Consider the following 52198-nt stretch of genomic DNA (forward strand, 5'->3'; position numbering starts at 1 on the left):
CCTGATGGTCGAAGGCGTCGAGGCCGACGACGTGATCGGCACCCTGGCCCGCCAGGCCGACGCCGCCGGGATGCAGGTCGTGGTCTCCACCGGTGACAAGGATATGGCCCAGCTGGTCGGCGGCGGCGTGCGCCTGGTCAACACCATGAGCGAGGAGACACTGGATCGGGAGGGCGTGATTAGCAAATTCGGCGTACCGCCCGAGCGCATCGTCGACTACCTGACCCTGATCGGCGACACCGTCGACAACGTACCCGGCGTGCCCAAGTGCGGTCCCAAGACCGCTGTCAAATGGCTGGCCGAGTACGGCGACCTCGATACCATCATGGCGCGCGCCGGCGAAATCGGCGGCGTGGTCGGCCAGAACCTGCGTGACACCCTGGACTGGCTGCCCATGGGCCGCACCCTGGTCACCATCAAGTGCGACGTCGACCTCAGCAAGGAGATGCCGCAAGGCATGAGCAGCCTCACCCCGCGCGAAGCCGACAAGTCCGCCCTGGCCAGCCTCTACGAGACCTACGGCTTCAAGGGCTGGCTGGCCGAGCTCAAGGGCGACGCCTCGGTCGGCGACAAGCTGGCCGCCGAAGGGAACAAGGCCGCCCTGCGCAGCTACGCCGTCAGCGAGCCCGGAGAACCGACCGAACTGGCCGAGCTGCCGCGCCAGTACGACTGCATCCTGACCGAGGCCGAACTGGCAGCCTGGCTCAAGCGCCTGGAAGCCGCCAACCTGGTCGCGCTCGACACCGAGACCGACAGCCTCGAGCCCCTCTCGGCCCGCATTGTCGGCATCAGCTTTGCCGTCGCGCCCGATCAGGCCGCCTACCTGCCGCTGGCCCACCGCTACGCCGACGCACCCGACCAGATCCCGCTGGAGACTGCACTCGCCATCCTCAAGCCCTGGCTGGAGGACGCCAGCCGCAAGAAACTGGGCCAGAACCTCAAGTACGACCAGCACGTCTTCGCCAACCACGGCATCGCCCTGGCCGGCGTCGCTGAAGATACCCTCCTGCAGTCCTATGTACTCGACAGCACCGAGCGGCACGGCATGGATGAGCTTGCCGCCAAGCACCTGGGACTCAAGGCCATTGCCTACGAAGAGGTCGCCGGCAAGGGCGCCAAGCAGATCGGCTTTGGCGAGGTCGCGGTCGATATCGCCACCCGTTACTCGGCCGAGGATGCCGACATCACCCTGCGCCTCCATGAAGCCTTCGCCCCGCGCCTGGCCGCGGAACCGCGGCTGGACTATGTCTACAGGCAGATCGAGATGCCCAGCCGTGAGGTACTGTTCAAGATGGAGCGGCACGGCGTACTGCTCGACGCCGCCCTGCTCAACAAGCAAAGCCATGAGCTTGGCCAGGCCATACTGCAGCTGGAGCAGGAGGCCTTCGAGCTGGCCGGCCAGCCCTTCAACCTCGGTTCGCCCAAGCAGATCGGCGAGATCCTGTTCGACAAGCTCAAGCTGCCGGTGCTCAAGAAGACCCCCAAGGGTGCGCCCTCCACCGATGAAGACGTACTGACCGACCTGGCCCGCGACTACCCGCTGCCGGCCAAGCTGCTGCAGCACCGCAGCCTGTCCAAGCTCAAGTCCACCTATACCGACAAGCTGCCGCTGATGGTCAATCCGCGTACCGGCCGGGTCCATACCAACTATGCCCAGGCCACCGCCGTCACTGGCCGCCTGGCCAGCAACGACCCCAATCTGCAGAACATCCCGGTCCGCACCGCCGAGGGCCGCCGCATCCGCGAAGCCTTTATCGCCCCCAAGGGCAGCCATATCGTCAGCGCCGACTATTCGCAGATCGAGCTGCGCATCATGGCCCACCTCTCGGGTGACGAAGGCATGCTCAAGGCCTTCGAGGCCGGCATCGACATCCACCGTGCCACCGCTGCCGAAGTGTTCGGCGCCCAGCCGGAAGAGGTCACCAGCGACCAGCGCCGCTACGCCAAGGCCATCAACTTCGGCCTGATCTATGGTATGAGCGCCTTCGGCCTCGCAGCGCAGCTCGACATCGAACGCGCCGCGGCGCAGAACTACATCGACCGCTACTTCGCCCGCTACCCAGGCGTCGCCGCCTATATGCAGAACACCCGCGAGGCCGCCCGCGAGCAAGGCTATGTCGAGACCTGGTTCGGTCGCCGCCTGTGGCTGCCCGAGATCCGCTCCTCCAACCAGGGCCGCCGCCAGGGTGCCGAGCGGGCAGCCATCAACGCCCCCATGCAGGGTACCGCCGCCGACTTGGTCAAACTGGCCATGATCGCGGTGCAGAACTGGCTGGAACAGGACAAGCTCGCCAGCAAGCTCATCATGCAGGTGCACGATGAACTGATCCTGGAAGTGCCCGAGGCCGAACTGGCCCTGGTACGCGAGCGCCTGCCAGCACTGATGGCCGGCGTGGCCGACCTCAAGGTGCCGCTACTGGCCGAGGTGGGGGTGGGGGCGAGCTGGGAGGCCGCGCATTGAGCCCGGCAGGGCTCAGTGTCTTGCTTGGCCGTTGAGGTCTGCGCAGGCGCCCGGGAGCACCCGCGAGGAGTAGGCCGAAATGGTAAGCCACCTAAAGGTGGCAACGACTTCGCTCCCCCGGGCGCTTGTCATTTGTGCGGGCGGAAAGAGGGGCTCAATCCCGATTTAACCCCTACCCCCCCGCCCGCCGAGAACCTCACTGACGCTCGTCACGATGAGGCTCCACAATTTGTTCGCCCTGCAACCGTGTGGCTAAGCCCAGCAAAGCTGGGCCTGAACTGACAACCGATGGTCCGACACGCTTTCGCGTCTATCTATCCCACTCCCCGCCCTCGCCTCTGGCGAGGGAGCCTCGCTGACGTTCGTCAGTGGCCTCGATGACCTTAGTCCGTGCTCCCGTAGGGCGGGTCTTTCTTCAGATGCCCGTTAGCGCCCGGTTTTACTGGGCGGTGAGCCGCACTCCGCCATGCTGCGCTGGCTGAGCAACTTCCCCCTCAGTGCTTAAGCGCGTAGCCGAACAGGGCGGCGCCTTCTGGGGTGAGCTTGCCGTCGAGGGCGAGGTTGGGGAAGTCGCGACGGGCGCGCAGGATAAGGGCGCTGGCGATGCCCTGGCGGCGGCGTTCCGGCATGACGTAGATGCGTTCAACCAGAGGGCTGCGCTGGCCCTTGCAGGGCAGGCGCACGTCCAGGCCAGCAAGGCCAAAGGCAGCGTGTTCCGGGTCGAGGACCTGCAATCCGCAGCCCGGGGTCTGTAATACGCAAGCCAGGCCAAAGACATAGCGGCGGAAGCCCTCATTCTCCAGCACCAGGATATCGTCCTCCCAAGCTATAAGACGTTCCTCGCCATACCAGGGCTTGGCGGCAGACGAACCGGGGGCGGCCAGCAAGGGATAGAGCCTGGCCGGGTCGGCAGTGACAAAGCTGTGGATACGTTTGCCCACGATGGGTAAATGCATGAGCGACTGACTACGCATTGCTGCTTCCTCATCCTGATGTACGGGGACATGGACGTGTCGCCGACACCTGTTCGTAATATGTCATAAGCATATAGACAAAACCGGAAAGGCAGGCAAGCGCGTATGTCTGAAGCAGCCCGCTATAAAAAAGTTTTACATTTGGACACATCCCGCCGCGCAAACTCACGCCGCAGCGCCACGACGCCCGAGCTTTCCTATAGTGAAAGGAGCTAGGGCTGACCAAGCTGCCCTAGGTCCGGCATATCAAGGGGTGGATCATGCTAAAAGCCTTCCGCAACGCGCGCATCTCGCTGCAGGTCCTGATCGTCTGCGCACTGGTCTGCACCATCATCTTCAGCGCCATCACGGTCTACGTAGCCACCCAGACCCGCGCCGTTGCAGTCGCCGACGCCAAGCAGAACCTGGGCAACACCATCAACGTGCTCAACGGCCTGCTGGATGTGGCCTACGGTGCAGCCAAGCGCCGGGGCGAGCGCGAGATCAGCATCTTCAGCGAGGCCATAGGCGGCCGCCTCTACGCCAGCGGCGAGACGGCCCAGGTCGGTGGCGTCACGGTACCGGTACTGCGGACCGACAAGCAGGTCATGACCGGCCAGCTTGGCCCCCTGGAAGCCTTCAAAAAGGCCAGCGGCGGCCTGGAAGGCGCCGTAGTGCAGCGAGTGGACGGCAAGTTCGTGCGTACCGCCACCCTGCTCAAGAAAGACGACAAGCCCATGCTGGGGACCGTGGTCAAGGACGACGACCCGGTCGCTGCCGCCATCCTGGCAGGCAAGCCCTACCTCGACATCGTGGTACGCAACGGCAAATACAGCGTCAGCCGGGCCGAGCCCATCAAGGACGACAGCGGCCAGCTTCTGGGCTACTACTCGGTACGGGTACCGCTGAGCGGCGACATCGAGGCGGTCAACCAGATCCTGGCCGACGTGCGCATCGGCCATACCGGCTCGGTATTCGCCATGGCCGAAGAGGAGGGCGATGCACTCGGTCGCCTCATGGTGGCCAAGCAGGACCTCGGCAAGACCATCAAGGAGCTGGCCGACCCCGCCATGCAGGAGGTCGCCCGCGAGCTGATGCGCAACAAGAGCGGCAACTACCACTACCAGGCCAGCCGCGACGGCGGTATGGCCGAGCGCTTCGTGGTCTATGCCTACAACCCGAACTGGAAGTGGCATATCGGCGCCGGCAGCTACCTCGATGAGTTCATCCAGGGTGCGCTGGACCTGCGCAACAAGCTTATCGTCCTCAGTATGGTCTCCGGTCTCGCCACCGTCGCCCTGCTCTACATCACCATCTCCTCCCAGCTCAAGCCGCTGCGCTCGGTACAGGCGGGCCTCGCCGCCATTGGCCAAGGCCGCTTCAGCACCCGGGTGCCCGAGGGTGACCGCCATTCACGCAACGAGATGGACGGCCTCGCCCTGGAGATCAACGGCATGGCTGGCAAGCTCTCCGAGCTGGTGCAGGGCGTCACCGACGCCTCGCACCGGGTCAGCGAATCGGCCAGCCTGCTCAAGACCCAGACCAGCGATATTGCCAACGCCAGCCTGGACCAAAGCCAGTCGGCGGCCGAGATGGCGGCAGCGGTGGAACAGCTATCGCAAAGTATCGCCGAGGTTGCCGCCCACACCCAATCGGCCCAGGAGTTGGCCGAGTCGGTACGCCGCGCCGCCAGCGACGGACGGGGCCGCATTGCCGCCAGCGTGCAGGAAATGAGCGAGGTGTCGGCCGCAGTGGACGCCAGCGCCCAGGCCGTGGTCGCACTAGGTGAGCATTCCAAGGAGATCACCGGCATTGTCAGCACCATCAAGGACATCGCCGAACAGACCAATCTGCTTGCGCTCAATGCCGCCATTGAGGCCGCCCGGGCCGGCGAGCAGGGCCGGGGTTTCGCCGTTGTTGCCGACGAGGTCCGCAAGCTCGCTGAGCGTACCAGCCTCTCCACCGGCGAAATCACCCAGATGGTCGCCTCCATCCAGGCCGAAACACTCAACGCCGCAGAGCGCATGCAGGTGGTCAACCAGATGACCCAGCACGGCGTGAAGACAGTCGAAGCCGCCGGCGACACTTTGGCCGCCATCGCCAGCCAGACCGGCAAGGTGGTCGACATCGTCGCCGACATCGCCGACGCTACCCGCGAACAGACCACTGCCAGCCATGCGGTAGCACAAACGGTGGAACGCATCGCCAATATGGCCGAGCGCAATGCCCACGCCTGCGCCGACGAGGACGAGACCGCCAACCGCCTGGCCGGCGTTGCCGTGGAACTCGACGGACAGCTCAGTTCCCTATCTGCATAGGATGGCGAAGCATGCACAGGGTGTAGCGGTGAAGGCGGGTACAATGCCGCCTTCCGCCGCTTACACGGGTTAATCGTGCAGTCGAACCGACAACTCTACCTCCGCCTGCTCAGCCACTTCCGCCCCTACACCGGTGCCCTGGTCCTGACCCTGCTTGCCGTCGCCATCGGCGCGGTCAACGACGTGGTCCTGGTGGCGCAGCTGCAGACGGTGATCGACGCCATGCAGCCGCCCGGCGCCGCCACGGCCGGCAAGGGCCTCTCCAGCGGCCTACTGAGTTCGGTCAAAGACATGCTGCAGTGGATACGGCCACTCAATCCACATGAATCGGCACTGTGGGCCATCCCGGTCATCATCTTCTGCCTCGCCAGCGTGCGCATGATGGCCACCTTCGCCGGTGAATACGGCGCCGCCTGGCTCAGCAGCCGGGTGCAGACCGACCTGCGCGAAAAGATGTTCGAGCGCATCCTGCAACTGCCCAACCGTTACTTCGATCACAGCGCCACTGGCGTCATACTGTCTCGCGTCGCCTACGACGCCAGCCAGGTCTCTCAGGCCGGTCTCAACGTCTTCAACGTACTGGTGCGCGACAGCGTGCAGACCCTGGGCTACCTCGTCACCCTGTTCCTGATCGATTGGCAGCTGGCCATCTTCTGCCTGGGCCTCCTGCCGCTGGTTGCCATCATCGTCACCTTCGCCGGCCGGCGCATGCGCAAGCTCAGCCACAGCGGCCAACTGGCCATGGGCGAGCTGAGCCGTGTACTGGACGAAAGCATAGGCGGCCAGAAAGTGGTCAAGATCTTCGGTGGCCAAAGCTATGAGAAACAGCGCTTCAATACCGTGGCCAAGCTCAACCGCCACCTGGCGGTCAAGCAGTCCGCTACCTCGGCGCTCAATTCCGGCATCACCCTGCTGCTGGTCGGCCTGACCCTGGCGGCGGTGATCTACTTCGCGCTGACCCGCGCCCAGTCTGGCGCGCTGTCGGCCGGTGCGTTCGTCACCTTTATGGGCGCGCTCATGACCATGCAGGCGCCGATCAAGAACCTCACCAAGATCAACGAACCATTGCAACGCGGCCTGGCTGCCGCCGAGTCGGTGTTCGGCCTGATGGACGAAGCCGCCGAACCGGACCAGGGGCAGCGCAGCCTGACGCGCGCCCAGGGCCAACTCAGCTTCGAGTCCGTTGGTTTCCGCTACGACCAAGCTGATCGCGACAGCAAGCCGGCGCTGGACAAGGTCAGCCTGACCATCGCTCCGGGCGAGACCGTGGCCCTGGTGGGCAGCTCAGGCAGTGGCAAGAGCACGCTGGCCGGCCTCTTGCCGCGCTTCTACGAGCTGACCGAGGGGCGCATCCTGCTGGACGGCGTGGACCTGCGTGAATACCGGCTCGAGGAATTGCGCCGCCAGATCGCCCTGGTCAGCCAGGACGTGGTGCTGTTCAACGACACGGTACAAGCCAATATCGCCTACGGTGACCCGCAGCCCGATCCTGCCAAGGTGCGCGCGGCCGCCGAGGCGGCTTACGCACATGGCTTTATCGAAGCCTTGCCCGAGGGCTACCTGACCCAGGTCGGCGAGAACGGTGCCCGGCTCTCCGGCGGCCAGCGCCAACGCCTGGCCATCGCCCGTGCACTGTACAAGGACGCCCCGCTCCTGATCCTGGATGAAGCCACCAGCGCGCTCGACACCGAGTCGGAACGGCAGGTGCAAGCGGCACTGGAGGTCTTGATGCAGGGCCGCACCACCTTGGTCATCGCCCACCGCCTCAGCACCATCGAGCACGCCGACCGTATCGTGGCCATGCAGGCCGGCCGCATCGCCGAAATGGGCAGCCACGCTGAACTCCTGGCGCGCGACGGCATCTATGCCAACCTCTACCGGCAACAACGGAGCGAAGCGGGTTGATCCCGCCAGCGCCCTTGGCACCATGACACTATCGATCAACTGGCGCAGCGGGCTCTACAGCCTGCTGCTGTTCGCCTACCCAGCCCTGCTACCCCTCTCCTTTACAGCCGCGGACCAGCCCCTGCTTCTGCTCTCGGTGCTGGGTCTCTATGGCCTGCTCACCCAGCGGCCAAAGCCCTCCCTCAGCACCATCGAGCGCAACGCCCTGGCTGGACTGGGCCTGTTGGCACTGGCCGGTCTCGCCTCGCTGCTCCACGCAGGCGCCAGCAGCCGGCAAATGGTGCCCTACCTCTGCCCCTTGCTGGCACTCTTGTTCTTCCCCCTGGCCCGCAGCAACCGGCTACGCAGCGCCGTCGCCTGGTGGGCACTGGTCGTCGGCCTCCTGATGTCGGCCGGCTACGCGACCTGGCAGGTCGCCATACTGCATATGCCGCGCGCTGTCGGCCATCACTTCCCCAACACCTACGGTGCGCTGGCCCTGCTGATGCTGGCCCCCTTGCTCGGTGCCTGGCCCATCTTGGGGCGCCAGGGCGCCAGCCGGCTGGGGCTGGCTATCGGCATTGCCAGCGGCCTCACGACCATCGTGTTGTCCGGTTCACGCGGTGTCTGGCTGGTCGCGATCGCGCTCGGGGTGTGGCGCTTTTCCGGGCACTCCTACCGCCGCCGCTTGCTGGTCCTTACCCTGGCTGCACTAGTCCTGCTGGCCACCTTGACCATACCTGAGCTGGCCGCCCGCTGGCAGGCCGCCCAGCAAGACCTGCAGCTCTACGGCCAAGGCAACGCCGACAGCTCGATCGGCCTGCGCTTCGTCATGTGGCGCGCAGCCTGGGAAGCTTGGCTGGCGCACCCGCTCCTGGGCCTGGGCCTGGACGGCTTTGCGCCCTGGCTGGCAGCCATGGCCCAGCGTGGCGATGGCCCGCAGACCTTGCTGCAGCATGGCCATGCGCATAACGACCTGCTGAACGCCCTGGCCACCGGTGGCTTGCTAGGCTTGCTCGGCCTGCTGGCCGCTCTCTACCTGCCCTGGCGGGCCTTTCGCCAACGCGCCAGCCTCGGTGGCGTACAGCAGCAGGCGGCGGCACGCGCCGGCCAGCTACTGGTCCTGGGCATCGCCCTGCTGGGCTTGAGCGACACCATGTTCGTGCACCGCTTCCTGCTCACCTGGTATGCCGTGTCCGTAGTCCTACTGCTGGCCTGGTCCGGCCAGCCCGAACAGGACTGAAGCGGTCGCATGCCAAGTTCTGGTCGACATAGCGCCACTTCGCTACACTGCCCTGCTAACCAACCTCCGTATCCGCAATGAGCCACGATCCGCACTCTGTCGGCCTGGTACATGCCCAATGCGCCGAATTCGACGAACCGCTGCAACTGCAGGGCGGCGCCGTCATTCCGCACTACCAGCTGATGTACGAGACCTATGGCACGCTCAATGCCGAGCGCTCCAATGCCATCTTGATCTGCCACGCACTGAGCGGTAACCACCACGTGGCCGGCCGCTATACCGAGGAAGACAAATACCCCGGCTGGTGGGACACCATGGTCGGCCCCGGGAAGCCCATCGATACCAACCGCTTCTTTGTGGTCGGGGTCAACAACCTGGGCGGCTGCCATGGCTCCACCGGCCCCTCCAGCATCGACCCCGCCACCGGCCAGCCCTGGGGCTCGCGCTTCCCGGTGGTGGTGGTCAACGACTGGGTGCACGCCCAGGCCCGCCTGGCCGACCGGCTGGGTATCGAGCGCTGGGCCGCCGTCATCGGCGGCAGCCTCGGCGGCATGCAGGCCCTGCGCTGGACAGTCACCTTCCCGCAGCGGGTGCGGCACTGCCTGACCATCGCCTCGGCGCCTAAGCTCACGGCCCAGAACATCGCCTTCAACGACGTGGCCCGCACCGCCATCCTGGCCGACCCGGACTTCCACGGCGGCGACTACTACCAGCACGGCGTCTCGCCCAAGCGCGGCCTCAAGCTGGCGCGCATGCTGGGCCACATTACCTACCTCTCGGATGAAGGCCTGGGCGGCAAATTCGGTCGCAATCTCAAGGCCGAGGGCTACCAGTTCGGCTACGGCACCGAATTCGAGATCGAAAGCTATCTGCGCTATCAGGGTGACCGCTTCGCCGATGTATTCGATGCCAACACCTATCTTCTGATGACCAAGGCACTGGACTACTTCGATCCGGCCCGCCACTTCGGCGGCAGCCTGCCGGCAGCACTGGCCGCCTCGCCGGCCCAATATCTGGTCGTCAGCTTCACCAGCGATTGGCGCTTCTCGCCGGAACGCTCCAAGGAGACGGTCAAAGGTCTCCTGGATGCCAAGAAGCCGGTCACCTACGCCGAGATCGAATCGGTCCACGGCCACGATGCCTTCCTGATGACGGATGAACCCTATATGCGGCTGATGGACGCCTACCTGAAGCGCGTCGCCGACGAGGTGGGCGCATGAATGCCGTGAGCTTGCGTCCCGACCTGGCCCGCATCGCGGGCTGGATCGCCCCCGAGACCCGGGTGCTAGACCTGGGCTGCGGCGATGGCGAACTGCTGGCCCATCTACGCGACCAGAAGCAGGTCAGCGGCTATGGCGTAGAGATCGATATGGATGGCGTAATCGGCTGCGTCGCGCGCGGCGTCAACGTCATCCAGCGCGACCTGGAGTCCGGCCTCGCCGGCTTCGACGCCCATAGCTTCGACTACGTGGTGCTATCGCTGACCATCCAGTCCATGAAGCGGGTCGAGGCCATCATCGACGAGATGTTGCGGGTCGGCCGCACCGGCATCGTCACCTTCCCCAACTTCGGTTACTGGGAAAACCGCTGGCAGCTGGCGCTGGGCGGCATGCCGGTGTCCGAGACCATACCCTACCAGTGGTACAACACCCCCAATATCCATCTCTGCACGCTACGTGACTTCGAGGCCCTGCTGGCGCAGCATGGTGCACGTATCACCAGCCAGATCGTCATGCACCAGGGCCGCCGTATCACCTTTATGCCCAATCTGCTGGGCAGCCTGGCCCTGGTCCGCTTCGAGAAGCACGAAACCGCAGGCGTCTGAGCAGCAAGGAGGTCCCTGCCATGTATCGACTATTTGCCAGCAAGGGCTGCGGCTCCGCCGCCATCGAAGCCGCACTGACGCTGTGCGGCGTTAACTACGAACTGGTCGAGGCCACCCCCTGGGAGCGCAGCCCTGGCCTGGACGAACTGCGGCGGCTCAACCCGCTGGCCCAGGTCCCTACCCTGCAGCTGCCCGACGGGACGGTGCTGACCGAGAGCGTGGCCATCCTGCTCTGGCTGGCCGAGCAGTATCCCGCCGCCGCGCTCCTGCCCGATAACCCCTCGCTGCGCGCCAGCACACTGCGCTGGCTGGTCTACGTGGCCGTGAACAACTATGCCGCCATCGGCATTGGCGACTTTCCCGAGCGCTGGACCACCGGCGAGGCCGAACAAGCCACCCTCAAGGCCTATGCCCGCTCCCGGCTGGAGGACTATTGGCGCACGCTGGAACAGCAGTTTGCCAATGAGCGCCTGCCACTTGCCCCTACCGGCGCACTCGCCCTGCTGCTCTACACCATGCGCCACTGGCGGCCGGGCAAGGACTGGCTGGACCAGCACTGCCCGCGCCTGATGGCCGGACTGCAACCCACTGCCGATGTGCCGCAACTCGCAGCCATCTGGACTCGCAACTTCAAGACATGACATCACTGGCAACACGTATTCCCGCCCTGATCGACGCCATCGCCGAACAGGGCTGGGTGGTATTGGACGACTTCCTCTCACCGGCCGCCATCGATGCGTTACGCGATGAGGCCGCCAGCCGGCTCGGTGCCGGCCAGTTCCATCGCGCCGGCGTCGGCCGCTCTGAAGGCCACGCGGTACGCGATACGGTACGTGGTGACAGCGTACGCTGGCTAGACGCCGGTGCCCCCAGCCCGGCCGAGCTGCCATATTGGGAAGCCATCACCCAATTGCAGGAAGCGCTAAACCGCGAACTGTTCCTGGGTATACGGGAAGGCGAATTCCACTACGCCCATTACCCGGTCGGCAGCTTCTACAAGCGCCATATCGACCGCTTCCGCGATGACGACGCCCGAACCGTCTCGGTGGTGCTCTATCTCAATCAGGACTGGGTGGTCGGCAACGGCGGCGAACTGCGCATCTGGACCAATCCGGACCAGCCAGCGCACTATGTCGACATTTCACCGCAAGGCGGGCGACTGGTACTGTTTCTGTCCGAGCGCTTCTGGCACGAAGTGCTGCCAGCCCAACAGCCACGCTGGTCACTCACGGGCTGGATGCGTCGCTGACCCTCCGGCCCTGACCAACACTATCCGAACTGGACCATGACAAGAGGAATCGATGTATCCCGTTCTATCGCCACGTCTGCGTACAGCGCCTGTCGGCGTATGGGCTATCGGGCTGATCCTGCTGATCCAGATGGCAGCCGTGTTGTGGATAGGCCTGCCGGGACAACTTAGCTTCGATTCCATCATCCAGTTGTATGAAGGCCGGATGTTGAAGGTCATCTCCTTCAACCCGCCCTTGATGTCCCTGCTGCTCGGCCTGTTCGATCGGCTCGGCAGCGGCCCGGTCGGCTTTGTGCTGCTGTCTTCCACCATGCTGCTGGCAGCAAGCGGGCTGGCCCTGGCCCATGCACAGCGCCTATCCTGGTGGCGCTGGCTGCTCTCCGCCATCATCCTGCTCAATCCGGTGATCCTGCTCTACACAGGTATCGTCTGGAAAGACGTACTGCTTGCCCACGCCATCGTCCTGGCCTACTTCCTGGTAGATCATCTCCATCGCCGAGAGCAGCCTGTTGGGCCGCTGGGCATCAGCCTTACCTTGCTCCTGCTGGCCGTCATCATTGGCGCCCGGCAGCAAGGCATACTCTTTGCCATCCCGCTGGCGATCTGGCTGGCCCTGTCGGCCCGTCGATCTACCGCACTGAGCCTGCTGCTGGCGGCAATGTTTGTGGCCCTGCCCTATGAGGCCAACCAGCTCATGCAAAGACTCACCCATACGGCAGCGCAAACCGAGGAGCCCTCAGCCAATCAGACCGGCCTGCAGGTCTTGATGCGCTACGATCTAGTCGGCATCGCCGCCCACGGCGGCAAGCTGGATCCAGGCCTGCCAGGGCCGGTGATCGCCGAGCTGTCTACGGTGGTACCGCGCTACAGCCCCTACCGGGTCGATACCATAGGGAACGACAGTCCCGGCTACTTTCATCTGCCTCTGAACAGCATCCGGACCTATTGGTGGCAAACCGTCAGCACCTACCCCAAGGCCTACCTGCTGCATCGCCTCGATACCTTCCGCATCTTGCTGGGCTGGGGCGATGTCGGCCAATGCGTACCCCTGCACTACGGGACCTACGGCCCGGTGTACGCCTACGGGGTCAATGGGGACCTGCTCCCCAAGCTGGGGTTAGTTGCAGGGCCGGGCCCGCTGATCATCCAGATCAGCCATTTCCTGGACTACGCGGTGGCGTCGCCCTTGTTCATGCATGGTTTCTATGCGCTGGTCCTGCTCATCACGGCGGTCGTGCTCTACCGGCGCCACAGCTGGGTTCTGCTGACCCTTTCACTCTGTTCCCTGGCCTACCTTGGCAGCTATGCCCTGATCGGTATCGCCTGCGACTTCCGCTATGGCTATACGCTGATCGTCGTCACCTCCCTGGTCACGGCGAGAGTCCTGCTCACTCATCGGCAGCAGCCATGATGCCTATGCCGACCAAAACCGGTTTCCTTGCCCAGTTGCGTCGCTTTCTGCTGGCCGGCGGCTTGGTGGCGGCGATCGACACCGGCTGCTTTATGCTGCTGGTCCAGCTGGGCATGCCGGTGATCGCCGGCAACGCGCTCGGCATGCTGCTGGGCTTTATGCTGGGTCTGTACCTGCACCATCGCTACACCTTCCAGGTCGAGGGCCTGCCTACCTGGCCCATTGCGCTACGCTATCTGACTGCATTCGGGTTCAACCTTGGGCTCGGTACACTGACCATGCAACTGCTCACCCAGTTGGCCCTGCCGCCCTTGCCCGCCAAACTGCTGACCATGGGTGTGGTAACGCTCAGCAATTTCCTGCTGGGTAGATATATCGTGTTCAAATCTATTCATCGCCCACATCTATCCAAATATGACTAAAGTACCGCGCCGCGTTTGCGCCATCGTCCCCGCTTATAAAGTCACGAACCACATCGTCGAGGTGGTCAAGGAACTGATCGACAAAGTCGACCACGTCTTCGTCGTAGACGATGCCTGCCCACAACAGTCCGGCGCCTTGCTGCAGCCGCACTTCCCAGCGGGTCACCCGAGCGTGACAGTGCTCCGCCTTCCCGAGAATCAAGGCGTAGGTGGCGCGGTCATGGCGGGTTATCGACTTGCTGCAGAGCGGGGCTACGAAGTACTGGTCAAGGTGGATGGCGACGGCCAGATGGACCCGGCCTATATCCCTGCCCTGGTCGAACCCATCCTTTCCGGCGATGCGGACTACACCAAGGGCAATCGCTTCTTCGACCCGGTAACGCTGGCCAGCATGCCGCTGGCGCGCCTGATCGGCAACGCTGGTCTATCCTTCCTGAGCAAGCTGTCCACCGGTCACTGGCATGTCATGGACCCCACCAACGGCTACACTGCCATCCACGCCAGCGTGCTGCCCTGGGTGCATCTGGAAAGAGTGGAAAAGCGCTACTTCTTCGAGACCGACCTGTTATTCCGCCTCGGCATCGTGAATGCCATCGTACTGGACATCCCCATGCCGGCTCGTTACGGCGATGAGGTCAGCAATCTGCATATCGGCCAGGCTTTGTTTGATTTTGCCGGCAAGCACCTGGTCCGTACCGTCAAGCGCATCTTCTATAGCTACTTCCTGCGAGGCTTCAGCCTGGCATCGGTCTTCCTGCTGACCGCACTGCCCTTGCTGGCCTTTGCCCTGCTATTTGGTGCCTATGAATGGCACCGCAGTATCGCCACCGGCATCCCAGCAACAGCTGGCTCCATCATGCTGGCTGCGCTGCCAGGCCTGGTTGGTATCCAGTTGGTCCTGTCCTTCTTCAGCCTGGACATGGCCAACGCGCCCAGCAAGCCACTGTGGGTACTGCTCGCCGGCCGCAAACGGCGCGCCTGGCCTGACCGTCTCGATAGCCCGGCCAGCGTCGCATCCACCCAAGCGGGTTAGTCGACAATCCCCAAGAGACGCGCCATCGGTCGGAACAGCCGCTTCACCGCCGGGCGGCGGCTCACCCATTGGCGCAGGGCCAATGCGGTACGCTGCTTCCAGGTGGGCCGCCCCCAGACCGCGGTTGGCGCCAGGGTCAGCTCGGTCCAGGCGATATCGGCTGGCACGTCCGGGAAGGCCTCGACATTGGCAGCCAGGATCCCCTCAAGCTGTACCGCTGTCGGTACCCCGCCGGTTCGTGCCGCTGCGGTGGCCTCCAGCCAGGCATGGCCATACTGTTGGTCGGGTTCCAGATGGCAGCCCTCGCCCCATTCGTTCCAGGCGTTGATGAATACCAGCGGCTGAGGCAGGCGCGGGTTGGCCTTGGCCTCCTCGATCAGCTTGGCCAGCCAGGCCCGGTATGACAAAGGGTGGCTGCCGTAATAGCAGGTGCCGGTCCATTGCTTGCGGGCGGTATTGTCCCAGCTTGGCATAGCACAACGAAAGCGCGGGTACTGGGCTTCAGCGCGCTCCAGGGCAAAGCGAGCCGCATCGCCGTAACGGATGATCCGGCCTCGATGCGCGGGCTGCAGGGCGCTTACACTCCCCGCCACGTCGTGGGTCATGATGCCGTGTGGCGGAAACTCCACGGCGGCATCAAATCCGTAACCGGTCGGGTCCTCCAGGCCAAAACTCTGTACCGCGCACAGATAGGGGTTGCCCAAACCCAGGCGCTCACAGGTCTCACGCCAGCGTCGTACCATCCCGGCCGGATCCGGCAGGATGTCCACCCGGTAGACCAGCAGCATGGGTCGACCATCGATGCGGATATAGCGGCTGTCGGCAAAATAGCGTGCCACATCCTCCATCATCGCGACGTCGTCCTCGGGCGAGTGCTGCTGGGCAATCAGCACATCATGCTCGGCACCATTCCAGCGACGGGTCCAGTTCTCATTGGCCCAGCACAGACAGAACGGGATATCCGGCGCGCCACCGGCCAGCATCGCCTCCAGCGGCTGCTCCAAGAGGCGCTTTCCGCCAAACCAGTAATAGTGGTAGCAAAAGCCGTCTATGCCGTACTGCTTGGCCAGCTCGGCCTGGGCCTGCCGCGCCGCATCCAGACGCAGGTCGTAAAAGCCCAGGTCGGCGGGCAGGTGAGGCTGGTAGTGACCGTCGAAGTTGGGCTTGGCCCGCGCCACATTGGTCCACTCGGTAAAGCCCTTGCCCCACCATTCATCGTTCTCGGGGATGGGATGGTATTGCGGCAGATAGAACGCCAGCAGCCCTACAGATTTCATCGGTGTATCAACTCCGGCCGGCGGTCAGGCGGTGCAGGCGGTATACCACGCGCATGATGATCTCGAGCAACCAGACGGCCACGCGGCGTTGCCATGGCCGCCACTGTGGGCGCGTTGCCAGGTTGGTGTTGAGGGTCGCGTGCGTCTCATAGAGGCATTCCCGCACCGAACGACGTGGCGCGGCAAGGGGGGCCGACTCGACCTTCTGCTCGGTCTCCGCCTCCAGCGGTGGCTCCGCCAAGCTGGCCTGCCTGGTCGCCTCTACCACCTGCCAGGACGCTTCCACAGCAACACTGCCATGCTTGGGCCGCCACCCCTCCAACAACGCCGTCATCAGAGACTGAGGGGCCGTGCCTTGGCGTGCAGCCCGGGTAGCCTCCAGCCAGGCATGGCCATACTGCTGGTCAGGCTCCAGATGGCAACCTTCGGCCCATTCATTCCAGGCATTGATGAATACAAACGGCTGCGGCAAGCGGGGATTGTTGCGGGCCTGCTCGATCGCGCCGGCCAGCCAGGCACGATAGATCAAGGGGTGGCTGTCCAGATAGCAGCGGCCATTGGTACGACGGCGCGCGGTATTGTCCCAGCTTGGCATGACCGCGCCGAAACGTGGGTAAGCCGGCACCTCGGCCGACCAACTCGACGCCTTGACCGTATCGGCATACCGGAAATTATGCCCGCCGAATCCCGGCACTACGCCAGACAAGGTCGTCGTCATGTCCCGCGGGAAGGGGCCGTGCGGCGGAAATTCGACCGCCGCATCAAAACCGTAGACTGTCGGGTCGGTGATGCCAAAGCTCTGTACCGCGCATAGGTAGGGGTTGCCCAAACCCAGGCGCTCACAGGTCTCACGCCAGCGTCGTACCATCCCGGCCGGGTCCGGCAGGATGTCCACCCGGTAGACCAGCAGCATGGGCCGACCATCGATGCGGATATAGCGGCTGTCGGCAAAATACCGCGCCACATCCTCCATCATCGCCACGTCGTCCTCGGGCGAGTGCTGCTGCGCCATGAGTATCTCGCTCTCGCCGCCGTCCCAGCGACGGGTCCAGTTCTCATTGGCCCAGCACAGACAGAACGGGATATCCGGCGCGCCACCGGCCAGCATCGCCTCCAGCGGCTGCTCCAAGAGGCGCTTGCCGCCAAACCAGTAGTAGTGGTAGCAAAAGCCGTCTATGCCGTACTGCTTGGCCAGCTCGGCCTGGGCTTGCCGTGCCGCATCCATCCGCAGGTCGTAAAAGCCCAGGTCGGCCGGCAGGTGAGGCTGGTAGTGGCCATCGAAGTTGGGCTTGGCCCGCGTCACATTGGTCCACTCGGTAAAACCCTTGCCCCACCACTCGTCGTTCTCGGGGATGGGATGGTATTGCGGCAGATAGAACGCCAGCAGCCCTACAGATTTCATTGGTGTATCAACTCCGGCCAGCAGCCATACGCTGCAGGCGATAAACAATTCGTATCAGGATGGCCGACAGCTTGGCTATCAAGCGGCCTCGCAAATGGTTTGGCCGCGGTAAGGCCGCCTGTTTGCATTGCGCGGCATCCAGCTCGCCCATCTGTGCTTCAAGCGGCGCGGTCTCGGCCAAGGTTGGCAACCACCGGCTTCCCGGCTGGAAGCCCGCATGCATCGCCCGCGAGGGCAGCAAGGGCAGATAAGCCGCGACCATCTCAGCGCGAGTACTACCGCGGTAAGCCCGCAAATGCCCGGCCACACGGGTAAGCGCGCTACGCTCTGCCAGCAACTGCTCCAGGCGCGCAGACATCGCCTCCACCGTCGGTTCGGCCAGAAAGCCATTCTCCCCATCGACGATGCGGTCGACAAAGCTGCCCAACCGCGGCGCCAGCGCCGGTATGCCTGCGTGCATCAATTCGGACAAGGTATAGCTGAACGTCTCCGGTACGACGCTCAGCAGCAGGCCGAGGTCAGGACGATACTCGGCCAGCAGGGCTGGCAAGGCCGTACGCTCATAGCTCGGCACCAGGATGACATTGGGCAGGCCGTCGTACTCCCTCCCGCCGTAACCGCACCCCAGCAGAACAACTTCGGCAGCGGTGCATATCCTGGGAAGCAGCTCATCCAGCAAGGCCTTTCCCTTGGCCTCGTACAGGCGGCCGAGGATGACGATACGCGGTAAAGATCCCGCCGGACGCGTCACCGCCACCGCGCCTGCAGGCAGCCAGTCCATACCATGCGGAATGACCGTGATGCCATGCTCAGCGATGGCCGGCTGCAATTGCCGATAATAGCGGGCGACGGATTCGGACGGCGCCAGCAGCCGTATCGGCTTGGCCGCGATAAGCCGCAGATACGCCTGCCGTATCGCGGACCAGGTTGCACCCGATACATGTGAGAACAGGCTGCTCGCCGGGTTGTTGCTTAGGCAATCCTTCAGGCGGGCATCATCGCAACGCTGGCATATGCCCTGGTAGCGGATATAGAACGCCGGGCAGAACGGATAGTACTCATGGCAGACATGCAGCGTCGGCAACGGCGTATCCAGTACGTCCAGCGCATGCCCGATCAATGACGATACCAGGATCCCGTCCACCATGAACACGCGGCAAAGCATCGCCAGGGCGGCCCGGTATTCAGGGTGATGAATGGCCGTGGCGCGGATCGGCGCATTGAAGTGCCAGCGATAGAGGGGTTCCTCTCGCCCAGGCATGCGCACCGCGATTTCGCTGAAGATCCCGGTCGCATGCCCACCGACAGGTGCCAGCAGCAAATGAACATGCTGCGTATCGGCTTCGCAGAAATCCTCTACCCATACCTGCTGGCCGCCACCCCAGCCATGCATGACGTGCAACAGTACAGGCCGGCCGTCATACCAGGCCGGCCAGATGGCGGCAGGGTCTTGCAGGCCAGGTTCGGTCGAGGCGGGCAACTTGGGCATCAGGGCAGGCGCTATATCGCCAGACCAACCCAGCCGCAGGTCCTCCGCCAGGCCCATGCTGTAGCCGGCCGTAGACAGCCGTCTTGCAAACTCGCTGCGCACCGTATCGGCAAGCCAGCGCACCGGCAAGGCCAAGTCGGGCAACAATGCGGGACGTAGCAAGGCGCAAGGGGCCACCTGCTCACAAGCCAACACACGGCCTCGCCCGCAGGCCAGGGCCGTGCGATCCATATCTTGCCAATCGCTCAATGGCGCAACACCGGCCGACACCGCGACGCAATGCGGGGCTGCATCCGCAGCAGCCTGCAAGCGGGCATCCCAGCCGGCTGGCAAATCGACACCGGCGCATAGCGCAACCCAATACTCACTCGCGACCGCGGCGTCTACCTGTGCCGGATCAAAGCGAGTGCAATGCCAGGCAGGGCCTTCGGCCAGGTAAGGCTGCAACCAGGGGCTATCCTGCTCCGCCGCTTCCATATGCACGACGACCGGCCACGCCAAGGCGCTGCGGTCGCGCAGAGCAGCCAGAGTCAGCAGTGCCGCGCCAGGGTCCGCAGCAGAGCAGAATAGATGGACCGTATTCATTTCAGGTCAAGCGCAGCCGTCTCGCCACCGAGGCAATGACGTTGGCCAGACGCCAGCTGCGCGAACCGTGGATATTGGCCAAGGCCGCACGGTAGTATGCGAGCTCCTGCTCCATCTGGGAGGCCCCGTTACCCGCGGCGGGTGCCAGCCCCAAACGGGTTTGCTCGGCCTGATACCAATGCCAGTAGCTCTTGTTGCTGTCTTCACAGCTATAGGGGTCTGGAAACGCCTTCATCAGGTCCGGTCGCGAGCGATACAGGACGCGATGCGCCTGACGTATCGGCTCACCGTTGCCAAAATTGGCGTAGGCACTTGCCCGTTTGCCCAAGCGCGATTGGCCCTGGCGCTCACAGGCACCGATATACCATTCGCGCATCTGCCAGAGCGTCCTGTTCTCCGGCGCATAGCTGGTCAAGGCCGTGGCCTGGGCACCACTATCGAAACCGGAGAAATGGTATAGACGCAAGGTCTGGCCATTGACGGTCAGTCCATCCTCAAGGCTACCTCCCACCTCACGGTGGGTCAGATTCCAGGTCGCGATGTTGTAGGCCGGATCACGTACCACTTCCAAATCATCAAAGAAGCAGGGCGCGAGATCCACCCAGCGTTGATCCGTAAACAGGCCACCAGGGATATCGTCGTAGCAGTAGTCCAGCAAACGCGCTGCCCACCAATCGGCAAACTTGCGACCGCCTTCGGTGTTGGCCAAGGCCAAAAAGCCCAGGTTGAACACGCCATGCTTCAGGGCACAGATCTCATTGTCCACGATGGCCCGGTTGTCTTCCTCGGGCTCGACCAGGTGGGGGGTCAGGAGGACGCTGTGCTGGTCCAGGCGGTCAATCAGCGGCGTCAGCGGGGCAAAAACCACCATGTCCGGATCGAGGTAGAACACCTTGCTGGTGTTCCGACGAGCCAGAAAGTACTTGAAGGCCGGGCCCTTGACGGCGGTGCAGAGCTCGACCACCGAGTGCATGAATGCCCAGCGGGGGAATTCGGCAATGCCCAATGCTTCAGCAGACACCAGTTCATCGAAAGGTTCTGCGTCGAGCGCAAAGTCCTCCGGCGGCGTGTCGGACAGCAAGAGCGCGAAATGGCTATCGGGATGGTGCCGCTTGACCGACTCCGCCAGCACGCGAGCCTTGGGGAGATAGTTGGCGGTGATACTCGTAAAGAAAATCGTTTGGCCGGTTTGCATGGTCTATTTGCTACAGGGAAATCTGAATGGGGGGCCGGCCGCATCGCGGGCCCACGAATAAGGAAAGTACGTGAAGCACCTTTGGCAATTCAATACTGAGCGTATACCCGGCGGGTACACAGGATAATCGGCACTAACTAACCGACAGCTGAACATGGCGCCGGGGCCGGCCAGAAAATCGCGCGTGGCTACAGCTTGATACGGCTCAGACGCAGCTGGGTGCCAAGGCGCCATAGTTTACTCCCCTTCACTGCCGCCAGCATCCCGTTGGCATGCGCCAAAGCCCCGGTCTGCACTGCCAGGTCGGCCTTCAATTGCTGGGTTTCTGCCTCCAGAGCCTGGCGGCGCTGCTCCAGCTGCAGGAGCGCCTGCTCAGCCTCAAGCCGGTAGGCTTGCAACTGAGCGACCTCATAACGCACCGCGCCCAGCTCCAGACCTTGCCGCGCATGCTCGTCCCGCAGCTTACCCAGCGCATCACCCAGCCAGGTGGCATCCGGCGAGTAGGGCCAGTCCATGGAGGCTTCCAATACCCCGCCCTTGCTCAGCGCATCGGTTGGCAGGCCCGCCATGTCGATGGCAAACCAGGGGTCGTCTCCCAGCAAGGCGAGCTGGATCGAGGGGTCCTGCCAGCCCGCCGGCGCTGCCATGATCTGGGTCGCCCCTTTGAAGTCCTGCACGCGAGGGGTGTATTGCCAAATGACGCGCTGTTTGGCATCACGCAATTGCAAAGAAAACAAACGCAGAAAGCCCGGCCTGTCAGCTGGGTCAAAGCGGAGCTCAGCCAGGGGCTGATCCATGGGGGGCAAGGGGAAACGTAGCAGCAGCGACGCATCGCCAATCGTACCGAAGGCGGTAGCGCTGTTCATTTCGGTAAACTGGGCCGTCGCCGTCGTGCGCCAGAACAACTGGGCGGCAAACTGCGGTGCCGGGGCGACGAAGCGTGCCGCCATTTCTGCCTCGGCCGCCACACCACCTGGTTTGGCGCGCAGCACAAACTGGTAGGCATGGGCATCGGCCAGGCTGTGCAGATACCGGCTGACCGCCAGCGGCAGGCGCTCGAGCTGGTGCTGTGCAAATTCCGATGCCGGCAGCGGCCGGGCAACCGAGCGCCAGGCCGTCACCGTCAGACCGGCTGCGCCTAGCATGGCCAACAGGGATTGCCGGGTAAAAAACCGCAAATGGGTCCGGTCCAGCAAGCCTTCGTTGGCATAGTCGAAGCGCCCGGCCATCAGCCCGCCGAGTATGCCCACATAGCTGACATTGGGAATGGAGACGATCAATTCGCCATCGTCGCTCAGCAAGCTCAGCAATGTTGGCAGCAGACTCTCAGGCTCAGGCAGGTGCTCTAGTACATCGGCACAGACGATATAGCGGTAACGCCGTTCGCCCAGCGCGCCCTGCCACTGTGTCTTGGTCAGGTCCAGTACAAACATCTGCCGGTAGGCGTCACCGGCACGCTCTGCCTCTTCGGGGTTGTAGGTAATCCCGTCGATCTCCGGCCTGCCTCGGTCCTGGAAGTACCTTCCCAGTGCTCCGCTGCCCGTTCCTACGTCCAGTATGGGGCCGTCGGCTTCTACCAGGCTCACGACATGACTTAGCGAGTCCTCGGCGTCCATCCTGACGTCGCGCTCATAAACATGGGTGGTAGGAGGTGTCATCATGTCTTGCACCGTTTTTTAAGCGTTGTCCGAATGCCGAATGTAGGGCATCGGCCTATCATTCTGCCGTTTGATCACGGTAGAGCCGGACGGATGTCGGCAGTGCGAGCAAGCCATGCAGTACATGGCTCTGGGAGCGGAAGGCCAACGCATCGTGTATCCAATGATGGATGCGGTGCGCGCCCTGGCTGCCCTCGCCTATCGCTGCCGTAATCACATAATCCCCCGCCACCAGATGGGGCATGCGGAACCGGAATTCGGCGGTCAGTCTGTCGCCGGGTTCGGCGCTATGGCGCTCCAGCGCCGCATGCGCGGTCGTGTTCTCGCCAAACAGCACCTGGCCCAGGCGGTCTTTCACATAGAACCCGAAAATGGGCTGCTCGAGCGCATGGGCAATTTCTGCCTCCAGCCGCAACACTACCGCCTCACCCCCCTCGCTCACGAGCAGTGGCTTACCCTCATCATCACTCAACCTGACCGAGGTCAGCTGCGCGCCGCCCGCCCCGAACGCGGAGCCGGACGATTCGGGCAGGGCGATCGCCCCGCTGCCGACCGAGTAACTCTCATCCTCCGGCGTGGTGGTATCGAGTGTGGCGGGCATCGCCGCGACACCGGCATCTTCGTTGCCATAGCGGCTCTGCAGATACTGCTCGGTGACCGATTTGGCGCTACCCGCCGCCTGCACCTGTCCGCGGTCCAGCCAGATCGCCCGATCACACAGGCCGATGACGGCGCTGCTGTCATGGCTCACAAACAGCAAGGTGCCGCCATTGTCGCGAAACGCGCGCAAAAAGCGCATGCACTTCTGGGTGAAGAACGCATCCCCCACCGCCAGCGCCTCGTCGATCACCAAAATATCGGCCTCGACATGGGCCACCACCGCAAAGGCCAGCCGCACAAACATCCCGCTGGAGTAGGTCTTGACCGGTTGGTGTACAAACTCACCGATATCGGCAAAGGCCAGGATCTCGTCCAGTTTGGCCTCGATCTGCTGTGGAGACAGGCCCAGGATGGTGGCATTGAGACGGATATTCTCCAGCCCGGTGAACTCCGGGTTGAATCCAGCTCCCAGTTCCAGCAAGGCCGCCACGCGACCGCGCACCGACACCTGCCCCTCCGTAGCCGCCAAGGTGCCGCAGATGATCTGAAGCAGCGTTGATTTGCCCGAACCATTGCGGCCTATGATCCCGACCGTCTCGCCCTTGCCAACCGTAAAGCTGACACCCTGCAGGGCGGAAAAATCACGCCCCCAGCGGCCACACCAGCCAGTCAGTACCTCCAGCATCCGGTGGTAGGGTTTGTCGTAGACCGGGTAGCGCTTGCATAGTGCCTGGATCTCTATCATGGGTTCAAAGGACATCGGCAAACCCTCTCCGCAGCCGGCTGAACACCAGCCGCCCCAGCAGCGCAACCAGCACCGCAACCACGCTATAGATGCCCAGGCCTATCCAGTCCGGCCATAGGCCTTCCAATACAACCTGCCGTATCGACTCGATCGGCAAGGTGACCGGGTTGAATCGCATGAGTGGTTGGAAGTTCAAGGGCAAAGCCGATACCGGATAAAAGACCGGTGAGAGAAACTGGAGCGCTGTTACCGCCATGCCTATGACCTGGCCCAGGTCGCGCAGATACACCCCAACCGCCGACAACAGCCAGGCAACGCCGAGCGACAGCATCAAGAACGGCGCGAGGATCAGCGGCAGCGCGAGCATGGTCAGACTGCCCCCTTGCTGCCAGATCGCTGCTGCAATCAATAATACGAAGGTAATCAGGGCGTGAAAGGCGGCGCTGCCGACAGCGACGACGGGCAGCACACCGATAGGGAACACGACCTTCTTTACATAGTTTACCTGCTGCACGATCAGTAGCGGAGCACGGGCGATAATCTCGGAAAAAACCGAGAAGACCGCAATGCCGGCAAACAGCATCAAGGCAAAATGGCTGTGCCCGGCAATGCTGCCTTGCCAACGGGCAGCAAATACCACGCTGAACACGAAGGTATATATGGCGAGCATCAGCAGCGGCGTAACAAGCGACCAGAGCACGCCCAGCAACGAGCCCCGGTAACGTCCCTGAATCTCGCGGGTGACCAGCTGGAATATCAGCGCCCTACGGCGAAACAACGAAGAAGGTGCGTAGAGCATGGCGGTTTGCGTTGATGCCGAAATGGCAAACGATTCAGCGGTTTACAGAGAGAGCGACAGGGCGAAATGCTGCAAGCGCTGCCGACAGGCGCGACGCAGCGAGCCGAGTGCGCCGAGTTTGGGCTTGCGGCAAACCAGCATCGTGTCTTGCCACACCATGCTGTCATCGTAGGGATTGTCACCGCCCCAGTTGGTTTCGGCCTTGATGACTTCCATGCCGGCGTACTTCGCCATGGCGCGCATGCCATCGGGGTAGAAGCGCCAGCAGTCGACCGGATAACGGTGCTCTGGCCCCGCAGAGGGAACCAGGATGCAGACCATGCCACCGGGCTTGAGGACGCGGGACATCTCCAGCAACGTCACCCAGAAATACTCGACATGCTCAAACACCTGGCCGGAGATAAACAGATCAACGGACGCCGAGGGGATTTCCCGCCAGTCGTAGGGCCGCTTCAATACGACATCAACGTTAGGCCCGGTGTGCAGGTCCACGCCGGTGTAGCGCCAAGCCGGGTCGTCAAACAAGGGGCGGTAGCACGCACCAATTTCGAGGCTGCCAAGGTCAAGGATATGTAGCGGTTTACCGGCCTGGTCCGCGAGGAATTCCTGCCGAAACTGCTGCATCTTGGTAAGGGAGCTGCCGTGCATGGGTGCCTATCCAAATAATCTGTTAAAACAATAGCTTGAGCAACTTTGCTTGCGAAGCAAACGACAACAGCATAGCCGGCAAGCGGACAACGCCCGCCACCCTGAAAGGGTGGGGTGTAATGGTGTATAATGACAGGTTTGCAACCCAAAGGCACCCTTCGCCGTTGTGAACCAGCCTGTCTCAGCCGTGTCACATCCGCCAGGCTATTGAATAGAGCACGCAGTGGAAATCACTCAAAAACCTTCTTTCATTACCGCGATTTCAACCAACGCCACGCAAGCCGGGCGCCGCGTTGCCGCCTGGTTAGGCATGGCTGCCAGCGATCAGGTTTTCCCGCGCAAGCGCTGCCATTTCACGACGGTGCCGATCAAAGGGGTGCCCCGCAAACATCTGGAAGCCGCCATCAGACTGCGTTTGCAGCAATTGGGCGTGTTTGAAGAGGTGGGTTTTGCCTATCGAGTGACCGGCGACCAGGCCCATGCTTGGTACTGGGACGACGCGCAGGCCCGCCTGCTGTTTGCCGGCAAGCGTGTACTGCCGTGGCCCGAGCCGCTTTGGCGCAAGCCGATCAGCGAAAGCGGTGTGCGGCTGATTGCGTGTAGTGAAGGCTATGAACTGGAAGGGCTGAACGATCAAGGTATCTTCCGGTCCCGCTGGTTTATGCAGCGGCCATCCGAGAGTGAGCAGCAGGCCGTCTATCGCGACCTGGGCCTGGACTATCCGGGTAGCACCAATACAATCGCCACCATTCAGCCTGGCAAGCCCGGTGGTCAATGGCGCATCAGCACCGGCCTTGCGCAGCCAATCTCAACTTGGGCCCTGGTTATTGCGCTGGTCGTGATCTGTGCCGGTGCCATCGCAGCCATTCAGATTACCCAGCTTGCCCGTCTTAACCAGAGCATTCATAGCCTCGAGACCGAGGCCAAGTCCTTGCGTCAGCAGAGCGCGACCGCTATCGCGCTTGAGGGGGCACTAACAGAATTGCGCCCCACCTTGAACGCGATGGATGAGTACACGTCAGCGCCGAGGCAGACCCACTGGCTGGCCGAGCTCGCCAAGCGCGAAATTATCGGCAGCAGTGCGGATGTCTATCTGACCGAATGGAACTACACCGGTGGACGTGTAACCGCCACGTTCCGTTTTGGCCCCAAAGCGCGCAGCACCGAACTGTTGGCGCAGCTCGAAAAAAGCGGCCTCTTTTCCAACATTGCCTTAATTCCCGAGCCCCCCGCTGGCACGGTCCGCCTGCTGCTCCAGCTGCCGGAAAAGGACCAGCTCCAGCCTAATAGATAAGTCATCGCTCAGCTCCACGAATATCAAATTACTCCAGGAACTCCATGTCATCCAGCGCCAACCAAGGCCGCGGCTCCATGCGGCAAGCCATGCAAAGCATGGCGGCAGAACTTCGCGCCAATCCCCGCTTGCAACTTGGGTTGGCCGCCATCATCGCTATCGCGGTCGTCGTGGGCCTCCTGAGCCTGGACGATGCGCGCCTTGCCGCACAGCGTAAATACAACGCACTTCAAACCGAAAATGCCCGCATGCGCAAGCAGCTTGGCGGGTCGGTGCGTCAGCAATGGTTGCAATCTAGCCTGGATAAAGCTCAGGCACGCGCAGATGCGATGTGGCAGGTCAGCTCTCCCGTCATGGCGCAAGCCGAATTGGGTGATTGGCTTATCAGTGAGCTGGACGATGTGGGCGTCAAGGGCGCCAAGATTGACCAGCCCTCGCTGCGACGCCTCTCCGACCAAAAAGCCGACCCGGGCCACACCAAGAAAGACGAGAAGAATTCGCAAGATTGCGATACCGCCGAGTGCCAGCTGATCGAACTTCGGACCACTGTCCGACTCCCTTATGATCTGGGTGTCCTCAACAAGGCACTTGCAAAAATTGAGGCAGCGGATCGCCCTATCCGGGTGGATCAGATGACGTTTAACACCAACGAGCGCCGTGCCGAGCTCATCGTGCAAGTGCTCGCCAAACTTTCCGATCAAGTCAGGCCGGCCGATCCTGCCGGGTCGGATAAAGTAGCCGCCCCCGTTGTAGATACGAGCAAGCCCGCCGCAGCTGAACCTGCCCAGGATGTGCCCAAGAAAGTCGTGGAGGTCAAATGGTAGGTCTGGCTCGAATCAGCATTCTCACCCTGGTCATCTGGGGCTTAGTCGCATTGACTGCATGGAGTGTCTATACGCCACCGCAGGCAGGCAAGGTCGTTGGCGCGGCGCGTCACGGCAGCGACGCCGACTTCGTCCCGCCGCCGGATTTGAAAGCAGACCTGAGTGTTTTGACCAAGGCCGACATCTGGGGCGCGCGAGCCGCTCCGGCAAATCAAGCCGCCAATAGTGGCTCGGCAAAACCGCAGGCCGAGGTATGGTCGCGTGTCGCGATCGTCAAGGAAGCGGCGGGGGCATTTATTCTGCTGAGCTCACCCAGTGGCGAAGTCAAGCCCTTCAAGGCAGGCGACACGCTGCCTGACGGTAGCAAGCTGCTTCGAATCAGTACCTCGGAAGTTGTGGTTAAGCCCTCGTCTGGCGGTAGCCAAGCCGTACATGTGCTCAATTGAACAACCCTGAACAATGGAAATCCAATAGTAATGCGACTACTTAAATCCCAGCCTCAAGTTGAAAGCGATACAGCTCTTCGCTTTGGGAGTGAAATGTCGAGCCAAACATTGGTCTCGCTGGTTGTATCAAGTAGCGTTCTTTGTGCATGTGCCGGTACACCGTGGATGGAAGGCGTGCAGCGCGAGCCCATTGAGCGGGGACGCTCGTCCTCTGTCACAAAGGTTGAAGCTGATGGACGGCCTACCGACCAGAATCGATTCTACGAAACCCCCGTCGCTGCGGTTACTACTCAGCCCAAGGCGCCGAGAATTTCTCAACCCCAAGGCATACCTGATGAGCCGGGAAAGGTTGCTACCGTGGTGTTTAACGGTATGCCGTTGCCACAGTTTATTGATTCTGTATTCGGTGTTGTACTAAAGCGTACGATTGCAATCGACCCTGCGGTGCAGCAGCGTCGAGACTTGGTAAGTATGCGCGCAGATAAGCCGCAAACACCTTCTCAGCTTTTCGAGTCTGCTAAGACGGTTTTACGCGCATATGGTGTCACGGTGCAAGAATTGCCTGGTTTAGTGCGCTTTGTTGCCGATAGTGCGGACTCCGGTTCGCTGCCGGAGGTTAGACGCGGCCGCGCGCTACCAGAGGTTCCCGAGGCACTACGCCCACAGTTCCACATTGTTGAGCTGGAAAACACCAATGTAACCAGCGCAACGAGCTTTATACGGAATACATTTACCGGAAAAGTTACTGTTCTTGATGATCAAACAAGAAATGCCTTGATTCTTAGTGGCTCCCCCGCGAATGTGTCTGCCGCGATGCAAGCGGTGATTGCTCTCGACCAGCCATTAATGCGCGGGCGAAACAGCGTCCGGATTGTTCCGATTTATTGGTCTGCGGAAGAGCTTACAAAGCGACTTACAGATGTACTGGGTTCGGAAGGCTACTTCGCGGGTAATCAGCCGGGCTCTCAGGCGCCTATCATTCTGTTGCCGATAGGCCCTATCAATTCAATCGTTGTTTTTTCAAATAATCAGAACACGTTGGATCACGTACTTCGCTGGGCTGAAGAGCTAGATCAGCCTACGGAGGTTCGTAATAGCAACTATTTTATCTACCCCGTTAGGAATGCGGATGCGTCCGATATCGCAAATACGCTTTCACAGATAATGGGTGGCGGCTCAGTCCAGGCAGCTTCGCCAGTAGGCAACTCAACCTCTGCGCAAGGAGGAGGGGCTGCGGCAGGGCGCCTGAACTCTCGGGTTGTTGTAGACAAGGCATCCAACAGTATCATTTTGCAGGCCTCATCTTCCGAGTATCAGCAATGGTATGGCTTGCTGAAGGAGCTCGATCGCCCCTCAAAAAGCGCGCTAATCAGCGTTTCGGTTGCCGAAATTCAATTGGAGGACACGGTAAACTTTGGTTTTGAATGGATGTTGAATCAGCTAAAAATTGGTGAGTATAAAGGCACCATTGGAACTATTGGCAACCTGGGAACCTCAGGTATAGGCGGGCTTTCTATGACGCTAAATGGCGGGAATGCCAACATGCTGCTAAATGCGTTGGCAAAGACTACTAAGACTAGGTTGCTATCCAATCCGTCACTTATGACCCGCAGTGGCGAAGAGGCGACAATATCTATTGGTGATGAAGTGCCTACAATTACGTCCACTCAAAGTACAGGCACCAGCACCACGACCGGCTCAACCACTGCTGCCAATCTGGTGCAAACAATCCAGTATCGAAACACCGGCGTGATTTTGAAAGTGAAGCCGGTGGTTCGAAACGGTGGCAGAATTGATTTGAACATTTCGCAGGAAGTTAGCAACGTCAAAACGAACTCGGCCGGCCAGACGTTGACACCATCGATTTCTACGCGGAAGGTAGATACCAAGCTAACCGCGCTGGACGGGAACACCATTGTCCTGGGGGGGCTACTCACGGACAATCGTAACAACACCGACACCGGGGTCCCTTACGCCAAAGACATTCCGCTGCTAGGGAACCTGTTCAAGTCCCGTAGCGATGGCTCAACTCGTAATGAACTGGTGATTCTGATCACTGCTTACGCGATCGATGATGACTTTGATGCGCAGTCGATCGTAGATGCAGTTCGTAAGCGCTTGCCGTGGAGCGCCCCACTGGTATCCAAAAACGCTTTGGCGCGAGAATCGCAAGCACAAGCTGAAGCAGCAGAAGGATCGGCGCGAAAAATCGCCAAACCCTATGTGCTTAGGGCGTCACCATCGCCGGCGCCCGTTCTGCCCGACTCCTCGCCACAGTCGCTGGCACCGTTACCCAGTGATGCCGCAACAGCGGCAGCTCCGAAGGCGGGAGATTCAGCATTTTCAAGTAGTTTGTCTCCCACCCCTGTGGATCCGCCACTCAAGCCGCTTGGGCCCGGAGGGCAGGTTACCGACGAGGCGCTGAAGAAGGAGCTTTTAGAAGCGCTCAAAATCAAGCGCTGATCAGCTGCTTGATCTCTGCAAAGCCCCGCCTTGGCGGGGCTTTGCATTAGGAGGGGGGAGGGCCGGGGCGAAACTCACGTTGCTACCGTGCAACATCGCTTACCGGAAAATTCACACTCCAATCATCTTGAGGCTTTGTTGACCAAGGAAGGGACTGAGGCCGACCCTCAACAAGTCATTGTTTAATAAGGGCATTATAATATAGCAGCCCAAGCAGCTTGACCTGCTGCTTGGCGGCTGCCGTCTCCAAAACAGTAGCAGCCATCCGAGAGGCTGCATGTGCCATTGCACGAGTCACTTGGCATATATCCAGCGTATGCATTAAGCTCGGACGCAGCGACTTAGTAATGCAGGGCACAGGGTCAATGCTTGCGGTGTCTGTTCTGCAAGGACAGCAACCCTTTCTGTCGCAGTCGCAGTCGCTGCACAAGTGTGGTAGGTCGTTACGGCCGAAACATGTGAAGTGGCATTGCCCGGCAAACAAAGTTGCATGGGTCGGCCCGTGCGGTTAATATGGCGCAGCCAAAAAATCAGGCGGCATGCGCAACGTTACTGCTAGGGTTGGCATGCATTCGAAGGCATTAATGTTTTCTGAGGACCTCAAAGAAATGAAACAACAACTGATCTCTCGCCTGGTTGTGGGTGCGTTGGCCGCTATTGCTGCCAATTCGGCCTTCGCCGGTCAAATCCAAGCATCCTCGGTGTCGATCGCTCGTGAAGTAATCACGACGGACACCCAGGCCGTAACCTCGCCGTCGATTGCCTACCGTTTCAACGGTGACGTTGACGCTCGCCTCCAAGTGCAAACTTTCCAAGTCCAGTTCACCCTGGGTGGCGACGCCACTTGGAATACTGCTGGCAACATCGCGCACGTGTCGGTTACCAACGGCATTACCGCTGCAGCTCTGGTTAACGGTACTGACTTCACCGTCACTACCCTGGCTCTGAGCGCCGATAAAAAGACACTGTTTGCTACCATTTCGGTGCCCGTTGCAACTGGTCTGGTACAGCAGCCTATCGTTGCAATTTCGCAAAGTGCTGTCGTTGCAAACAACCCCACCATCGTGAACCTGAAGAAGGTTGTTGGCGATGTGGCCGAGTGTGATACCGCTGTTAAGGTTCTGCCGGTTGACGTTAAGCACTATGTTGCGCTGTCCGATCCTTCCGCCCTGGCAACTGACGTGACCGCTACCGCCGATGAGCACAAGCGTCCTGCCGCCGCCAACACCACCACGCTGATCACCTTCCCGACCAACCTGCTGGTTAATGTTACCAAGTCTGGTCCGGATGCCAAGCTGCGCGTTGCTGGTGGCAATGTGGACTTCACCGGTACCGCTGATGCGACTCCGAACGCTGCTGACGCAAACGGCGTGTTCCAGTCGTTCCAAGGCGCAACCCTGGCCAACCTGGGCTCGCTGACTCTGAAGCAAAATGCTCAAGGCTACGACAGCAATCTGGCTAACCAGTACATGCTGAACAATGCCACTGCTCCCGCCGGTGTGAAGGGCATTGCTACTGCTGCTGTCAACAACGGTCAAGTTGAAGTTTCCCGCTTCGACGTCAAGGTCTCCGCTTCGCAAGGTTTCGTGGTCGGCGGCGCGATGTTCTTGTCGACCAACGAATCGTGTACCGCTCCGATCGCTGGATCTAACGTTGCAATCACTTCCACAAACGCGGCTGGCCCTGTTACTTTGACCATCCCGACCGCTGGCATTAACGCCGCGTTCGGTGCTGCTGGTACCAACCCGGTTCACGTTTGCTACAACGTAGCCGCCGCTACCGCAGTTGTCCCGGGCAGCTCGTTCTATGTTGATTCGGCTACCCTGGTTAAGGCTGCTGCAGGTACTGACCTGAACGAACAAAACAACTTCTGTAAGGGTCCGCTGTACGCTCTGTCGGGTTCGGTGAAGATTGATGTTCGTAACTATGCTTCGACTGCTCGCGCAGATGGTTGGCTGAGCGTTCTGCGTCTGATCAACCCGAGTGAAACTCGTACCGTTGATGTTTACGGTCAGTACATCCACTCGAATGGCCTGTACGGCAAGTGGGGCAAGCTTGCTACCCTGGCCCCGCGTGCTGTGCTGAACTTGACCCCGGATGTTGTGGATGCCAAGCTGATCAATGCACCTGCTCACTCGGTTACTGCAAACAACGCCACCACCGCTGTTGGCACTACCGGCGATGCACCGCGACTGCGTATCACCAGCGAAAACAGCGACACCTTGCGTGTGCAGAACTACCTGTACAACCCCGCTTCGAAGAATTTCATCGAAGCCTCGGGCAGCCAAGGTGTTGACTTCACCGGCTCGGCCGATCGTGCTCCGTCCAACGAAGGTCAGTACCAAGAGCAAGATGCTCAAAAGGGCCTGAACGGCGGTAACTAAGCTTTTAACCGCAAGGCTATTGGCTGAAAACCGGGGAGCTCGCTCCCCGGTTTTTTTACGTCTAATAGTAAGCGGCGGTTACATGCCAAGGTAAAATCCAACCCTTCAATCAACGAGTGCTCTCTAACGTGTCTGCAATGCTTGCCCCCCGCCTAGGCGAGATCCTGATCGCCCGAGAGGCGCTAGATCAATCCTCCTTGCAGCGCGCCTTGGCGCTGCAGAGAGAGAGTCAGGGCGATCGTTTGGGCGCCATACTGATTCGGTTGGGGTTGATTTCGGAGTTCACGCTGCTGGAAGCGTTGAGCCAGCAGTTGGGATATCCAGTATTTAATTTGGCGGAGCAGCAGGATGCGGCGCCTTTGTTGCGGGCGAGCCATCAGCAATATCGGATTAGTCGGGCGTTGGCGGAACGTTATAGCTTTGTGTTGCTGCCGCGTGGCGATGATGTACCGCAGATCATTTGCCGTGATCCGCTGAACTCTGGCCTGCTGGAGTTGCTGGATACGCAACTGACCTTGCAGGGCAAGTATGAATGGGCCCTGATAGCGCAGCGTGACTTTGAGCGCCTGTTGGTTGAGGTGTACCGGCAAGGGGCTGACCCGGTAGCGGGGGATCAGGACTTACGTCGACTGGCTGAAGACGCGCCGGTTGTGGAGTTGGTCAATGCCGTGCTAGCGCGGGCTAATGACAAGGGGGCCTCCGACGTACACGTTGAGCCCCTGGAGTATGGGTTTACGGTTAGATATCGGGTTGATGGACAGCTGCAGTCCACCGAGCATTACCCGCGTGAGCGTTTTGATGCCGTGGTCAGCCGGATCAAGCTGGTTTCCGGGCTGGATATTGCAGAACGACGCTTGCCCCAGGATGGCCGTTTCTCTGGCCGTGCCGGCGGGGTCGAGGTAGATATCCGAGTCTCCGTCATCCCTTCCGTATTTGGTGAGTCGCTGGTGCTGCGTTTGTTGCCGGTGTCGCAAAACAAGCGCTTTGCCTTGGATAGCGTCGGTTTTGAGCCTGACCATCTGAGCAAGTTCCAAGAATGGATGAGCTTGCCGGATGGCATCATCCTGGTGACCGGGCCGACCGGTTCGGGTAAAAGCACGACCTTGTATGCGGCCTTGTCTGCTTGTGATCGGGAGCGTGAACGTATCCTCACGGTGGAAGATCCTGTCGAATATAAAATCGATGGCGTCACGCAATTCCAGGTCAATACCGATATTGGTTTTTCTTTCCCGGCGGCACTGCGCTCTATTCTTCGCCACGACCCCGATACCATCATGATTGGTGAAATTCGAGACGTGGAAACTGCGCGCATTGCGGTACAGGCCTCGCTGACGGGTCACCGCGTGCTCTCGACACTGCATACCAACGATAGCGCCACGGCCTTCCTTCGCCTTGTCGACCTTGGTGTAGAACAGTTTCTGGTTGGGGCCACGGTTCGGGGCATTATTGCCCAGCGCTTGGTGCGTAAACTCTGCAACAGCTGCGCACAACCCTATGATCCCAGTAATCTGTTGCCGGCTTATGCAAAGAAGGCCCTCAATAAGCTGTGCGTGCCGGCGAGCCAGTGGCAATTTCGCAAGCCAGTGGGGTGCAGCGCATGCAGTGGCACCGGCTACCGGGGGCGGCATGCGATCTACGAATTGCTTTCCGCGACGGATGGTATTCGGGCCACCCTCAGCAAACCGTCTCCATCGCACCAGGAATTGCTTGGCGCCCTGCAGGATGATTTCCGCTCTCTCTACGAAGATGGCATGTTGAAGGCCGTTCGGGGCCTGACCAGCCTGGAGGAGATCTTTGCGGTGGCGGGGACCGCCTTCTCCAATAGCGTGGCGGAGTGAGCGTGAACCTTTACCCGCAATCGGCGTCTCAATTCGCGGACGGCATATCTATGTATGGGCAGCGTGGGCATGGCTGAATACCGATTTGGCGCAGCCAGCCCGGATGGCAGGGTTGAGTCTGGGCATATCCAGGCGGAGTCGCGTGAAGACGCTTTGCGCCAGTTGGAGGAGCGACGGTTGGTCGTCTTTCAGCTGGAAGAACGGAGTGCGTCCGCACCGAACGCCGGCTTTCGTCGCACCAAGGTTTCGCATGATGACTTGGTCGTACTGATCCGCGAGCTCGCCACCATGGCCAATGCGGGCATCAGCCTCGCCGACGCCCTGGCCACGCTGAAGGATGCAAACGCCGCCACGCCTTTGTACGAGCCACTTGAACGCATGGTAAGCGCCATACGCGGCGGTGATGGCTTCTCGACCGCACTCGATAAGGCCAAGCTGGCCTTACCTGTCTATGTCTTGGCAATGGTGAGGGCGGGTGAGGCGACCAGTAATCTCGGCATGGCGCTTGGTCGCGCCGCAGATCAGATGGACTTCGACGCCAAGATGCGCTCGCAAACGAGAGAGGCGCTGGTCTACCCCACCATCCTTGTCGGCACAGGCACGGTGGCTATCCTGTTTATCTTCTCGTTTGTTGTGCCGCGCTTTGCCGGTCTGCTCAAAGGGCGCATGGATAGCCTGCCTTGGATTTCATCCCTGGTCCTGAAGCTGGGTATGTTTTTCAATGCCTATTTTGTGCAGACATTGATCGGCCTGGTGCTTGTCGTTGTCTTGTTCGTTACCGCGATACGCAACCCGAAGCTGAAGCTTCGATTGCTTGAGATGGCCGCACACATGCCCATTCTTGGCGACTGGATCAAGAGTGGGGAAACCGCTCGCTGGACGAATTCGCTCGCCATGCTGCTGGAAAGCAAGGTGGCCATTCTGTCTGCGCTCGAGCTGACGTCGGGCGCGGTTCGCCTGGGCAATACCGCGGCCCAATTGGACAAGGTGCGTAGCGAAGTAAACCGCGGCCGTCGGCTGTCCCAGGCTATTGAACACCAGCAGCTGCTGGAGCCGACCTCGCTATCGATGGTGAGGGTTGGCGAACAGTCGGGTGAGCTTGGCCCTATGCTGCATCATGTTGCTCAATACTGGAGCAACAAAAACCAATCCACGCAACGGCGCATGGTGTCGTTGATTGAGCCGGCCAGCATTTTATTGCTGGGCCTGGTAATTGGTTTCGTCATGGTTGGGGTGGTATTGGCCATGTCCACATTGTCTGAGGTGAAACTGTAATGTTGATGAAGATGCCGGGTAATAGGAACGAAATTGCGAGAGGCCGGAGCAAAGGTTTTACCTTGCTTGAAATGCTGGTTGTGTTGGTGATTATCGGGATGTTGGTGAGCCTGGTCGGTCCGCGCCTGTGGAAAAACATTGACCGGTCCAAAGTGCAGACAGCGGCAACACAGATCAGGCTATTGAAGGGGGCCGTGGAAACCATGCACCTCGATATCAGCGCCTACCCCACGCCCGACCAGGGTGGCTTGACGCTGTTGGTGAACCGTCCAGCCGACGAGAAGCTGGCCAAGCGTTGGCGCGGCCCTTATCTGGAAGAAGCAGTGCCCGATGATCCTTGGGGCAACCCCTACCAGTACGTCATACCCGGCCCGAACGGCAAGCCTTATGCGATCTATTCCTACGGTGCGGACGGCAAAGAAGGGGGCGATGGCGATGATGCCGACATCGGCCTGCAAAGTGCTGGAAGCAGCACAGAAACCCCGTCGAAATAACGTTCAGGATGTCTAGGCTGCCTGCCACGGGCTTCACCCTGCTGGAGATGCTGGTCGTTCTGACGATACTGACCTTGTTGATGAGTTTTGTTGGCCCAAATTTCCTGGGCCAGCTGGAAACATCAGGGGACAGATTCGCGACCGATCAGTTCCGATCCCAATTGGTACAGCTGCCACGGTGGGCTCGCCTGCTTGGCCAGCCTATCAAGGTGGACGAGATCAGCGACAATTGGCAGCTGGGCAATGAGGAATTGTTGACGCTTCCTCCGGGCTGGGGCGCCAAGTTTGAGCCCGCCCTGGCGATCTCCACTTCCCAGGTTTGCACCTCGAGTACGGTCACCGTATTCAAAGCCAAGGGTGAGCTTGCCACGACCTTTCTGATCGAGGGGCCGGGCTGTACGGTTACAGAGGCAACGCAGTGAGCGTACTACATCGGGCGCGTGGCTTTGGCATGCTGGAAGTGCTGGTTGCCTTGGTGCTAGTCACTTCGGTAGGCGTTGCCGTCATTCTATGGGTGGAGGGTGGCCTGCGCTCGGTAAGCCGTTTGCGCGAAGAATATGATCGTATGCAGGCCGTCAAATTGAGCCAGGATTGGATGCGGTCCGCGCCGGAAGATCTCCCCGCCGAGGGGGAGGCCAAGGTCGGGGGTATCTTGATTCGCTGGAAAGGCCAGCAATTGGCGAGCAACCCGCAATCCGGCTATCCGAGAGGATATGGGGAGCACGACATTGTGCTCTTTCAATATCAGTACCAAGTATTCAGGACCGAGCCAGAAGAGCAATTCTGGTTTGATAGCAGTGCGCTGGTATTGCGCGCGCCCCTGGTACGGAACTTCAAGTCCCCGATTTGAGTATGCGTAGGCACGGTATAGCGCGCATCAGCAAGGGCTTCACCCTGATCGAGATCATGGTGGCGTTGGCGATCACCGCCTTGGTCATGACGCTGCTGATGGGGGCGTCCTATTACATCCTGCAAGTCAGGGTGAAGCTGGTCAACGAGGTCAGTGAAGGAGAGCTGCACGCCCGCAGGCAGCTCTGGCTGCATGAAATTGCCTCCAGCATGCAACCGTTGGAGCGGGAGGCGCCGGACGGTTTTGAAGGTAAACCAGAGGGTTTTCATGGGCTGGCGGTTCGTTCTCTACGAGGAGAATCGAATGGCGCGCCGGAGTTGGTGAACCTGCTCCTCAAACGTAACGAGAGCGGGGAGATGGCCCTGCATTATCAAGCGGGCGACGCCGATATCGTGTTGGCAAGCTGGCCTGACGCCAATGCCGCCTTCAGCTATCAAAATCGGGCAGGGAAGCTGCTCGATAGCTGGACCAGTGCGGAGCAAGCCACGGAACGACTGCCGCGCGCGGTTGCCTTGAAAGTCGGCCGGCGCAGTGACGATAGCGCGCTGGACTATTACTGGATACGCCTGGATGCCGAGCCTTGGATAAAGCAACAGTCACCCGCGCCATTTACAGCGCCAGGTAGCTGATGGCATTGCGTGAGCAGGATTCCATGAAGCGTTTTGTGAACCGCCGTTCAAATTTGCGCCCTTCCAGACAGCGCGGCTATGTGCTGGTCATGACCATCGCCGCCTTGGCCTTGCTGACCATGGCGGGTGCCTATATCAGCCAGCAGATTACGACTGCGATTCGTCTGGCTGCCGCTGAGCAAGCCTATACGGAGCAGGAGCGGCAGGCGAGGGATGAGCTTGCGCGGATCATCTACACCTTGTCCACCACCAAGCGTTCGCCTATCGGCATCGGCAGTGACGCGGTAGCCATACGGTTGGATGGCCGCTGGTATGACACCGGCGGCAAGATTGCCGTATCGCTGCAGGACGCCCGTGGGCTGGTGAATTTGCGGACCGCTGAGCGTACAACCACCGAGCAACTGTTGGTGGGCTACGGCGTACCGATCAACCGCACCGCCGCACTGATCGATGCACTCGAAGACTATGTCGATGCGGACTCGCTACGTCGCCTGCAAGGCGCGGAGGCGGACGACTACAAGGAAAAGAAGTTGCTCCCACCGCGCAACTTGCCCTTGGTGTCGACCCAGGAGTTGCAGCGGGTTTACGGCTGGAAGGATGAGGCTTCTCTTTGGGGTGGGGGCGGCATATTGGATAACACGGTACTCGCCGATGAGACGGGGCTCAACCCTGCCACCGCGACATGGCGTACCCTGGTGGCCACATTGAAGATGTCCGAGCAGGATGCGAAGTCACTGATCGCCGCAAGAGAAGGCTTGGACGCCATTGCGATGGCGCAACTGGTTAAGCCCATCGTGGGGCAGTTCTCCGGTGCCGATCTCTTGAAGATACATACGCCGGTACTCTTTCCGGCCATGACAACCGTGATTACCCTGGCCCCCAAAGGGGGGCAATTTGGTTGGCGAGCCACCTTTACGATTACGCCAGACCAACATACCAATACCTGGTTGCTGAAAGACTTTCACGAAATAGCACTGGATAAAACGGTGCCGGAAGGTGGCTTGCCGCCCCTGCCAGACGTCAGCCCGTTTGCAACCAATATTCTGGAAGAACAAAAGGCCATCACCTTCTAGGTGCATGATGCGCGTGGCTTGGGAGATATTGTCCCGGGGATATAAATGCCCGGGTCTGTGTCCATAGGCGACGCGGTCAACTTCTACGGACATTTTTTATGCATGCCATGAAAATCAAATATCTCGGCTTCTTTCTTGTCATCGGGCTCTCCCTCGCGGCCTGCACGGTCAGTAACTCGGCGGGTGACGATAACTCCGGCGGTGATTCGGGGGGCAGTGGAAACGGATCGCTACGCGCTGACCGCAGCAATTATTATGTGGGCGAGGTTGCCACGCTGATACCGACCTTTACCGGTAGCGTTGCACGCATAGAGCCCGGCATAGGAGTGGTAAAAAGCGGGGTGGCCGTCAAGACCTCGCCGCTGACCGATGCCACGCAGTACCGGCTTATCTTGGGGCAGGGAAACAGCGCGCCTGTAGCGACGGTGAACCTTGCGGTCGATTTCCGTAACAGCTATCGCACCGCTGCGACGGGCTTCCCCATCGTGCAGCAGGCCACCACCTTGCTCTCTGACGGTAGCGTGCTGGTCAGTGGCGGAAACCGTGGCGATGGGGGCCTATCTACCCAGGTCAACCGCTATGACATGGCGAGCCAGAGCTGGAGTCAGGTTGCCACGCTCCAGAATGGGCGCTCCGAGCACCAGATGACGCTGTTGTCGAGCGGCAAGCTGTTGATAACCGGCGGGAACCGTAGCCTCGCCAATGGTGCGACGGCGGAGCTGCTGGATCTGAACACCGGCATCAGCCAAGCCCTGGGTGCCATGCGTAGCAGCCGGATAGGGCACGTGGCAACGGCGCTCCGGGATGGACGGGTGCTGATCACCGGCGGCCGTACGGCGGACGCCAGCTCGAAGATAACCAACACCGCCGAACTTTGGGACCCGGTTACGCAGGTATTTACGCCTACCGCCACACCCATGGGCACGGCGCGCTCCTATCATTCGGCCAGCCTGCTCCCCAACGACAAGGTGCTGATCGCGGGGGGCTATACCGACGGTAATAACGCCCAGTACACCGAGGTATTCGACCCCGCCAACAACAGCTTCAGCCCCTTGCCTGGCGGCCCGGCGGAGCTACCCGCCGCACAGCTCGCTCTGACCAAGCCTGATACCAGCATCTGGCTGCTGGGTGGCGTGAACCAGACCACCAGTGCGAGCTTCAAGAGCGCCTACCAATACGTGCCCGGCTCCGCCACGGTTGCCGCACTGCCTGATCTTCCGACCAGTGTGGGTTATAGCGCGGGGATTGCGCTAGGTAGCGGCGATGTGCTGATGTTTGGGGGCCTGATAGACGCAACGACCACGACTGGCCAAGCATTCCGTATTAGCGCTACCGGTGGTAAAACGATCGCGACCATGCCTTTGGCACGCTACGGGCATACCGCACAACGGCTGTCGGATGGCCGTGTGTTGATATTCGGCGGTACCGATCAGCAAGGCAGGTTGCAGTCCAATGTGCTGATTTACGAGTAGCGAGCCGGCTGGGTGTAAACCGAGAGCCCGATAAAAAACCCGCATCATGATGATGCGGGTTTTTCTTTTGCAGTTCAGGTTTTGCGATCGTCCGTGCGCCACCTCGATGTGCCAAGGCGATGCCCACTTAGGCACTCGGGCATTGCTTTCTGGCCCCCTTGGCGGACTGCTGGCAGTCCACGCCAGTCCATCTGCAATCGATCGGTGCGATGTGCCGCAAAGCCCCATGGACGGCTTAGGATACTTTCTTGGACGCCAAGGGGTAGGACGGCGCTACGTTGGACGGCGCGCGCAGGTAACGGGTCTTTACCTGTTTGATCAGCGACTTGCCGGCCTTGCCCAGGGGGCGCTCAATGACGATATGCAGCAGCGCCGCCAAGAGCAAGCATGTGACGATCAAGACCGGAATGGCAAGATCGAGCCTTGCGCCTGTAGGAATCACGATGTGTTCTATTGCTGCTGGCACCAGCCAACGGAAAGCGATGACGTGAACCAGATAGAAGGCATAGGAGATATCTGCGAGGAAATAGATCACCTTGCCGTTCAGGAAGCCGGCCCCGGACTTTTCCATGGCCACGACACCGAGCACAAGGAAAAATGAGGGCACTCCCCAATAGATCACCGCATTCAGCGCCCAGACGGTATCGGGCACGAACCACAGGGCGGTGGATGCCATGCCAAGCAGGCCTATCAGTGCGATGGCTTTTGCAAAGCGGGCTACATATCCGTTCTTATAAAGAAAGGCTGCGGCCATCCCGGCGCAGAATTCGATCACGATGGGATTGCCCAGGACGGTTGCGTATTTTCCGGCGCTGGTGATGTTGATCAGCACAACGCCGGCCATGGCGAGCGCCAGCCAGCACCGCTTCAGCCCCAGCCAGGCTACCAGCAAGGCATAGAGCAGATAGAAATACATCTCGTAGTTCAGCGTCCAGCCCACTCCAAGCAGCGGGAAGTAGCTATCAACCGGGATAAATAGCAGGGACTTGATCAGTACGGCGTCGGGCACGCTGCCCTTGGCACTCGTCAGCCAGACAAAGAGGGTGAGTATCCAATACAGCGGGACGATGCGGACGATGCGTCGCGCAAAGAACTCGAGCGCACCACGGCCGCCAGACTGCAAAGCCTGGATCGCAATGACAAAGCCGCTGATGGTAAAGAATATATGCACACCGGCGCCCCCGATCACATTGAGGTGTAGCGCATTCCAAAGCATGGGCTCCGCCATGCTTCTCGCGCCGGCCTCGCCATACAGGAAAAATATGGAGTGCATAAAGACGACGAGAAACGCAGCCAGTACCCTAAGGGCCTGAATTGACCCAAACATGCCAATCACGGCAGCGCTATTTTTTTGTTGCATTTATATATCCCACATCGCATGTATATTCCGCACCGCGTGCCCCTGGAAAGAGGGCTCGCAGAGGTACATCCTAATGATTTCCGGTCTGAAAATCGAAAAGATCGGCAGCCCGCCTACAACGAGGCCGCATAAAACGCTTGGGGTGCCTTTTAAGCTCCCCAAGCGTATTTCAGCAAAATTAGCGATTAACGTCCGCCGTTCAGTCCGGATTGCGCATCCTGGTTGAGTCGCTGCACGCTTCCGGCATCGGTAGCACTATCCGCGCCCTGCATCGAAGAGGCTTCGATAAAGTTCTGCGAAATCGGGTTGTAAAGATAGTTCTGTACCCGGAGGCTATCACTGGTGTCCGTCATGATGCGCAGGCGCGGGGCAGGGCCGTTCTTCGACGGCGGAATGTTGTCCGCCGCACCCGTTACGGTAGGTGCTTGGGTCAGCGCAGCTGCAACATCTTCTGGTGTCAGCAGGGCAACAGCGCGGGGAGCAAGGGTAATCAGCTTGCCCCACTTGCCATAGTTACCGTTGGACAGAATGTATTGACCATACACTTCCGCCGTACGGGTCTCGCTGGCGTTGATGAGGCGTAATATCGATCGCCAGCCATCCGCACGTTGATCTGCCGCATAGTTGCGGACATCGATCTTCAGTGAGCCTGCTAGGTTGTACAGGGCACCGTCACAGCGGTTGTTTTGCTCCATGGCTGCGGTACTGCCCTGGCTGGCTTTGACCAAGGTAGCAGACGATACATTGAAGTTGGTGCTGGGGATGCTGGCAGCGCCGGAAACGTCGTAGCAAACGTTGATGGGCTTTGCATTGCTACCGACCAGCAAGTCCGGGCCCAAGGCACTGGCCAATTGTGCCGTGGGGACCGACAGCGTGACCGGGCCGCTGGATTGATTGCTGGTGAAGGTGACTGCGCTACCGGTAATTTCAGTGCCGCAATTCTGGTCCGAGGAGAGGAACAGTTTCCCTCCTCGGGCGGGCGTCGGCGATGCGTTGACCACCACGTCCAGCCGTTCTGCCTCAATATGACCATCCTGCAGGCTGGCACTCGCGGTGGCTACGATACCGTCGTTGATCGAAATCCCCGTCAGGCGGTATTGATGGATCAGGTCCAGATCATAGGCCAGCGCGTTCTGAATGACGCGGACCGTACCAAGGTTCATCAGCCTGGGCCCTACAAATGACGAGGGGTTGCCATCGGCATCTACGCCGGTGGCGCTGCCGGTAAACTCGGTGTAGCCGTTGTTCGCCGACAAGTTGGCGTTGCCGCTCGCCGGCCGGACCCGGATCTGCAGGTTCGTCGGAAAGGTGAGCAGGGCAAAAGAGACGCGTGCGCCCGGGGTCAAGTGCTCGCTGGGGGTTGCGTTGGCATCTGTCGCCAGGATTGCGGGATTGCTGAGGGCCACATAGTGCTTGATGTTCACGCTCAGTTTGCGCACGTCGGTGTCGCAACGATCAAGGGTGCCGACCACCTGCTTGAGATTCGCGATGGTGGGCGACTCGGCCGTGCTACCCGATGAAATGGAAATCACGGGTTGCTTGATCACCGCGGTGCCGGCGTTGACCAGCAGGGTCGCGAACAGGGTCTTACCGTCATCGCTCAGCGCGAGCGTCTCGACTTTGAACTGCCCCGCTGCATTGCCTTGCAGTACCTGATTACCGGTAACACCGTTGGCTATTTTGATGTGGCCCGCAAGCCCGGCACTCTTCCAGACGGCAGCGCCATCCAGCGAATACTGCATTTGGAATCTGACATTGGTGTTGCTGGCGTCGATATCGCCAACAAAACGGAAGGAGGCGGTGGGGGAGGCAACGGTTTGGGTATCGCTGACAATAACCTCCCGTGCAATTGAAGTTGCCACCGGAAGGGTGTCTCCGGCAAAAGCGACGGCGGAACAAATAAGACCACTTGCTACGAATATTAACTTCATAATTATTTCCAGAAACAGTTTCCGGTGCCTTGCTATTTATAGGCAGGGAAAGGATTTATAAATTGGGGGCACTGTTTGTCCCCTTACGCACTAGCGGCAACTTACGATGGCCATGCTTGCGTGGCTTTATTTTCTAATAAATACAATAATTGTGGCCACTCCCTGCATTCACCGTGAGAATGAATGCTCCATCTGCCGATGGCCAAGACCGGTTGCTGAGCGTTGTCATGACGCGTGTAGAAGCGTTCCAGGCAGTCTCATACCCCCCCCCCCGCCGACGCTTCGGTCGACCTCTATCCATGCAGCATCGACGCATTATGGTATGTTCGACCGGGACTTGTCACATCGCAAAAATCGGGGCATTGACTGTCGGTGGCTTGATTAGAAAGTTTCCTTATGAGGTGACGATACTATTGCAGGCGCAAAGAAAGCAGAACATTGAGGCTATCGTCCCGACTTTTATCAAAACGCATTGATTTTATGAATATAAATTTTTTGCTGCGCGCCTTAGCCGACGGTAGGTACTGAGCCGTAGACGCGGGTAGCTTCGCCACATTTGGTTTTCTTCCCGTCGATACGGTACTCATATCCCACAGCTTTACGCCCTTGGCCCGTACAACGAGCGATAGCCCCCTGTCATCGGCCAGTTGGTAGTCCTTACCCGTTGGCTTCGCCTTCCCGCATTGCAGCTCCGTCAGCGCCATGGCTGTCCACTATTTTTCGTTGTCTTGTTCTTCAGATTCTAAAACGGGGATTCAACAGGGGAAAAGCTGTCCGGATTTGGCTGGATTCAGCGGGATGTCCACGGAAAGGAAAAACCCGCGCAGGCAATACCTACGCGGGTTTCTTGGACGCTCTCGGACTGTCTTAGACAGCCCAAAAGTTTACAGCGAGTAGTACATGTCGAACTCGATCGGGTGCGTGGTCATGCGGATCTTGTTCACATCGTTCATCTTCAGTTCGATGTAGGCATCAATCCACTCGTTGGTGAACACACCACCACGGACCAGGAACTCGCGATCCTTGTCCAGGGCATCCAGGGCTTCGTCCAGCGAGGCGCACACGGTCGGGATCAGCTTGTCTTCTTCCGGCGGCAGGTCGTACAGGTTCTTGTCTGCCGGGTCGCCCGGGTGGATCTTGTTCTGCACGCCGTCCAGACCGGCCATCAGCAGTGCCGAGAAGGCCAGGTAGGGGTTGGCCAGCGGATCCGGGAAGCGGGCCTCGATACGGCGGGCCTTGTCGGAAGCCACGTGCGGGATGCGGATGGAGGCCGAGCGGTTACGGGCCGAGTAGGCCAGCTTGACCGGGGCTTCGTAGTGCGGAACCAGGCGCTTGTACGAGTTGGTGCCCGGGTTGGTGATGGCGTTCAGGGCCTTGGCGTGCTTGATGATGCCGCCGATGTAGTACAGGGCGAACTCGGACAGGCCAGCGTAACCGGTGCCGGCGAACAGGTTCTTGCCGTCCTTCCAGACCGACTGGTGCACGTGCATGCCGGAACCGTTGTCACCAACGATGGGCTTGGGCATGAAGGTGGCGGTCTTGCCGTACTGATGGGCCACGTTGTGAACCACGTACTTAAGCAGCTGGGTCCAGTCGGCACGCTGGGTCAGGGTGCTGAACTTGGTGCCAATTTCGTTCTGGCCGGCGTTGGCCACTTCGTGGTGGAACACTTCCACCGGCACACCCAGCTCTTCCAGGGCGATGACCATGGCAGCGCGGATGTCTTGGTGGCTGTCAACCGGGGGAACCGGGAAGTAGCCGCCCTTCACACGCGGACGGTGGCCGTGATTGCCGCCTTCGGTATCGTTGCCGGTGGACCAGGCGCCTTCGTCCGAAGTGATCTTCAGGAAGCAGCCGGACATGTCGACGTTCCACTGCACGCCGTCGAAGATGAAGAATTCGGGTTCCGGGCCAAAGTAGGCGGTGTCGCCGAGACCGGAAGCCTTCAGATAGGCTTCAGCGCGCTTGGCGATGGAACGCGGGTCGCGGTCGTAGCCTTTGCCGGTATCCGGCTCGATCACGTCGCAGGTGATGAACACGGTGGGTTCATCATAGAAGGGGTCGATGTTGGCGGTGGACGGGTCCGGCATCAACAGCATGTCGGAGGCCTGAATGCCCTTCCAGCCAGTGATCGAGGAGCCATCGAAGGCGTGGCCGCGCTCGAACCACTCTTCGTCGACCACGTGCGAGGGCACGGTCACGTGCTGTTCTTTACCGATGGTGTCGGTGAAGCGCAGATCGACGAAACGAATGTCGTTTTCCTTGATTAGCTTGAGTACGTCGGCGACCGCCATTTGCATAACTCCTGAAGTTGGAAGGGACCGGCGCCGCAAAAGGGCCGGAAAGGGCTTGCTTGTTCTAGGGGAAACCGGGTGCGCGATAGCCGCGACTGCCCGCATTCAGGGCAGCAATGTAGCAGGAAACATGCCACGAGGTGGAGCACCATGCCACGCGCCATTCGGGGGCACGACCAGACCACTTGACGCACCATTTTAGAACACAAAATCCACACAAGCACCGGATTGGTGCACTTGCTTGGTGCGAGCGCCTGCCATGGACTGCCTGGAGGCAGGCTAGTTCAGCCGGATGAAGACTTGATGACGCCTTCCCCGCGAGCGGACGCTTACGAACGGCAGTGGCCAGGCACCAGCGGCGGGCCGATCTTTGCCATAATCAAAGCAAGCCCTATACAAATGGCCACCGCCCAGGGCGGCATGGCCTACAGCGGAGAACCAGCATGAGCCTGACCAACGAGATATTGCAGCGCGCCCGTGCGCGCGCCGAGGAGTTGAAGCTGCCCTATTCCGGCGCGCTGACCCCGGACGAGGCGCACACCCTCTTGCGCACCCTGCCGGCCAGTAAGCTGGTGGATGTGCGCAGCGGCGCCGAGTGGGCCTTTGTTGGCGCGCCGGTGGACGCGGTGAAGATCGAGTGGAAGAGCTGGCCGGGCATGGTGCCCAACCCCAACTTCATGGAGCAGCTCAAGCACCAGGTGGATACCGAGGATGCGCTGTTCTTCATGTGCCGCAGCGGTGCCCGCTCGCACGAGGCGGCCGCGCTGGCGGCGGCCAATGGTTACACCGAGTGCTACAACGTGCTCGAAGGCTTTGAGGGCGATCGCGACGCCACCGGCCAGCGCGGCAAGGTCAACGGCTGGAAGGCCCGCGGCCTGCCCTGGTCGCAAAGCTGATTTTCTCTCCCTACTTCATCTGATCTGACATGACCGACCGTTACGCCGTCATCGGCCACCCCGTTGCCCATAGCAAGTCCCCCTTGATCCATGCCGCCTTTGCCGAGCAGACCCGCCAGCAGCTGGTGTACGAGCGGCTGGAGGCGCCGCTAGATGACTTTATCGGCACCGTGGCGCAGTTCCTGGCCATGGGCGGCGCCGGCTGCAATGTGACCGTGCCTTTCAAGGAAGAGGCCTTCCGCTTTGCCAATGAGCTGACCGAGCGGGCCGAGCTGGCCGGTGCAGTGAATACGCTATGGCTGGATGACGAGGGCGTGGTGGGCGACAACACCGACGGCGCCGGCTTGGTTTGCGACCTATTGCGCCACACCACCCTGGCAGACAAGCGCATCCTGCTGCTGGGTGCCGGCGGTGCTTCGCGGGGGGTGATCTTGCCGCTGCTGGACGAAGAGCCGGCCAGCCTCCTCGTGGCCAACCGTTCGGCCGACAAGGCCGAGGCGCTGGCGGCGCACTTCCGCGAATTTGGCGAAGTGCGTGGCAGCGGCCTGGATGGCATCGGCAAGGGTGAGTTCGACATTGTGATCAACGCCACCTCGGCGAGCCTGGCCGGCGCGGAACTCACGCTGCCGGATAGCCTGTGGCGGCCGGAGCTGCTGGTCTACGACATGATGTATGGCAAGACCGAGACGGCCTTCCTGCAACAAGCGGCGCGGCATGGCGTGACCCAGCGGCTGGATGGCCTGGGCATGCTGGTGGAGCAGGCGGCCGAGGCGTTTTTTGTGTGGCGTGGGGTGAGGCCGGAGACGGGGCCTGTTTTGGAAGCATTGCGGGCAGCCCTATAACAATCCACGCCTTAAAATAACTCTACCCGCGCAAACCCATCCTGCAGCGGCAGGTTCAAGCGACGATACGGCGCAATGCCCTGCGGGGATTGCGCCCTACAGGACAGCGCCTTTGCACACGTTGGGGCTTGATGCCGGCACCTACGGAGGGGGGTTGGGGTCCCCGTGTGAGCCGCTGAGCATCGCAGCCAGGATCGGGGCCTTCCGGGGCGCGTTGTTTGAGGCCACGCAGTGGCCGAGTTTCGCGCTCCGGCCGAGACTGGCGAGAAGCGGAAGGGACCCCACGTAGTGGGGCGGGGAACCCGGGGTCGCCTTTTCTTTGGTTACTTTATTTTGGCGAAGCAAAAGAAAGTAACCCGGCTGCGGGACGGACTCCCACCCCAAACCGCACGCAGTGCGGATATTGCGGCGCCAGCCGCCAAGCCGCCAGCCGCCAAGCCCCTCTGATTTCTATCACGGCAGCTAACCACAGATCATGGCTACGGGGTCTCGGCGTTTAAAATTGCCTGTACCGCAGTTTCGTCTGGTGGAACCCAATTACGCTCGCTCAAGCTATCCAGAAATACCTTAGGTACCTCAACACCATACTCCTGAACGTAGTAGGCCAAATCTGCCGGCCAGAACCAGTAACCATCGGTTAGCGTGTGATAACAGCCACTCAACCTGCCGTCGTTGGCAATCACATCATGCCCTACACCCGGGGATACGACATAGGGCACGCCTGCCGATAGATAAGCAACCAACTGAGTCCGATCACCCTCGAAGCGACCTATCGCTTCAATCAAACTCGGGCCATCCCGCATGCCATGCGGCAACTCACGGAAATAACCGATACGGCGGGCTTTCATTCACACACTCCAATGTTTGTAAGTCATCGCATAGGGTAGGCCAGACTAGCGGAGCTAGCCTTCGAGAGAGTGCAAAAACGCCGCCCAAAGGCGGCGTTTGTCTTGCTATAGCGCAGATCGGCTGGCTTACCAGGCTGGCAGCTCGGCGTTGAAGGCGGTGCGGAAGTCGGCGCGCAGGCTGGCCTGGTCGAACTTGTGGTTCTGGCCGCCGCGGCTGGCGATCTTGATGGAGCCGAGCAGCGAGGCCAGGCGGCCGGTGGTTTCCCAGTCCCAGCCCTGGTCGATACCAAACAGCAGGCCGGCGCGGTAGGCGTCGCCACAGCCGGTGGGGTCCAGCACGGCAGCGGCCTTGGCGACCGGGATGGTGATTTCCTTGCCGCCGACGTAGATGCTGGAACCTTCACCACCACGGGTGACGATCAGCGCCTTGACCATGCCGGCGAGGTCGGCGATGCCCTTGCCGGTCTTCTCTTCCATCAGCGCGGCTTCGTAGTCGTTCAGGGCGACATAGTCGGCAGCGGCGACGCAATCGAGCAGCTCGGGGCCGGAGAACAGCGGCATGGCCTGGCCCGGATCGAAGATGAAGGGGATGCCGGCAGCCTTGAGCTCACGTACATGGGTGAGCATGCCGTCGCGACCGTCCGGGCCGATGATGGCGAGCTTGAGGCCGGCCACATGGTCGAAGCGGTTGTGGTGCGACTCGCCCATGGCACCGGGGTGGAAGGCAGTGATCTGGTTGTCGTCCAGGTCGTTGGTGATGAAGCACTGCGGGGTGTACTGGTCCTCGATCACGCGGATGCAATCCTGGCGCATGCCGAGCGTCTTGAGGCGGTCGGCATAGGGGCCGAAGTCCTGGCCCACGGTGGCCATGATGACCGGCTCGCCACCCAGGAGGTGCAGGTTGTAGCCGATGTTGCCGGCGCAGCCGCCGTACTCGCGGCGCATTTCGGGCACCAGGAAGGACACCGACAGCATGTGAACCTTGTCCGGCAGGATGTGGTGCTTGAAGCGGTCGGGGAAGACCATGATGGTATCGTAGGCGACCGAACCGCAGATCAGCGTAGGCATGGGGAGTCCAGAATATAGATTGTGGGGTAACAGGGTATTTTAGCCTTGTTGCGGCTTGCGGGTAGAGCGTCGAGCGAGGCCCGCCTCTCGCGGGCGCCGGCAAATGCGAACCGGGGCGGCCCAGACCCTGGCCTGCCGACCGGTACAAGACCTGCAAGCCGCGCTGTCGCTGGGTCTGCGCAGATCACTGCAACGCGGTACGAACACGAATAGCCCGAGAAGGACATGGCCCCAATAATTGCTCGAACAAAACGCGAGCAATTATTCATATTCTTTCCCGTGCCCGCCGCTCGCCGGGTGACAGGGAAAAGGGAGCCATCATGGCCAATCTCTCTTCCGGCGCCGCGACCGCGACGCTGTCACAGCCACAGGTATTGGGGCGCTTGCTACCGATCTCGCTGCTGGTGTTCTGCTGTTTTCTGACCTTGGGGATCATGCTGCCGGTGCTGCCGCTGTTTGTGCACCAGCAGCTCGGTTTTGGCACCGTGACGGTGGGGGTGGTGATCGGTGCGCAATCGCTGGCGGCGCTGCTGACCCGGGCCCACGCCGGCCAGATGGCCGACAGCCGGGGTGCGGCGGTGGCAGTGCGGCGCGGCCTGTGGCTGGTTGCAGCTGCCGGGGTATTGCACCTCTTGGCCGCGTACACCCATGCACAGGCTGAGCTGAGCCTGGGCCTGCTGCTGTGGGGTCGGCTGACCTTGGGCGCAGGAGAAAGCCTGGCCGGTACCGGGCTGCTGAGCTGGGGCCTGGGCCGGGTGGGCCTGCCCAATGCCGGCCGGGTGATGGCCTGGGTGGGTATAGCCATGTATGCAGCGATTGCCCTGGGGGCACCGCTGGGCATGCTGCTGCAAGGGCAGTTGGGCTTTGTGGCCGCCGCCGCGGCGGTGCTGACCCTGCCCTTACTGGCGCTGGCGATCAGCCGTTTGATCCCGACCGTAGCGTTGCCGGCCGGTGTGCGTGAGCCTTTCTACCGGGTACTGGGTGCGGTCTGGCAGCCAGGCCTGGGGCTGGCGATGGGATCCGTGGGCTTCAGTGCGATTGCCGCCTTTATCAGCCTGCACTTTGCCAGCCGCGGCTGGGCAAACGCTTCGGCCACGCTGAGTGCCTTTGGTGCGGCCTATATCGGTACCCGGCTGTTCCTGGCCGGCCTGCCGGACAAGCTGGGCGGCGCACGCATTGCGCTGGTGTGCCTGGTAATCGAGAGTGCGGGCCAGCTTCTGCTGTGGCAGGCCGACACGCAGTGGCTGGCCTTTGCGGGCGCGGCCCTGACCGGCCTTGGATTCTCGCTGGTCTTCCCTGCCTTCGGCGTGGAAGCGGTCAAGCGGGTGGTACCGGCCAGCCGCGGCAGCGCGCTGGGCGCCTATGCGGCCTTCTTTGACCTGGCGTTGGGCGTGGCCGGCCCCCTATTGGGCCTGGTGGCCAGCGGCTACGGCTATGAGGCGGTCTACCTGGCGGGGGCAATGACCGTGGCGGGCGCGCTGCCGATTGCCGCCAGCCTGCTGCGGGCTCAGCCGCGCCAGGCCGCCAGCATGGCCCTGGGTGGGACGAAGTAGGCCGCGCCGGAGACGGCACGGGTGAAATGGAGCAGGTGGTCGCTATAGCCGTCGCGCTTGGTGACCATGCGCTCCAGCATGCGATTGAAGATCGTAGGCGTCTTGCAGTAGCTGAGGAACATCAGCCCCTGCTCGCCACCGACTTCGCCGTAGGGCAGCGACTGGCGGAGGATTTCCAGCTCCTCGCCATCCTCTTCGATCACGGTACGGGCGATATGGGCGGTGGGCGGCTTGATGTCGTCGTTCATCTCGACGTTGTCGACCTTGGTCCGCCCCATGGTGCGCTCCTGGGTGGCCACCGGGGTACGACGCCATTTGGCGAGGTCGTGCACATAACGCTGCACATGCAGAAAGCTGCCACCGGCAAAGGGCGAGCCGTCGTCCAGCAGGGCGGCGGCGGGGCGCTCGTCCTGGGCGGGGTTCTCGGTGCCATCGACAAAGCCGGTCAGATCGCGGCTGTCCTGATGGCGGAAGCCGCTGTGGGAATCGACCAGGGTGAAGTGCTCCGCCAGGACCTCGCGGGCCAGCTCGCCGGCCGTGAAGCAGGCGTCGTGCTGCTCGCTGCGCAGGTGGACGAAGACGGCATGCGGGGTGACCGGATTGGGATGGATGGCATCGTCGAACTCGGGGAAGGGCAGCAGCTCCACGGGCCCGTCGTTGCCCACCAGGCCTGGCCAGGCCTCGGCGCCGATGCCGATGGCAAAGGCGTTGCGGTGGGCCTTGCCCTCTTGAGCCCAGCTATCGAGCTGGTCAGCCACTTGCGCCAGCGCCTGGCGGGCGGGGGCGGGATTGCTGCCGGTGTAGTCGAAGGACAGATAGGCGCCGTGGGCATGGCTGGCGGCGCAGATGGCGGTCTGGGCGAGATCGAGCAAGGGCATGGCTGGAAGCGCTCTATGGTATGCAGATGGCTCATTCTAGCGCCTGGGCGGTAGTGGTTGATGACCCGATGGGGTAATTGTGGGGGAGAGAATGCTCGCCCTTGGATAGGCGAGCGGCATACCGCGGTCGATACGGCGCAATGCCCTGCGGGGATTGCGCCCTTGTATTGTCACACCTGACGGAGTAGCGCTCCGTCATCGAGTCCCGGACGCCGTTTGCGCCCTTGAACAGTCAGTTCGCTCCGTAGATCCCACGCCGGGACTCATCCTTCAAACTTGCTAGATATCG

Annotated in this window: 42 protein-coding genes (1 of these 42 running past the window's edge); 27 read left to right on the plus strand and 15 right to left on the minus strand. The window is 61.1% G+C overall.

Annotated elements, in window-relative coordinates; all coding sequences use genetic code 11:
- Window positions 1-2461 carry the 3' portion of a DNA polymerase I gene (gene polA / locus VIM95_RS04740; RefSeq protein ID WP_331983535.1) on the plus strand. It extends 308 nt beyond the left edge of the window, so 2461 of the gene's 2769 nt are visible here — the last part of the coding sequence; its start codon lies off the left edge, out of view; the stop codon is at window positions 2459-2461.
- Between the two features lie 494 nt (window positions 2462-2955).
- On the opposite strand, the gene VIM95_RS04745 is transcribed toward polA, so the two are convergent.
- Complete coding sequence (locus VIM95_RS04745; RefSeq protein ID WP_331983537.1) at window positions 2956-3417, minus strand: hypothetical protein; 462 nt, start codon at window positions 3415-3417, stop codon at window positions 2956-2958.
- Window positions 3418-3695: 278 nt separating this feature from the next.
- Between VIM95_RS04745 and VIM95_RS04750 the strand changes: the two genes are divergently transcribed.
- The 10 genes from VIM95_RS04750 to VIM95_RS04795 all read left to right on the plus strand — a co-directional run bounded on the left by VIM95_RS04750 (window position 3696) and on the right by VIM95_RS04795 (window position 14799).
- Window positions 3696-5732 carry a methyl-accepting chemotaxis protein gene (locus VIM95_RS04750; protein WP_331983539.1) on the plus strand — a complete coding sequence of 679 codons (2037 nt, stop codon included), beginning with the start codon at window positions 3696-3698 and terminating at the stop codon, window positions 5730-5732.
- Window positions 5733-5807: 75 nt separating this feature from the next.
- Window positions 5808-7637 (plus strand): lipid A export permease/ATP-binding protein MsbA, encoded by a 1830-nt coding sequence (gene msbA, locus VIM95_RS04755; protein WP_331983541.1) that lies wholly within the window; start codon window positions 5808-5810, stop codon window positions 7635-7637.
- Between the two features lie 22 nt (window positions 7638-7659).
- Window positions 7660-8859 (plus strand): O-antigen ligase family protein, encoded by a 1200-nt coding sequence (locus VIM95_RS04760; RefSeq protein ID WP_331983543.1) that lies wholly within the window; start codon window positions 7660-7662, stop codon window positions 8857-8859.
- A 77-nt stretch (window positions 8860-8936) separates the two neighbouring features.
- The gene (gene metX, locus VIM95_RS04765) at window positions 8937-10079 is read left to right on the plus strand and encodes a homoserine O-succinyltransferase MetX (RefSeq protein WP_331983545.1); all 1143 of its coding nucleotides are present in this window, start codon (window positions 8937-8939) and stop codon (window positions 10077-10079) included.
- The gene (gene metW / locus VIM95_RS04770; protein ID WP_331983547.1) at window positions 10076-10684 is read left to right on the plus strand and encodes a methionine biosynthesis protein MetW; all 609 of its coding nucleotides are present in this window, start codon (window positions 10076-10078) and stop codon (window positions 10682-10684) included. The genes metX and metW overlap by 4 nt, the downstream gene beginning before the upstream one ends.
- 20 nt (window positions 10685-10704) lie before the next feature.
- The gene (locus tag VIM95_RS04775; protein ID WP_331983549.1) at window positions 10705-11325 is read left to right on the plus strand and encodes a glutathione S-transferase; all 621 of its coding nucleotides are present in this window, start codon (window positions 10705-10707) and stop codon (window positions 11323-11325) included.
- Window positions 11322-11933, plus strand: a complete 612-nt coding sequence (locus VIM95_RS04780; RefSeq protein WP_331983551.1) for a 2OG-Fe(II) oxygenase — start codon at window positions 11322-11324, stop codon at window positions 11931-11933. The genes VIM95_RS04775 and VIM95_RS04780 overlap by 4 nt, the downstream gene beginning before the upstream one ends.
- Window positions 11934-11985: 52 nt before the next feature.
- Complete coding sequence (locus VIM95_RS04785; protein WP_331983553.1) at window positions 11986-13344, plus strand: hypothetical protein; 1359 nt, start codon at window positions 11986-11988, stop codon at window positions 13342-13344.
- Window positions 13345-13349: 5 nt separating this feature from the next.
- Window positions 13350-13766: a GtrA family protein gene (locus VIM95_RS04790; protein WP_331983555.1), complete on the plus strand. Its 417-nt coding sequence runs from the start codon at window positions 13350-13352 to the stop codon at window positions 13764-13766.
- Entirely contained in the window at window positions 13759-14799 is a 1041-nt protein-coding gene (locus tag VIM95_RS04795) for a glycosyltransferase family 2 protein (RefSeq protein ID WP_331983557.1), read from the plus strand. Before VIM95_RS04790 ends, VIM95_RS04795 begins: the two co-directional genes overlap by 8 nt.
- Here the strand turns inward: VIM95_RS04795 and VIM95_RS04800 are convergent.
- From VIM95_RS04800 to VIM95_RS04835, 8 genes are all read right to left on the minus strand, one after another.
- Window positions 14796-16076: a glycoside hydrolase family 99-like domain-containing protein gene (locus VIM95_RS04800; RefSeq protein WP_331983559.1), complete on the minus strand. Its 1281-nt coding sequence runs from the start codon at window positions 16074-16076 to the stop codon at window positions 14796-14798. The genes VIM95_RS04795 and VIM95_RS04800 overlap by 4 nt on opposite strands.
- A gap of 7 nt (window positions 16077-16083) precedes the next feature.
- Window positions 16084-17478, minus strand: coding sequence for a glycoside hydrolase family 99-like domain-containing protein (locus VIM95_RS04805; RefSeq protein WP_331983562.1), 1395 nt, complete (start codon window positions 17476-17478; stop codon window positions 16084-16086).
- A gap of 7 nt (window positions 17479-17485) precedes the next feature.
- Window positions 17486-18871 carry a glycosyltransferase family 4 protein gene (locus VIM95_RS04810; RefSeq protein ID WP_331983564.1) on the minus strand — a complete coding sequence of 462 codons (1386 nt, stop codon included), beginning with the start codon at window positions 18869-18871 and terminating at the stop codon, window positions 17486-17488.
- Window positions 18872-19553: 682 nt separating this feature from the next.
- Window positions 19554-20747 carry a hypothetical protein gene (locus tag VIM95_RS04815; RefSeq protein WP_331983566.1) on the minus strand — a complete coding sequence of 398 codons (1194 nt, stop codon included), beginning with the start codon at window positions 20745-20747 and terminating at the stop codon, window positions 19554-19556.
- Window positions 20748-20935: 188 nt separating this feature from the next.
- Window positions 20936-22408, minus strand: a complete 1473-nt coding sequence (locus tag VIM95_RS04820) for a class I SAM-dependent methyltransferase (RefSeq protein WP_331983568.1) — start codon at window positions 22406-22408, stop codon at window positions 20936-20938.
- A gap of 55 nt (window positions 22409-22463) precedes the next feature.
- A complete protein-coding gene (locus tag VIM95_RS04825) occupies window positions 22464-23765 on the minus strand; it encodes an ABC transporter ATP-binding protein (RefSeq protein ID WP_331983570.1) in 1302 nt (433 codons plus the stop codon).
- Complete coding sequence (locus VIM95_RS04830) at window positions 23755-24549, minus strand: ABC transporter permease (RefSeq protein ID WP_331983572.1); 795 nt, start codon at window positions 24547-24549, stop codon at window positions 23755-23757. The genes VIM95_RS04825 and VIM95_RS04830 overlap by 11 nt, the downstream gene beginning before the upstream one ends.
- A 42-nt stretch (window positions 24550-24591) precedes the next feature.
- A complete protein-coding gene (locus VIM95_RS04835; RefSeq protein WP_331983574.1) occupies window positions 24592-25197 on the minus strand; it encodes a methyltransferase domain-containing protein in 606 nt (201 codons plus the stop codon).
- A gap of 223 nt (window positions 25198-25420) precedes the next feature.
- On the opposite strand from VIM95_RS04835, the gene VIM95_RS04840 reads away from it, so the two are divergent.
- From VIM95_RS04840 to VIM95_RS04900, 13 genes are all read left to right on the plus strand, one after another.
- On the plus strand, window positions 25421-26491 hold the full coding sequence (locus VIM95_RS04840) for a hypothetical protein (RefSeq protein ID WP_331983576.1): 1071 nt from the start codon (window positions 25421-25423) through the stop codon (window positions 26489-26491).
- A 44-nt stretch (window positions 26492-26535) separates the two neighbouring features.
- Window positions 26536-27315 (plus strand): hypothetical protein, encoded by a 780-nt coding sequence (locus VIM95_RS04845; protein WP_331983578.1) that lies wholly within the window; start codon window positions 26536-26538, stop codon window positions 27313-27315.
- On the plus strand, window positions 27309-27761 hold the full coding sequence (locus VIM95_RS04850; RefSeq protein WP_331983580.1) for a hypothetical protein: 453 nt from the start codon (window positions 27309-27311) through the stop codon (window positions 27759-27761). The genes VIM95_RS04845 and VIM95_RS04850 overlap by 7 nt, the downstream gene beginning before the upstream one ends.
- A 165-nt stretch (window positions 27762-27926) precedes the next feature.
- Complete coding sequence (locus tag VIM95_RS04855; RefSeq protein WP_331983582.1) at window positions 27927-30224, plus strand: secretin N-terminal domain-containing protein; 2298 nt, start codon at window positions 27927-27929, stop codon at window positions 30222-30224.
- Between the two features lie 608 nt (window positions 30225-30832).
- Window positions 30833-32608: a hypothetical protein gene (locus tag VIM95_RS04860; protein ID WP_331983584.1), complete on the plus strand. Its 1776-nt coding sequence runs from the start codon at window positions 30833-30835 to the stop codon at window positions 32606-32608.
- Between the two features lie 137 nt (window positions 32609-32745).
- Window positions 32746-34446 carry a GspE/PulE family protein gene (locus VIM95_RS04865; RefSeq protein ID WP_331983586.1) on the plus strand — a complete coding sequence of 567 codons (1701 nt, stop codon included), beginning with the start codon at window positions 32746-32748 and terminating at the stop codon, window positions 34444-34446.
- Between the two features lie 69 nt (window positions 34447-34515).
- Window positions 34516-35721, plus strand: a complete 1206-nt coding sequence (locus VIM95_RS04870; protein ID WP_331983588.1) for a type II secretion system F family protein — start codon at window positions 34516-34518, stop codon at window positions 35719-35721.
- Window positions 35721-36215: a type II secretion system major pseudopilin GspG gene (gene gspG, locus VIM95_RS04875; RefSeq protein ID WP_331983590.1), complete on the plus strand. Its 495-nt coding sequence runs from the start codon at window positions 35721-35723 to the stop codon at window positions 36213-36215. The genes VIM95_RS04870 and gspG overlap by 1 nt, the downstream gene beginning before the upstream one ends.
- Window positions 36216-36223: 8 nt before the next feature.
- Window positions 36224-36637, plus strand: coding sequence for a prepilin-type N-terminal cleavage/methylation domain-containing protein (locus VIM95_RS04880; protein WP_331983592.1), 414 nt, complete (start codon window positions 36224-36226; stop codon window positions 36635-36637).
- 29 nt (window positions 36638-36666) lie between these two features.
- A complete protein-coding gene (locus VIM95_RS04885; RefSeq protein WP_331983594.1) occupies window positions 36667-37065 on the plus strand; it encodes a hypothetical protein in 399 nt (132 codons plus the stop codon).
- Between the two features lie 2 nt (window positions 37066-37067).
- A complete protein-coding gene (locus tag VIM95_RS04890; RefSeq protein WP_331983596.1) occupies window positions 37068-37694 on the plus strand; it encodes a prepilin-type N-terminal cleavage/methylation domain-containing protein in 627 nt (208 codons plus the stop codon).
- Between the two features lie 23 nt (window positions 37695-37717).
- Window positions 37718-38767 carry a hypothetical protein gene (locus VIM95_RS04895; protein WP_331983598.1) on the plus strand — a complete coding sequence of 350 codons (1050 nt, stop codon included), beginning with the start codon at window positions 37718-37720 and terminating at the stop codon, window positions 38765-38767.
- Between the two features lie 257 nt (window positions 38768-39024).
- Window positions 39025-40239 carry a Kelch repeat-containing protein gene (locus VIM95_RS04900; RefSeq protein ID WP_331983600.1) on the plus strand — a complete coding sequence of 405 codons (1215 nt, stop codon included), beginning with the start codon at window positions 39025-39027 and terminating at the stop codon, window positions 40237-40239.
- A 235-nt stretch (window positions 40240-40474) separates the two neighbouring features.
- On the opposite strand, the gene VIM95_RS04905 is transcribed toward VIM95_RS04900, so the two are convergent.
- From VIM95_RS04905 to glnA, 3 genes are all read right to left on the minus strand, one after another.
- The gene (locus VIM95_RS04905) at window positions 40475-41599 is read right to left on the minus strand and encodes an acyltransferase (protein WP_331983602.1); all 1125 of its coding nucleotides are present in this window, start codon (window positions 41597-41599) and stop codon (window positions 40475-40477) included.
- A gap of 185 nt (window positions 41600-41784) precedes the next feature.
- Complete coding sequence (locus VIM95_RS04910) at window positions 41785-43530, minus strand: hypothetical protein (protein ID WP_331983604.1); 1746 nt, start codon at window positions 43528-43530, stop codon at window positions 41785-41787.
- Window positions 43531-44414: 884 nt separating this feature from the next.
- A complete protein-coding gene (gene glnA / locus VIM95_RS04915; RefSeq protein ID WP_331983606.1) occupies window positions 44415-45824 on the minus strand; it encodes a type I glutamate--ammonia ligase in 1410 nt (469 codons plus the stop codon).
- 443 nt (window positions 45825-46267) lie between these two features.
- On the opposite strand from glnA, the gene VIM95_RS04920 reads away from it, so the two are divergent.
- Window positions 46268-46720: a rhodanese-like domain-containing protein gene (locus tag VIM95_RS04920; RefSeq protein ID WP_331983608.1), complete on the plus strand. Its 453-nt coding sequence runs from the start codon at window positions 46268-46270 to the stop codon at window positions 46718-46720.
- A gap of 29 nt (window positions 46721-46749) precedes the next feature.
- On the plus strand, window positions 46750-47562 hold the full coding sequence (aroE, locus tag VIM95_RS04925; RefSeq protein WP_331983610.1) for a shikimate dehydrogenase: 813 nt from the start codon (window positions 46750-46752) through the stop codon (window positions 47560-47562).
- Window positions 47563-48041: 479 nt separating this feature from the next.
- Here the strand turns inward: aroE and VIM95_RS04930 are convergent, their stop codons facing one another.
- Together VIM95_RS04930 and VIM95_RS04935 are read right to left on the minus strand one after the other, a co-directional pair.
- Window positions 48042-48410 carry a hypothetical protein gene (locus VIM95_RS04930; protein WP_331983612.1) on the minus strand — a complete coding sequence of 123 codons (369 nt, stop codon included), beginning with the start codon at window positions 48408-48410 and terminating at the stop codon, window positions 48042-48044.
- Between the two features lie 126 nt (window positions 48411-48536).
- Entirely contained in the window at window positions 48537-49478 is a 942-nt protein-coding gene (locus tag VIM95_RS04935; protein ID WP_331983614.1) for a carbohydrate kinase family protein, read from the minus strand.
- 320 nt (window positions 49479-49798) lie between these two features.
- Between VIM95_RS04935 and VIM95_RS04940 the strand changes: the two genes are divergently transcribed.
- A complete protein-coding gene (locus VIM95_RS04940) occupies window positions 49799-51031 on the plus strand; it encodes an MFS transporter (RefSeq protein ID WP_331983616.1) in 1233 nt (410 codons plus the stop codon).
- On the opposite strand, the gene VIM95_RS04945 is transcribed toward VIM95_RS04940, so the two are convergent.
- Window positions 50986-51909 carry a Dyp-type peroxidase gene (locus VIM95_RS04945; protein ID WP_331983618.1) on the minus strand — a complete coding sequence of 308 codons (924 nt, stop codon included), beginning with the start codon at window positions 51907-51909 and terminating at the stop codon, window positions 50986-50988. The two genes, VIM95_RS04940 and VIM95_RS04945, sit on opposite strands and share 46 nt — an antisense overlap.
- Window positions 51910-52198: the final 289 nt, after the last annotated feature.

The sequence above is a fragment of the Chitinimonas sp. genome (genome assembly GCF_036568685.1).
Lineage (GTDB): Bacteria > Pseudomonadota > Gammaproteobacteria > Burkholderiales > Chitinimonadaceae > Chitinimonas.

What these genes read in the sequence shown, in the direction of transcription:
- VIM95_RS04745 (WP_331983537.1), bottom strand. Translation starts at nt 3,417, where the DNA reads ATGCATTTACCCATCGTGGGCAAACGTATCCACAGCTTTGTCACTGCC.
- VIM95_RS04750 (WP_331983539.1), top strand. Translation starts at nt 3,696, where the DNA reads ATGCTAAAAGCCTTCCGCAACGCGCGCATCTCGCTGCAGGTCCTGATC.
- VIM95_RS04760 (WP_331983543.1), top strand. Translation starts at nt 7,660, where the DNA reads ATGACACTATCGATCAACTGGCGCAGCGGGCTCTACAGCCTGCTGCTG.
- metX (WP_331983545.1), top strand. Translation starts at nt 8,937, where the DNA reads ATGAGCCACGATCCGCACTCTGTCGGCCTGGTACATGCCCAATGCGCC.
- metW (WP_331983547.1), top strand. Translation starts at nt 10,076, where the DNA reads ATGAATGCCGTGAGCTTGCGTCCCGACCTGGCCCGCATCGCGGGCTGG.
- VIM95_RS04775 (WP_331983549.1), top strand. Translation starts at nt 10,705, where the DNA reads ATGTATCGACTATTTGCCAGCAAGGGCTGCGGCTCCGCCGCCATCGAA.
- VIM95_RS04780 (WP_331983551.1), top strand. Translation starts at nt 11,322, where the DNA reads ATGACATCACTGGCAACACGTATTCCCGCCCTGATCGACGCCATCGCC.
- VIM95_RS04785 (WP_331983553.1), top strand. Translation starts at nt 11,986, where the DNA reads ATGTATCCCGTTCTATCGCCACGTCTGCGTACAGCGCCTGTCGGCGTA.
- VIM95_RS04790 (WP_331983555.1), top strand. Translation starts at nt 13,350, where the DNA reads ATGCCGACCAAAACCGGTTTCCTTGCCCAGTTGCGTCGCTTTCTGCTG.
- VIM95_RS04795 (WP_331983557.1), top strand. Translation starts at nt 13,759, where the DNA reads ATGACTAAAGTACCGCGCCGCGTTTGCGCCATCGTCCCCGCTTATAAA.
- VIM95_RS04800 (WP_331983559.1), bottom strand. Translation starts at nt 16,076, where the DNA reads ATGAAATCTGTAGGGCTGCTGGCGTTCTATCTGCCGCAATACCATCCC.
- VIM95_RS04805 (WP_331983562.1), bottom strand. Translation starts at nt 17,478, where the DNA reads ATGAAATCTGTAGGGCTGCTGGCGTTCTATCTGCCGCAATACCATCCC.
- VIM95_RS04810 (WP_331983564.1), bottom strand. Translation starts at nt 18,871, where the DNA reads ATGCATGGCTGGGGTGGCGGCCAGCAGGTATGGGTAGAGGATTTCTGC.
- VIM95_RS04815 (WP_331983566.1), bottom strand. Translation starts at nt 20,747, where the DNA reads ATGCAAACCGGCCAAACGATTTTCTTTACGAGTATCACCGCCAACTAT.
- VIM95_RS04820 (WP_331983568.1), bottom strand. Translation starts at nt 22,408, where the DNA reads ATGATGACACCTCCTACCACCCATGTTTATGAGCGCGACGTCAGGATG.
- VIM95_RS04825 (WP_331983570.1), bottom strand. Translation starts at nt 23,765, where the DNA reads ATGTCCTTTGAACCCATGATAGAGATCCAGGCACTATGCAAGCGCTAC.
- VIM95_RS04830 (WP_331983572.1), bottom strand. Translation starts at nt 24,549, where the DNA reads ATGCTCTACGCACCTTCTTCGTTGTTTCGCCGTAGGGCGCTGATATTC.
- VIM95_RS04835 (WP_331983574.1), bottom strand. Translation starts at nt 25,197, where the DNA reads ATGCACGGCAGCTCCCTTACCAAGATGCAGCAGTTTCGGCAGGAATTC.
- VIM95_RS04845 (WP_331983578.1), top strand. Translation starts at nt 26,536, where the DNA reads ATGTCATCCAGCGCCAACCAAGGCCGCGGCTCCATGCGGCAAGCCATG.
- VIM95_RS04850 (WP_331983580.1), top strand. Translation starts at nt 27,309, where the DNA reads ATGGTAGGTCTGGCTCGAATCAGCATTCTCACCCTGGTCATCTGGGGC.
- VIM95_RS04855 (WP_331983582.1), top strand. Translation starts at nt 27,927, where the DNA reads ATGGAAGGCGTGCAGCGCGAGCCCATTGAGCGGGGACGCTCGTCCTCT.
- VIM95_RS04860 (WP_331983584.1), top strand. Translation starts at nt 30,833, where the DNA reads ATGAAACAACAACTGATCTCTCGCCTGGTTGTGGGTGCGTTGGCCGCT.
- VIM95_RS04865 (WP_331983586.1), top strand. Translation starts at nt 32,746, where the DNA reads ATGCTTGCCCCCCGCCTAGGCGAGATCCTGATCGCCCGAGAGGCGCTA.
- VIM95_RS04870 (WP_331983588.1), top strand. Translation starts at nt 34,516, where the DNA reads ATGGCTGAATACCGATTTGGCGCAGCCAGCCCGGATGGCAGGGTTGAG.
- gspG (WP_331983590.1), top strand. Translation starts at nt 35,721, where the DNA reads ATGTTGATGAAGATGCCGGGTAATAGGAACGAAATTGCGAGAGGCCGG.
- VIM95_RS04880 (WP_331983592.1), top strand. Translation starts at nt 36,224, where the DNA reads ATGTCTAGGCTGCCTGCCACGGGCTTCACCCTGCTGGAGATGCTGGTC.
- VIM95_RS04885 (WP_331983594.1), top strand. Translation starts at nt 36,667, where the DNA reads ATGCTGGAAGTGCTGGTTGCCTTGGTGCTAGTCACTTCGGTAGGCGTT.
- VIM95_RS04890 (WP_331983596.1), top strand. Translation starts at nt 37,068, where the DNA reads ATGCGTAGGCACGGTATAGCGCGCATCAGCAAGGGCTTCACCCTGATC.
- VIM95_RS04895 (WP_331983598.1), top strand. Translation starts at nt 37,718, where the DNA reads ATGAAGCGTTTTGTGAACCGCCGTTCAAATTTGCGCCCTTCCAGACAG.
- VIM95_RS04905 (WP_331983602.1), bottom strand. Translation starts at nt 41,599, where the DNA reads ATGCAACAAAAAAATAGCGCTGCCGTGATTGGCATGTTTGGGTCAATT.
- VIM95_RS04910 (WP_331983604.1), bottom strand. Translation starts at nt 43,530, where the DNA reads ATGAAGTTAATATTCGTAGCAAGTGGTCTTATTTGTTCCGCCGTCGCT.
- glnA (WP_331983606.1), bottom strand. Translation starts at nt 45,824, where the DNA reads ATGGCGGTCGCCGACGTACTCAAGCTAATCAAGGAAAACGACATTCGT.
- VIM95_RS04920 (WP_331983608.1), top strand. Translation starts at nt 46,268, where the DNA reads ATGAGCCTGACCAACGAGATATTGCAGCGCGCCCGTGCGCGCGCCGAG.
- aroE (WP_331983610.1), top strand. Translation starts at nt 46,750, where the DNA reads ATGACCGACCGTTACGCCGTCATCGGCCACCCCGTTGCCCATAGCAAG.
- VIM95_RS04930 (WP_331983612.1), bottom strand. Translation starts at nt 48,410, where the DNA reads ATGAAAGCCCGCCGTATCGGTTATTTCCGTGAGTTGCCGCATGGCATG.
- VIM95_RS04935 (WP_331983614.1), bottom strand. Translation starts at nt 49,478, where the DNA reads ATGCCTACGCTGATCTGCGGTTCGGTCGCCTACGATACCATCATGGTC.
- VIM95_RS04940 (WP_331983616.1), top strand. Translation starts at nt 49,799, where the DNA reads ATGGCCAATCTCTCTTCCGGCGCCGCGACCGCGACGCTGTCACAGCCA.
- VIM95_RS04945 (WP_331983618.1), bottom strand. Translation starts at nt 51,909, where the DNA reads ATGCCCTTGCTCGATCTCGCCCAGACCGCCATCTGCGCCGCCAGCCAT.